Here is a 57,671-nt window from a genome sequence, read left to right on the forward strand (position 1 = left end):
CTCAAACGCCGGCGAGGCTGGATCTTTCAGCCTCGCCGGCGTTTGAGGCGCGGGGTCTGGGGCGGAGCCCCAGCAGCGGGCCCGCAGCGGAAGGGTTGGGCGGAGGCTCGGGGAACGAGGGGGGCGAACCCTCGCTACGATGGTTGTCCGGACCGGACACGGGCACCGGATCCGCTTGAGGAGCGCTCTTGCCAGACGAGGTCCAGCCAATCTCCGCCGCGCAGCCCGACCCGCAACCCGAGCAGGCCACGGCGGCCGCCGCCACGCCCCCGCCGGCCCCGCCGGTCAAGCCCGCTCCGTTGAAGCCGGCCGGGTCCTCCAACCGCGTGCGCGCCCGCCTCGCCCGTCTCGGGGTCCAGCGTTCCAACCTGTACAACCCGGTACTGGAACCCCTGCTCCGTATAGTCCGCAGCAACGACCCGAAGATCGAGACGGCGACCCTGCGCCAGATCGAGCAGGCGTACCAGGTCGCCGAGCGCTGGCACCGCGGCCAGAAGCGCAAGAGCGGCGACCCGTACATCACCCACCCGCTCGCGGTGACGACCATCCTCGCCGAACTCGGCATGGACCCCGCGACGCTGATGGCGGGCCTGCTGCACGACACCGTCGAGGACACCGAATACGGGCTGGAACAGCTCCGCCGTGACTTCGGCGACGCCGTGGCCCTGCTCGTCGACGGCGTCACCAAGCTCGACCGGGTCAAGTTCGGCGAGGCCGCGCAGGCCGAGACCGTACGCAAGATGGTCGTCGCCATGGCCAAGGACCCCCGGGTCCTCGTCATCAAGCTCGCCGACCGCCTGCACAACATGCGCACCATGCGCTACCTCAAGCGGGAGAAGCAGGAGAAGAAGGCCCGCGAGACCCTGGAGATCTACGCGCCCCTGGCCCACCGCCTGGGCATGAACACGATCAAGTGGGAACTCGAAGACCTCTCCTTCGCGATCCTGTACCCGAAGATGTACGACGAGATCGTCCGCCTGGTCGCCGAGCGGGCGCCCAAGCGGGACGAGTACCTCGCCATCGTCACGGACGAGGTGCAGGCCGACCTGCGCGCGGCCCGCATCAAGGCCACCGTCACCGGCCGGCCCAAGCACTACTACAGCGTCTATCAGAAGATGATCGTGCGAGGGCGCGACTTCGCGGAGATCTACGACCTGGTCGGCATCCGCGTCCTCGTGGACACCGTCCGGGACTGCTACGCCGCCCTCGGCACCGTGCACGCGCGATGGAATCCGGTCCCCGGCCGGTTCAAGGACTACATCGCGATGCCCAAGTTCAACATGTACCAGTCGCTCCACACGACGGTCATCGGGCCCAGCGGCAAGCCGGTCGAGCTCCAGATCCGCACCTTCGACATGCACCGCCGCGCCGAGTACGGCATCGCCGCGCACTGGAAGTACAAGCAGCAGACCGTCGCCGGCACCTCCAAGGTGCGCACCGACGTCCCGCAGGCCGCCAAGGGCAGCGCCGGCCAGGACACCGTCAACGACATGGCCTGGCTGCGGCAGCTGCTCGACTGGCAGAAGGAGACCGAGGACCCGGGCGAGTTCCTCGACTCCCTGCGCTTCGACCTCTCCCGCAACGAGGTCTTCGTCTTCACGCCCAAGGGCGACGTCATAGCGCTTCCGGCCGGGGCCACCCCCGTCGACTTCGCGTTCGCCGTCCACACCGAGGTCGGCTACCGGACCATAGGGGCGCGGGTCAACGGGCGCCTCGTACCGCTCGAATCGACCCTCGACAACGGCGACCTGGTCGAGGTCTTCACCTCCAAGGCCGAGGGCGCCGGCCCGTCCCGCGACTGGCTCGGCTTCGTCAAGTCCCCGCGGGCCCGCAACAAGATCCGCGCCTGGTTCTCCAAGGAGCGCCGGGACGAGGCGATCGAGCAGGGCAAGGACTCCATCGCGCGGGCCATGCGCAAGCAGAACCTGCCGATCCAGCGCATCCTGACCGGCGACTCGCTCGTCACCCTCGCCCACGAGATGCGCTACCCCGACATCTCCTCGCTGTACGCGGCGATCGGCGAGGGACACGTCTCGGCGCAGGCCGTCGTGCAGAAGCTCGTCCAGGCCCTCGGCGGCGAGGAAGCCGCCGGCGAGGACATCGAGGAGAGCATCCCGCCCGCCCGCGGCCGCAAGCGCCGCACCAATGCCGACCCGGGCGTGGTCGTCAAGGGCGTCGACGACGTGTGGGTCAAGCTGGCCCGCTGCTGCACCCCGGTGCCGGGCGACCCGATCATCGGGTTCGTCACGCGCGGCAGCGGCGTATCGGTTCACCGCGCGGACTGCGTCAACGTGGACTCCCTCTCGCAGCAGCCCGAGCGGATGCTGGAGGTCGAGTGGGCGCCCACCCAGTCCTCCGTCTTCCTGGTCGCCATCCAGGTCGAGGCGCTGGACCGGTCCAGGCTGCTGTCGGATGTCACCCGGGTCCTGTCGGACCAGCACGTGAACATCCTCTCGGCGGCCGTGCAGACCTCCCGCGACCGGGTGGCCACCTCCCGGTTCACCTTCGAGATGGGCGACCCCAAGCACCTGGGACACGTCCTGAAGGCCGTACGGGGCGTCGAGGGCGTGTACGACGTCTACCGCGTGACCTCGGCCCGCAGCAGGGCGTAGCCGCGCAACGCCGGAGGGCCCGGTACGGACATCCGCGGATGTCCGTACCGGGCCCTCCGCTCGCGCGGGGCGGCCGGGGAATCAGCCGCCGAACTCCTCAAGGCCCTTCAGCGCCTGGTCCAGCAGGGCCTGGCGGCCCTCCAGCTCCCGGGACAGCTTGTCGGCCTTCGCGTTGTTGCCCGCCGCGCGCGCCGCGTCGATCTGCTCGCGCAGCTTGTCGACGGCCGCCTGCAGCTGACCCGTCAGGCCGGCCGCACGGGCCCGCGCCTCCGGGTTCGTACGGCGCCACTCGCCTTCCTCGGCCTCCTGGATCGCCCGCTCCACGGCGTGCATCCGGCCCTCGACCTTGGGACGGGCGTCGCGCGGCACGTGGCCGATGGCCTCCCAGCGCTCGTTGAGGGAGCGGAACGCGGCACGGGCCGCCTTCAGGTCCGTCACCGGGACGAGCTTCTCGGCCTCGTCGGCCAGCTCCTCCTTCAGCTTCAGGTTCTCGACCTGCTCGGCGTCGCGCTCCGCGAAGACCTCACCACGCGCCGCGAAGAACACGTCCTGAGCACCGCGGAAACGGTTCCACAGGTCGTCCTCGGCCTCGCGCTGTGCCCGGCCCGCCGCCTTCCAGTCCGCCATCAGCTCGCGGTAGCGGGCGGCCGTCGGACCCCAGTCCGTGGACTTCGACAGCGCCTCGGCCTCCGCGACCAGCTTCTCCTTGGCCTTGCGGGCGTCCTCGCGCTGGGCGTCCAGCGAGGCGAAGTGCGCCTTGCGGCGCTTGGAGAAGGCCGACCGGGCGTGCGAGAAGCGGTGCCACAGCTCGTCGTCCGACTTGCGGTCGAGACGCGGCAGCCCCTTCCAGATGTCCACCAGGGCCCGCAGCCGCTCGCCGGCGCTGCGCCACTGGTCGCTCTGCGCCAGCTCCTCGGCCTCGGCGACCAGCGCGTCCTTGGCCGCGCGGGCCTCGTCCGTCTGCTTCGCCTTCTGGGCCTTGCGCTCCTCGCGGCGCGAGTCCACCGTCGCGACGAGCTTGTCCAGCCGGACGCGCAGCGCGTCGAGGTCGCCCACGGCGTGGTGCTCGTCCACCTGCTTGCGCAGGTGGTCGATCGCGATCTGGGCGTCCTTGGCGGACAGATCGGTGGTCCGCACCCGCCGCTCAAGGAGGCCGATCTCGACTACCAGGCCCTCGTACTTGCGCTCGAAGTAGGCCAGTGCCTCTTCAGGGGTGCCCGCCTGCCACGAGCCGACGACCTGCTCGCCCTCGGCCGTACGCACGTACACGGTGCCCGTCTCGTCGACACGGCCCCACGGGTCGCTGCTCACAGCGCCTCCTCCACCTGATGCCTTGCGAGGGGTTCACCCCCTGGGCATCGTCCACAGTTTCCTGGGGCGGGCAGCGCCCGCCCTGCACAACGCCAACATAGGCGACCGCCGGGCCGGCTGTCCGCATCCCGCACGACGGAATATCGCCGCACGGGCGGGAGGCCGGCCGGGCCCGGCGGCGCCGCGCCCGTCAGTTCTTGGTGACGGTGCCCTTCTCGATGGTCACGGCGTTCTTCGGGGCCCCGTCCGGGGCGCCGTCGGCCGTGCCGACCTTGGCGATCTCCTCCAGCGTCTTCAGGCCCGCCGCGTCGATCTTGCCGAACGGCGTGTACGACGGAGGCAGCGAGGTGTCCTTGTAGACCAGGAAGAACTGGCTGCCGCCGGAGTGGGGCTGCCCGGTGTTCGCCATCGCCACCGTGCCGGCCGGGTAGACCACCTTGCCGGACTCGTCCGGCTTGCCCAGCGACTCCAGGTTCTCGTCCGCGATGGTGTAGCCGGGGCCGCCCTGGCCGGTGCCCTCCGGGTCGCCGCACTGGAGGACGAAGATGCCGTCGGTCGTGAGCCGGTGGCACGTGGTCTTGTCGAAGAAGCGCTTGTCGGCCAGCGACTTGAACGAGTTGACCGTCTCCGGCGTCTTCGCCGCGTCCATCTCGACCTTGATGTCGCCCTTGATGTCCCCCGCGTTCGCCTTCAGGGCGAGGGTGTACTTCGCGGTCTTGTCGATCGCCATCTTCGGCGGACCGGACTCCCGCGACTTCTCCTCCTTGTCGAAGACGCCGCCCACGACGAGGCCGACCAGCGTCGCGATCACCACGGCCGCGGCCGCGCCGATCACGGCCGCACGCCGCCGCGCCTTCCGCCGGGCCTCCGCCCGCCGCTTCTGCTGGCGCTCGTACTTCTCCCTGGCGAGCTGTCGCCGCCGCTGATCGTTCGTGACCACCGGGTCGTCTCCTTGTGCGTCTCTGGTACCGCTGTCCGGGCTCGGTTAGGCCGTACCGTATATGGGTTCGCTGTGTCATGAGCGGCGCCGGTAGGCTCTGAGCAGCAGCATTCCGATCAGCGGCCCGCTGCCGCCGCCCCCGCCGGACGACGATTGAGGACGAACGTGCTGATTGCCGGGTTCCCCGCCGGGGCCTGGGGGACCAATTGCTATCTGGTCGCCCCCTCCGCCGGTGAGGAGTGCGTCATCATCGACCCGGGCCACCAGGCCACCCAGGGTGTCGAGGAGACGCTGAGGAAGCACCGGCTCAAGCCCGTGGCGGTCGTCCTCACCCATGGCCACATCGATCACGTGGCCTCGGTGGTCCCGGTGTGCGGAGCACACGACGTACCGGCCTGGATCCACCCCGAGGACCGCTACATGATGAGCGACCCGGAGAAGGCCCTCGGCCGCTCCATCGGGATGCCGCTCATGGGCGAGCTGACCGTGGGCGAGCCGGACGACGTCCGCGAACTGACCGACGGCAGCAGGCTGAAGCTGGCCGGAATGGAATTCTCGGTGGCGCACGCGCCCGGCCATACCAAGGGGTCGGTGACCTTCCAGATGCCCGAGGCGGCCGACATCCCGTCGGTCTTCTTCTCGGGCGACCTGCTCTTCGCCGGCTCCATCGGACGCACCGACCTGCCCGGCGGCTCCCACGCCGAGATCCTCCAGTCGCTGGCCCGCGTGTGCCTGCCCCTGGACGACTCGACCGTGGTGCTGTCCGGCCACGGTTCCCAGACCACCATCGGCCGCGAGCGCGCGACCAACCCGTACCTGCGCGAGGTCGCCGCACGCCGCCAAGGGCAGGCAGCGGACCCGACCGCCGCTCCACGACGAGGAATGTGACGAGAGTTTCGTGAGCACCTTCAAGGCCCCCAAGGGCACGTACGACCTCATCCCGCCGTACTCGGCGAAGTACCTGGCCGTCCGCGACGCCATCTCCGGCCCGCTGCGCCTGTCCGGCTACGGGTACGTCGAGACGCCCGGCTTCGAGGACGTGGACCTGTTCGCCCGCGGCGTCGGCGAGTCCACCGACATCGTGACCAAGGAGATGTACACCCTCACGACGAAGGGCGGGGCCAACCTGGCGCTGCGCCCCGAGGGCACCGCCTCCGTCCTGCGCGCGGCCCTGGAGGCCAACCTGCACAAGGCCGGCGGCCTGCCGGTCAAGCTCTGGTACTCGGGCTCGTACTACCGCTACGAGCGCCCGCAGAAGGGCCGGTACCGGCACTTCTCGCAGGTCGGCGCCGAGGCGATCGGAGCCGAGGACCCGGCGCTGGACGCCGAGCTGATCATCCTGGCCGACCAGGCGTACCGCGCGCTGGGCCTGCGCGACTTCCGGATCCTGCTGAACTCGCTGGGCGACAAGGAGTGCCGCCCGGTGTACCGGGAGGCGCTGCAGTCCTTCCTGAGCGGCCTGGACCTGGACGAGGAGACCGTCCGCCGGGCCGAGATCAACCCGCTGCGCGTCCTGGACGACAAGCGGCCGGAGGTCCAGAAGCAGCTGGTCGGGGCCCCGATGCTGCGGGACTACCTGTGCGACGCGTGCAAGGCGTACCACGAGGAGGTGCGGGCGCTGATCATGGCGGCCGGCGTCGCCTTCGAGGACGACGAGAAGCTGGTGCGCGGGCTGGACTACTACACCCGCACCACCTTCGAGTTCGTCCACGACGGCCTGGGCTCGCAGTCCGCGGTCGGCGGGGGCGGGCGCTACGACGGCCTGTCCGAGATGATCGGCGGACCGGCGCTGCCCTCCGTGGGCTGGGCGCTGGGCGTGGACCGTACGGTCCTGGCGCTGGAGGCCGAGGGCGTCGAGCTGGACATCCCGGCGGCGACCTCGGTGTTCGCGGTGGCGCTGGGCGAGGCCAAGCCGGTCCTGTTCGGGCTGGTCACGGAGCTGCGCAAGGCGGGTGTCGCGGCGGACATCTCGTACGGGGGCAAGGGCCTCAAGGGCGCGATGAAGGACGCGAACCGGTCGGGCGCGCGGTTCGCGATCGTCGCGGGCGACCGCGACCTCGCCGAGGGCGTCGTCCAGCTCAAGGACATGGAGTCCGGGGAGCAGTCCCCGGTGGCGCTCACCGACGTGGTCGAGGTGCTGCGGGCCAAGCTGGCCTGACCGGTCCGGCCGCCGCCCGTCCTTATCCCCGGCGAACGGCCGCCACACAGCCGGGTACGGCACAATGTCCGGTGCTTGATGACCTTGCGGATGCGGAGCGGGCGGTATGACGACGAAGAGTGCTGAGGCGGACACCGCCCCGCGGACCGTCGGCAGCAGCAGGGCCCTGGCTCTGCTGCTGGTGATCACGGGGGCCGCGGGGCTGCTCGCCGCCTGGGTGATCACGATCGACAAGTTCAAGCTGCTGGAGGACCCGAACTTCACGCCGGGCTGCAGCCTGAACCCGATCGTCTCGTGCGGCAACATCATGAAGAGCGAGCAGGCGGCCGTCTTCGGCTTCCCGAACCCGATGCTGGGGCTGGTCGCCTACGGGGTGGTGATATGCGTCGGCATGAGCCTGCTGGCCGGGGCGCGCTTCCGCGGCTGGTACTGGCTCACCTTGAACGCGGGGACCCTCTTCGGCGTCGTCTTCTGCGCCTGGCTGACGTACCAGTCGCTGTACACCATCAACTCGCTGTGCCTGTGGTGCTGCCTGGCCTGGGTCGCCACCATCGTGATGTTCTGGTACGTCACCTCGCACAACGTGCGCCAGGGCCTGCTGCCGGCCCCGGCGTGGCTGCGCGGCTTCCTCGACGAGTTCACCTGGGTCCTGCCCGTCCTGCACATCGGGATCATCGGCATGTTGATCCTGACCCGCTGGTGGGACTTCTGGACCTCGTGAGGGGCGCCGGGCCTGTCAGTGGGCTCGCATAGGCTTTCCACGTGGAACCAGACCTGTTCACCGCCGCTGCCGAAGAACGCCGCGAGAAGGACCCCGCGAGCGCTCCGCTCGCCGTCCGGATGCGTCCGCGCACCCTGGACGAGGTCGTCGGCCAGCGGCATCTGCTGAAGCCCGGATCACCGCTGCGGCGGCTGGTCGGGGAGGGGGCGGGCGGTCCGGCCGGTGCCTCGTCGGTGATCCTGTGGGGTCCGCCGGGCATCGGGAAGACCACGCTGGCGTACGTGGTGAGCCAGGCGACGCAGAAGCGGTTCGTGGAGCTGTCGGCCATCACGGCGGGCGTGAAAGAGGTACGGGCCGTCATCGAGGGCGCCAAGCGGGCGGCCGGCGGTTACGGCAAGGAGACCGTCCTCTTCCTCGACGAGATCCACCGCTTCAGCAAGGCCCAGCAGGACTCGCTGCTGCCGGCCGTGGAGAACCGCTGGGTCACGCTGATCGCGGCGACCACGGAGAATCCGTACTTCTCGATCATCTCGCCGCTGCTGTCGCGCTCGCTGCTGCTGACGCTGGAGCCGCTGACGGACGAAGACCTCAGCACGCTGCTGGGGTCCGCGCTGACGCAGGAGCGGGGCCTCGGCGGGGCCGTCACGCTGCCCGCCGACGCGCGGGCGCACCTGCTGCGGATCGCGGGCGGCGACGCCCGGCGGGCGCTGACGGCGCTGGAGGCGGGTGCCGGTGCGGCGATCGCCAAGGGCGAGCCGGAGATCAGCCTCCAGACGCTGGAGGAGGCGGTCGACCGGGCGGCGGTGAAGTACGACCGGGACGGAGACCAGCACTACGACGTGGCGAGCGCGCTGATCAAGTCGATCCGGGGCTCGGACGTGGACGCGGCGCTGCACTACCTTGCCCGGATGATCGAGGCGGGCGAGGACCCGCGGTTCATCGCGCGGCGTCTGATGATCTCGGCGAGCGAGGACATCGGGCTCGCGGACCCGACGGCCCTGCCGATCGCCGTCGCGGCGGCGCAGGCGGTGGCGATGATCGGCTTCCCGGAGGCCGCGCTGACGCTGTCGCACGCGACGATCGCGCTGGCGCTGGCCCCGAAGTCGAACACCGCCACGACGGCGATCGGCGCGGCCCTGGCCGACGTCCGGGCCGGGCTGGCGGGCGCGGTGCCGGCGCATCTGCGGGACGGGCACTACAAGGGCGCGGCGAAGCTGGGGCACGCGGTGGGGTACGTGTACCCGCACGACGTGCCGGGGGCGATCGCCGCGCAGCAGTACGCACCGGACGAGATCCACGGGAAGCGGTACTACGAGCCGACGCGGTACGGCGCGGAGGCGCGGTACGCGGACGTGGTGGAGAAGGTCCGCGAACGCCTGCGCGGCGACCGCGCCTGACCCGGCGTTTTCAGCCTCGCCGGCGTTTGAGGCCCCGCCGGGCACTTTCAGCCTCGCCGGCGAGGCTGAGGGTACGGGCGGGCGAACGCGAGGAGGGCGAGCAGGGCCACGAGCGCGCACACGCCCCACCATCCGGCCCGGCCGTACGCGCGGACCCCGAGCCAGGATCCGGCGCTGCCGCCCAGATAGGCGCAGGTCATGTAGGCGGTGTTGAGCCTGCTGCGGGCATCGGGGCGCAGGGCGTAGACCCGGGCCGAGTTGGCGACCATGCCGCACTGCATGGCGACATCGAGCAGCAGCGTGCCGACGACCAGCGCGGCCATCCCGGGTACGCCGCCCCAGGCTCCCGCGGCCAGGACCGCGGCCGAGACCAGGACCGCGAGCACGGAGACGAGGTTCACCGGGTCCGGACCGTGGCGGTCCACCAGGCGACCGGCGAGCGGTGTGCAGAGCATGGTCATGCCGCCGACGAGGGCGAGCAGCCCCACGGCCCGGGCGTCCGTACCGTAGAGCGGACCGGTGAGCAGGAGGACCAGGCAGGTCCACACGGCCGAGAAACCGCCGAAGACCGTCGCCTGGTAGAAGCAGGAGCGGCGCAGGTCCGGCTCGGTGCGCAGCAGGCGAAGGGACTCGGCCAGGAGGGCCGGGTACGGCTGACGCGAGGGCGGGGTGGTGGCCGGCAGGGTGCGGGCCAGCAGGCAGGCGAGCAGCAGGGTCAGGGCCGAGGCCGCCAGGTAGGGAACCCTCCACCCCAGCCATTCGCCGAGCGAGCCGCTGAAGGCGCGGGCGAGCAGCATGCCGCCGATCGATCCGCTCAGCAGGGTGCCGATCACCGCTCCGCGGCGGTCGTCGGCCACCAGACCGACCGCCATCGGGCCGACGACCTGAGCGGCGATGGTGGTGAGCCCGATGAGTGCGCTGGCGGCGATGAGCAGGGGCAGCGTGGGGGCGCAGCCCGCGGCGATCAGGCCCAGGCCGGACAGGGTGAGCAGGGTCACGAGGAAGGGGCGGTGGGGGAGACGGTCGCCGAGCGGCACGAGCAGGAACATGCCGGCCGTGTAGCCGATCTGGGTGGCGGTCACGGCCAGGGAGGCCGACTCGGGAGACGTGTGCAGTCCTGCGGCGACCAAGGGGATGATCGCCTGCGGGAAGTAGATGTTGCCCACGGCCACCGCGCAGGTCACGGCCAGGACCAGCGTCATCCGACCGGTGGCGATCGCCGTGCGGCGCTCATGAGCGGGTGTCATGGGTGTCATGCCGGAAGCTCACGCCATCGACGCCGCGAAGCCAATCGATGTAGCGTCCGGCTTAATGATCAGCTTCGAGCTCGGCGTCGAGGATCTCGCGAACACCCGCTTCGCCCTGTCTCCCGCGCATGAGACCCTGCTCAGCCTGCGGATCCTCCAGGACCCGGGGCTGTCCGCGGTGCACCTCCCGTGGCGCAGGTCCGTGCTCGGCAGGATCGGCTCGCTCGACACCGGCCTGCTGATGTCCGTAGTGGCGCGCAGGCGCACCCTCCCCGACTTCCTCACCCCGCGGCCCACGAGCTTCGCGCCGGCCTTCGCGGAGGAGCTGGCCGTCGTCCGCCGGACGTCCCCCGCGCGGGTCCGGCGCGACCTGGTGGCCGCGCACGCCCCCGACCCGCTGCCCGCGGCCCTGTACGACGCCGCCGCCGGCGACGACGCGGCCGTGGCCGGACTGCGCGACGCCCTGTGCGAGCTGCTGTGGCAGTTCTGGCAGGCGGCCATCGAGCCGGAGTGGCGGCGGATACGGCTGCTGCTCGAAGCCGACATGACCTACCGGGCGCGGCAGCTGGCGGTGGGAGGCGCCCGCCTGCTGTTCGCGGACATGCACCCGAACCTGCGCTGGCACCAGGGCGTACTGCACGTCGGCCAGATGCTCAGCAGCCATCACGTCGCGGCGTCCGGCCGGGGGCTGCTGCTCCTGCCGTCCGTGTTCGTGCACAAGCCGGCTCCTCCGGTCGATCCCGAGGAGCCGCCCGGGCTCGTCTACCCGAGCCGGGGCGTCGCCACGCTGTGGGACGCGCCGCCGCCCGCCGACGCGACGGCCCTCGCCTCGCTGCTCGGTGCGCCCAGGGCGCGGCTGCTCACCCTGCTCGCGGAGCCGCTCGCCACGGTCGAGATCGCCCGCCGCCTGCGGGTGACCCCGAGCGCCGTCTCCCAGCACCTGCGGGTGCTCCACGCGACGGGGCTCGTCACCCGGGCGCGCGACGGACGCCAAGTCCTGTACCGGCGCAGCCATCTCGGTGACCAGCTGGCCGAGGGGAGCGAACCCGCTTAGCCGCCCGCCGCGGAGAACAGCCGGCGCATCGCGTGCCGCAGCCCGCAGACGTCCGCCACCGGCTGGGGGAAGTCGAAGCGGGCGTCGAACGAGGAGCCGCCGCCCGTGAAGCGGACCCGCAGCCCGAGGCGGTCCAGGGCCAGGGGAACCGCCGTCATCCCGTCGGCCGCCCGCGCTCCGAGCAGGCCGCTCAGGTCGCCGACGAGGTCCCCGTGCGCGGACGCGAGGTGCTGGAGCAGCTCCGTCTCGTGCCCCACCAGCGGGTCGGGCGCGGCCTCCGCGAGATCCTCCGGGTCCACCCGCTCGGCACCCCACAGGTCGTCCACCGAGATCTCGCCGACCTCCAGCCGGAGCAGCATCCACGCCGGGCGGCCGGAGTACGGGAGGTCCAGCGACTCCGACAGGCCCAGCAGCTCGCCCACCGGATGGCGCTCCGCCAGCAGCGCCGCGCAGGCCGCGCGGTCGTCACCGCGTACCGGCGTCAGCCACCCGGCCAGCCACGCGCGGCCTCGGATACGATGGGGCACGGACACCGGCGCCACATCCGTGATCTCGATCACGGCCGTGAGGTCGTCGTCCTGGGCGTGAGCGGCTGCCCTGGCAGCCGCGGATTCCCCGGAAACAAGGAGAATCACGTCCCCGTCCGGGGTGACGGTCCGAGCGGCCGGCACCCCTGTCCCGAATTCGGCCTGCTCCTGGCTGTCAGGAGCACCCGGCAGAGTGAGGGATACTGAGGCGTTGGACTCTACGAGGGTTCGTACGCGTTCGGCTCCGGTGAGCTGCCGAACGCCTTCCCTGGGACGCGGCTGACCTTGCTTATCGTCGCCGAAAGCAGATTCTGTTTCGTTGGAATCTGAACTTCGGTGCGCACTGGGCAGGGGGATCCCATGTGGTCGAGACATTACGTCCTCCTCGCTAAGGTAAGCCTCACCTAACTTACATGGAGGTAGGTTCCACGTGAACCAGAAGCGACCCAAGGTCAAGAAGTCGCGTGCCCTCGGCATTGCGCTGACCCCGAAGGCCGTCAAGTACTTCGAGGCCCGCCCCTACCCGCCGGGCGAGCACGGCCGTGGCCGCAAGCAGAACTCGGACTACAAGGTTCGTCTGCTCGAGAAGCAGCGTCTGCGCGCCCAGTACGACATCTCTGAGCGTCAGATGGCTCGCGCCTACGACCGCGCCAAGAAGGCCGAAGGCAAGACGGGCGAGGCGCTTGTCGTCGAGCTCGAGCGTCGCCTCGACGCCCTGGTTCTGCGTTCGGGCATCGCCCGCACCATCTACCAGGCCCGCCAGATGGTCGTTCACGGCCACATCGAGGTCAACGGTGGCAAGGTCGACAAGCCGTCGTTCCGTGTCCGCCCGGACGATGTCATCACCGTGCGCGAGCGCAGCCGCGAGAAGGTTCCGTTCCAGGTTGCCCGTGAGGGTGGCTACGCAGGCGAGGGCGAGACCCCGCGCTACCTGCAGGTCAACCTGAAGGCCCTGGCCTTCCGCCTGGACCGCGACCCGAACCGCAAGGAAATCCCGGTCATCTGCGACGAGCAGCTCGTCGTCGAGTACTACGCCCGCTGATCTCTCAGCGGACGTAGCCTCACAGGCTGGTCAGCCCGCCGGTGCCCCCTCGGGGGAGCCGGCGGGCTTCCTGTTTTCCGCTTAACCCGGTACGGCGGCGGATCTCCGGCGCGATAGGGTCGGATGACGACTTTTTCGCGTAGTGATCAATGTGCAGAGAGCGGTGCAACGTGTCCGGTGGAGAGGTGGCCGGCATTCTCGTGGCCGTCTTCTGGGCCATCCTGGTCTCCTTCCTCGCCGTGGTGCTGGCGAGGCTGGCCCAGGTGCTCAAAGCGACCACCAAGCTGGTGGCGGACGTGACCGACCAGGCCGTGCCGCTGCTGGCCGACGCCTCCACGACCGTCCGCTCCGCGCGCACGCAGCTCGACCGGGTCGACGCCATCGCGAGTGACGTCCAGGAAGTCACCTCCAACGCCTCCGCGCTGTCCTCCACCGTGGCCTCCGCCTTCGGCGGGCCGCTGGTCAAGGTCGCGGCCTTCGGCTACGGAGTCCGCAAGGCGCTGGGCAAGACGGACACCGCGACGTCGGACGGCGTGCCGCGGAAGACCCCCCGACGCCCACGAAGTGATGGCGGTAGCCATACCGTGATCGTCGGCCGTACGGTGCCGCCGGCGCGGCGCCGGAAGCAGAAGGGCTGAGACCTCCGATGTTCCGCCGAGCCTTCTGGTTCACCGCAGGCGCCGCCGCCGGCGTGTGGGCCACCACCAAGGTCAACCGCCAGCTCAAGAAGCTGACGCCGGAGAGCCTCGCCGCGCAGGCCGCTGACAAGGCCGTCGAGGCGGGTCACCGCCTCAAGGACTTCGCCCTCGACGTCAAAGCGGGAATGACGCAGCGCGAAGACGAGCTGAACGATGCACTGGGGTTGCGTCAGGACGCTGACAACCCGGCCCTGACCGACAACGTCACCGCCCTGCCCGGGCCCCGGCGTCTGCGGGCCATCGAGAACGACAAGACCAACCACCGAGCGAGCCGCTCGGCGGTCACGTACAACCGGAATGAGGACCACTGATGGAGTCGGCTGAAATCCGCCGCCGCTGGCTGAGCTTCTTCGAGGAGCGCGGTCACGCCGTTGTCCCTTCGGCGTCGCTCATCGCGGACGACCCGACTCTGCTGCTGGTCAACGCGGGCATGGTCCCCTTCAAGCCGTACTTCCTCGGCGAGACCAAGCCCCCGGCCCCCCGCGCCACCAGCGTGCAGAAGTGCGTCCGTACGCCGGACATCGAAGAGGTCGGCAAGACCACCCGCCACGGCACGTTCTTCCAGATGTGCGGCAACTTCTCCTTCGGGGACTACTTCAAGGAAGGCGCCATCAAGTACGCCTGGGAGCTGCTCACCAGCTCCGTGGCGGACGGCGGCTACGGGCTGGACCCGGAGAAGCTCTGGATCACGGTCTACCTCGACGACGACGAGGCCGAGTCGATCTGGCGCGACGTGATCGGCGTCCCCGCCGAGCGCATCCAGCGCCTGGGCAAGAAGGACAACTTCTGGTCCATGGGCGTCCCGGGCCCCTGCGGCCCGTGCTCCGAGATCAACTACGACCGCGGCCCGGAGTTCGGCGTCGAGGGCGGCCCGGCCGTCAACGACGAGCGCTACGTGGAGATCTGGAACCTGGTCTTCATGCAGTACGAGCGCGGCGCCGGCGACGGGAAGGAAGACTTCCCGATCCTCGGCGACCTGCCGTCGAAGAACATCGACACGGGTCTGGGCCTTGAGCGTCTCGCCATGATCCTGCAAGACGTGCCGAACATGTACGAGACCGACACCCTGCGCGTGGTCATGGACAAGGCCACCGAGCTGACCGGCGTGCAGTACGGTGCCGCCAAGGACACCGATGTGTCCATGCGCGTGGTCGCCGACCACATCCGCACCTCCGTCATGCTCATCGGCGACGGCGTCACCCCCGGCAACGAGGGCCGCGGCTACGTGCTGCGCCGCATCATGCGCCGCGCCATCCGCAACATGCGCCTCATGGGCGCCACGGGTCCGGTCGTCCAGGAGCTCGTGGACGTCGTGATCAACACGATGGGGCAGCAGTACCCGGAGCTCGTCACCGACCGCAAGCGCATCGAGACCGTCGCGCTCGCCGAAGAGGCCGCCTTCCTCAAGGCCCTCAAGGGCGGCACGAACATCCTCGACACCGCCGTGACCGAGACCAAGGCCGCCGGCGGCAAGGTCCTCTCCGGCGACAAGGCGTTCCTGCTCCACGACACCTGGGGCTTCCCGATCGACCTCACCCTGGAGATGGCCTCCGAGCAGGGCCTCTCCGTGGACGAGGCCGGCTTCCGCCGCCTGATGCAGGAGCAGCGCGACCGCGCCAAGGCCGACGCCAGGGCCAAGAAGACCGGTCATGCCGACGTCTCCGCGTACCGGGAGATCGCCGACAGCGCCGGCGCCACCGAGTTCACCGGCTACGCCACCAACCAGGGCGAGTCCACCATCGTCGGCCTGCTGGTCAACGGCGTCTCCGCGCCCGCCGCCTCCGAGGGCGACGAGGTCGAGGTCGTCCTCGACCGCACCCCCTTCTACGCCGAGGGCGGCGGCCAGCTCGCCGACCAGGGCCGCATCAAGCTCGACTCCGGCGCGATCATCAACGTACGCGACGTCCAGCAGCCGGTCCCGGGTGTCTCCGTGCACAAGGGTTCCGTCCACGTCGGCGAGGTGACGGTGGGCGCCTCCGCGTACGCCGCCATCGACGTCAAGCGCCGCCGGGCCATCGCCCGCGCCCACTCGGCCACCCACCTGACCCACCAGGCGCTGCGCGACGCCCTCGGCCCGACGGCCGCCCAGGCCGGTTCCGAGAACTCGCCCGGCCGCTTCCGCTTCGACTTCGGTTCGCCGAACGCCGTCCCCGGCGGTGTCCTCACGGACGTGGAGCAGAAGATCAACGAGGTCCTGTCGCGCGAGCTCGACGTGACCGCCGAGGTCATGAGCATCGACGAGGCGAAGAAGCAGGGTGCCATCGCCGAGTTCGGCGAGAAGTACGGCGAGCGCGTGCGCGTCGTCACCATCGGCGACTTCTCCAAGGAGCTGTGCGGCGGCACGCACGTCGGCAACACCGCCCAGCTGGGTCTGGTGAAGCTGCTCGGTGAGTCCTCCATCGGCTCCGGCGTGCGCCGCGTCGAGGCCCTCGTCGGCGCGGACGCGTACAACTTCCTCGCCAAGGAGCACACGGTCGTCGCCCAGCTCCAGGAGCTGGTCAAGGGCCGTCCGGAGGAGCTGCCGGAGAAGATCGCCTCCATGCTCGGCAAGCTGAAGGACGCCGAGAAGGAGATCGAGAAGTTCCGCGCGGAAAAGGTCCTCCAGGCCGCCGCCGGGCTCGCCGAGAACGCCCAGGACATCCGCGGTGTCGCGCTCGTCGTTGGCCAGGTGCCGGACGGCACCGGCGCCGACGACCTGCGCAAGCTGGTCCTCGACGTCCGCGGCCGCATTCACGGTGACCGCCCGGCCGTCGTGGCCCTGTTCGCCACGGCGAACGACCGCCCGCTGACCGTCATCGCCACCAACGAGGCCGCTCGCGAGCGCGGTCTCAAGGCCGGCGACCTGGTCCGTACGGCCGCCAAGACCCTCGGTGGCGGCGGTGGCGGCAAGCCCGACGTCGCCCAGGGCGGCGGCCAGAACCCGGCCGCCATCCCCGAGGCCATCGCCGCGGTCGAGCGCCTCGTCGTAGAGACGGTCTGACGATGACTCTGCGCCGCGGCCGCCGGCTCGCCATCGATGTCGGGGACGCCAGGATCGGGGTCGCCTCGTGCGACCCCGACGGGGTGTTGGCCACACCGGTGGAAACCGTGCCGGGCCGGGACATCCCCTTCGCCCACAGGCGGCTGCGGCAGCTCGTCGAGGAGTACGAGCCCCTCGAAGTCGTGGTCGGCCTCCCCCGCTCGCTCAGCGGGCGGGAGGGGCCGGCGGCGGCCAAGGTCCGCGTCTTCGCCACGGAACTCGCCAAGGGCATCAAGCCGGTGGCGGTCCGTCTCGTGGACGAGCGGATGACCACGGTCACCGCCGCCCAGGGGCTGCGGGCCTCGGGGAAGAACGCCAAGAAGGGCCGGTCGGTCATCGACCAGGCGGCAGCGGTGGTGATCCTCCAGACCGCTCTTGAGACCGAACGGGTATCAGGTAATCCGCCCGGCGAGTGCGTCGAAGTGGTTGTCTGATCGCGATACGGTAACGTTCCGCGCGATGAGACGGCATTCGAACAGCCGTCGCCCACCACCAAAGAGGCGGAACCAGGCGTCGCGGTAGAACGGAACCGTGGCCGTCGTCTCGCGGCGCTAGGGGATCGATGACTGAGTATGGCCGGGGCCGTAGCCCCGAACCGTGGCACCCCGAGGACCCCCTGTACGGGGACCAGGTGTGGAGCGGTCACGAGGCCCAGCAGGGCCAGATGTCCTATGGCGGCGGCCCGCAGCAGCAGTATCCGCAGGAGCCGCAGTACCAGGAGCCTCAGTACCAGCAGCCGTCGTACCCCCAGCAGGGCCCGCACGACCCATACGCGCAGCAGCAGCAAGCCCAGCACCAGCAGCAACAGCAGCACTCCGGGCAGCACCAGGGCTACGCCCCGCAGCAGGCTCACCCCCAGCAGGCTCACCCCCAGCAGGCTCACCCCCAGCAGTACGTGGGCCAGCCCCAGCAGCAGCCGACGTACGCCGGCCAGAACTGGGACACCGGCCAGGGCCAGTACGCGGCCGCGGTGCAGGCCGACCCGTACGTGGGCGCGGACCCGTACGCCCAGCAGACCGTCGGGGCCTACCCCGGCGAGGCCCCCGACCTGTACACCACGGAGGAGGCCTACCCGCCTCCGGTGCCCCCGGGCCGGCGCCACCTGGAGCCGGAACCGGCCGATGACCTGGACGAGGAACCTGACACCTCGTTCTTCTCGGGTGAGGGCGGGGGCGACGACGACGGCGACGAGCCTCCCGGCCGCCGCTCGGGCCGCTCGAAGGGCGGCAAGCCCAAGAAGCGCAGCGGTACTGCCTGCCTGCTCGCCGCCGTGGTGATCCTGGGCGTCGTCGGCGGTGGCGGCTACTACGGCTACAGCTATCTCAAGGCGCGGTTCGGCGCGACCGAGGACTTCTCGGGCGAGGGCTCGGGCGAGACGGTCGACGTGGAGATCCCCAAGGGCGCGGGCCTGGGGCAGATGGGCCGGATCCTCAAGGAAGCCGGCGTGGTCGCCAGCGCCCAGGCCTTCGTCGACGCGGCGAACGCCAACCCCAAGGGCAAGGCCATCCAGCCGGGCATCTACCCGATGAAGCAGAAGATGTCGGGTGCGGCCGCCGTCGCGCTGATGGTCGACCCCAGCAAGCTGAACGTCCTGACCATCGCCGAAGGCATGCGCAGCGCCACCGTCTACCAGGCGATCGACAGGAAGCTGGGCAAGCCGGAAGGCAGCACGCGCGAGATCGCGGAGCGCGAGTTCAAGAACCTCGGCCTGCCGGCCTGGGCGACCGACAACCCGAAGGTCGTGGACCCGCTGGAAGGGTTCCTCTACCCGATGCGGTACGACCTCAGCAAGGACAGCACGCCCGAGTCCCTGCTCAAGCAGATGGTCAAGAACGCGACCGACAAGTACACGGAGCTCGGCATCGAGGGCAAGGCCAAGGAGCTGGGCCTGGAGAACCCGCTCCAGGTGGTCACGGTCGCCAGCCTCGTCAACGCCGAGGGCAAGAACCACGACGACTTCCGGAAGATGTCCGAGGTGGTCTACAACCGCCTCAAGAAGAACAACTACGTCACGAACCAGAAGCTTGAGTTCGACTCGACGTACAACTACATCAAGGGCAAGAGCGACATCAACTTCTCGCTCAAGGAGGCGAGGGCGTTCGACAACCCCTACAACACGCACTTCGTCAAGGGACTGCCGCCCGGTCCGATCGGGAACCCGGGCGCGGACGCGTTGACCGCCACGCTCACCCCGGACCACGGCGGCTGGATGTTCTTCGTGTCGGTCGACGGTGACAAGACGACCTTCACCAAGACGTACGAGGAGCACCAGAAGCTGGCCGACGAGTTCCAGGAACGGCAGAAGCAGAAGAACGGCGGGTAGGTAAGACATGTCACGCATACGGGCCGCGGTGCTGGGTTCGCCCATCGAGCACTCCCTTTCACCGGTGCTGCACCGCGCCGCCTACCAGGAGCTCGGCCTCGTCGACTGGTCGTACGACCGTTTCGAGATCGACGAGGCCGCGCTCCCGGAGTTCATGGCCGGCCTCGGCGCCGAATGGGCCGGGCTGTCCCTGACGATGCCGCTCAAGCGGGCGATCATCCCGCTGCTCGACGGCATCAGTGACACCGCCGCCTCGGTCGAGGCGGTCAACACGGTCGTCTTCACCGAGGACGGCCGTCGCCTCGGCGACAACACCGACATTCCCGGGATCGTTTCCGCCCTGCACGAGCGCGGCGTCGAGAAGGTGCCCTCCGCCGCGATCCTCGGCGCGGGCGCCACCGCCTCGTCGGCGTTGGCCGCGCTCTCGCGGATCTGCTCCGGCGAGGTCACCGTGTACGTCCGTTCGCGCGCCCGCGCCGACGAGATGAAGCAGTGGGGCGAGCGGCTCGGCGTCGCCGTGCGCACGGCTGACTGGTCGCGGGCAGCCGAGGCGCTGGCCGCGCCGCTGGTGATCGCGACCACCCCGGCCGGGACGACGGACGCGCTGGCCCCGGCCGTGCCGGAGGGGGCGGGGACCCTGTTCGACGTCCTGTACGACCCCTGGCCGACCGCCCTCGCGGCGGCCTGGTCGGAGCGGGGCGGCCAGGTCATCGGCGGCTTGGACCTCCTCGTCCACCAGGCCGTGCTCCAGGTCGAGCAGATGACCGGGTGCCCGAGCGCGCCGCTGGCCGCCATGCGCGCCGCGGGCGAGGCGGCGCTCCGGGCCCGGCACTGAGGCGGCTCTCCCCGCACGTTAGGCTCTCGGCTGCATGTTCGAGTCGAGGGGGACTGGGTGGACGCGGGGGAGCCGGGCCAGGTGCTGGCGTCGAAGGGGGACATCGTCTTCGGCGTGTTCAACTTCTTCCGGATCATGGTCGGTGACTGGCTGCCCGACTGGGTGAAGTGGATCATCGGCGGGCTGGTGGCCGTCGGCTGCCTCTGGGAGGGCGGCAAGTGGCTGCGGCGGCGCCGGGCCTCCGTCCGATAGCTGGACCGAGCGTCGTCCGGGGTGCCGGCCATGCGAGGATCAAGTACGGCGGATCCGGGCCGCGCACCCCGATCGCGCCGTCGCAGTAGCCGGGCGCGAGCATGAGGAGCATCGTTGAGCAGGTTGCGTTGGCTGACCGCCGGAGAGTCGCACGGACCCGCGCTGGTGGCGACGCTGGAGGGCCTTCCCGCCGGTGTCCCGGTCACCACCGAACTGGTGGCCGACCACCTGGCGCGGCGCCGGCTCGGCTATGGCCGCGGTGCCCGGATGAAGTTCGAGCAGGATGAGGTCACCTTCCTCGGTGGTGTCCGGCACGGGCTGTCGCTGGGGTCGCCCGTCGCGGTGATGGTCGGCAACAGTGAGTGGCCGAAGTGGGAGAAGGTCATGTCGGCCGATCCCGTCGATCCCTCGGAGCTGAAGGAGACCGGCCGCAACGCGCCGCTGACGCGCCCGCGTCCCGGTCACGCCGACCTCGCGGGGATGCAGAAGTACGGCTTCGACGAGGCCCGCCCGATCCTGGAGCGCGCCAGCGCCCGCGAGACCGCCGCCCGGGTCGCCCTCGGCGCCGTCGCCCGCTCCTTCCTGAAGGAGGTCGCGGGCATCGAGATCGTCTCGCACGTGGTCGAACTGGCCGCGGCCAAGGCCCCGTACGGGGTGTACCCGACCCCCGCCGACGTGGCGAAGCTGGACGCTGATCCGGTGCGCTGCCTCGACGCCGATGCCAGTAAGGCGATGGTCGCGGAGATCGACCAGGCCCACAAGGACGGCGACACCCTGGGCGGCGTGGTCGAGGTCCTCGCGTACGGGGTCCCCGTCGGCCTCGGCTCCCACGTGCACTGGGACCGGCGTCTGGACGCGCGTCTCGCCGCCGCCCTGATGGGCATTCAGGCGATCAAGGGTGTGGAGGTCGGTGACGGTTTCGACCTGGCCCGGGTGCCGGGCTCGAAGGCGCACGACGAGATCGTGGCCACCGACGAGGGCATCCGGCGTACCTCGGGCCGTTCCGGCGGTACGGAGGGCGGGCTCACCACAGGTGAACTGCTGCGTGTGCGGGCGGCGATGAAGCCCATCGCGACGGTCCCGAAGGCGCTGGCCACCGTGGACGTGGCCACCGGCGAGGCGGCCGTCGCGCACCACCAGCGTTCGGACGTGTGCGCCGTTCCGGCCGCCGGCATCGTGGCCGAGGCGATGGTCGCGCTGGTCCTCGCGGACGCCGTCGTCGAGAAGTTCGGCGGCGACTCGGTCCCCGAGACCCGCCGCAACGTCCGCTCCTACCTCGACCACCTGAGCATCCGGTGAGCGGCGGCCCCCTGATCGTCCTCGTCGGACCCATGGGATCCGGCAAGTCCACGGTGGGCGCGCTGCTCGCCGAACGGCTCGGCGTCTCCTACCGGGACACCGACGCCGACATCGTCGCGGCCACGGGCCGGGAGATTTCCGACCTCTTCATCGACGAGGGCGAGCCGCACTTCCGGGAGCTGGAGCGCCGGGCGGTCGCGGCCGCCGTCGCCGAGCACACCGGAGTCCTCGCCCTCGGCGGCGGCGCCGTCCTCGACGAAGGCACGCGCGAGCTGCTCACCGGGCTGCCCGTCGCGTACCTGTCCATGGACGTGGAGGAAGCCGTCCGGCGTGTGGGCCTGGGCGCCGCGCGCCCGATGCTCGCCGTCAACCCGCGCCGGCAGTGGCGCGAGCTGATGGAGGCCCGCCGTCACCTGTACACCGAAGTCGCGCGCGTCGTGGTGACCACCGACGACCGCACCCCCGAAGAGGTCGCCCAAGCGGTCCTCGACGCTCTGGAGTTGAAGGACGTATGACAGACCAGGTGACGCGGATCCACGTCGGTGGCAGCGCCGGGCACGACGCGTACGACGTGCTGGTGGGCCGGCAGCTGCTCGGCGAGCTGGGCAGCCTGATCGGCACGAGGGCCCAGCGGGTGGCCGTGATCCACCCCGAGGCGCTGGCCTCGACCGGTGAGGCGCTGCGGGACGACCTGGCCGCCCAGGGCTACGAGGCCGTGGCCATCCAGGTGCCGAACGCCGAAGAGGCCAAGACCATCGAGGTGGCGGCGTACTGCTGGAAGGCGCTCGGCCAGTCCGGCTTCACCCGTACCGATGTGATCGTCGGTGTGGGCGGCGGTGCCACCACCGACCTGGCGGGCTTCGTCGCGGCGTCCTGGCTGCGCGGGGTGCGCTGGATCGCCGTGCCGACGACGGTCCTGGCGATGGTGGACGCGGCCGTCGGCGGCAAGACCGGTATCAACACCGCCGAGGGCAAGAACCTCGTCGGCGCCTTCCACCCGCCGACCGGGGTGCTGTGCGACCTCGCGGCCCTGGAGTCGCTGCCGGTCAACGACTACGTCAGCGGCCTCGCCGAGATCATCAAGGCCGGCTTCATCGCCGACCCGGTGATCCTCGACCTGATCGAGGCCGACCCGCAGGCGGCCCGTACGCCCGCCGGCCCGCACACGGCCGAGCTGATCTGCCGCTCCATCCAGGTCAAGGCGGACGTGGTCTCCAGCGACCTCAAGGAGTCCGGACTCCGCGAGATCCTCAACTACGGCCACACCCTCGCGCACGCCATCGAGAAGAACGAGCGCTACAAGTGGCGGCACGGCGCGGCCGTGTCCGTCGGCATGGTCTTCGCGGCGGAACTCGGCCGGCTGGCCGGGCGGCTCGACGACGCGACGGCCGACCGCCACCGCGAGATCCTGGCCGCCGTCGGCCTGCCGCTGACCTACCGCGGCGACCAGTGGACCAAGCTGCTCCAGACCATGCAGGTCGACAAGAAGTCCCGCGGCAACCTGCTGCGCTTCGTCGTCCTGGACGGGCTCGCCAAGCCCACCGTCCTGGAGGGCCCCGACCCGGCGCACCTGATCGCGGCGTACGGCGAGGTGTCGTCGTGAGCCGCAAGGTCCTGGTGCTGAACGGCCCGAACCTGGGCCGGCTCGGTTCGCGCGAGCCCGACGTGTACGGTGCCACCTCGTACGCCGGGCTGGTGGAGAGCTGCCGCACGCTGGGCGAGGAGCTCGGGTTCGACGTCGAGGTCCGCGAGACCAACGACGAGGGCGAGCTGGTGCGGTGGCTGCACGAGGCGGCGGACGGCAAGACCCCGGTCGTGATCAACCCGGGTGCCTTCACGCACTACTCGTACGCCATGCGGGACGCGGCGGCGCAGCGCACCGCGCCGCTGATCGAGGTGCACATCTCGAACCCGTACGCCCGTGAGGAGTTCCGGCACACCTCGGTCATCGCCGCCGTGGCGACCGGCACCGTGGCGGGCTTCGGCATCGGTTCGTACCGGCTGGCACTGCGGGCGCTGGCGGAGGAAGTCTCCGCCTGACGGTGCTGCCGGTGGGTGGCCCCGCCTTCGCAGTCATATAACGTTCTCGCATCAGTCCTTGGAACGAGACGGAGTGGCAGCGGATGCAGCAAGGAGTCGGGGGCGGGGGAGCAGGCTGGGGGCAGCCGGGACAGCAGCCTCCCGTGGCGCCCCCGCAGCCGCCGATACCTCCGGCGCAGGGGTGGCCGACCGGTGCGCGGCCACCGCTGCCGCCGGCGCCGTCGGGACCGCCGGCCGGGCAGGAGCCCACGGGGCAGATCCCGCTGCCGCCCGCCGCGGCGGGTACGGGCGCGGCCACCCTGGCCGTGCTGCTGATCGGCCCGGCGGGTGCGGGCAAGACCACCGTGGCCCGGCACTGGGCCAGCACCCGGCCGGTCCCGACCGCGCACGTGAGTCTGGACGACGTCCGGGAGTGGGTGTGCTCGGGCTTCGCGGACCCGCAGGCCGGCTGGAACGACCACTCCGAGGCCCAGTACCGGCTGGCGCGGCGTACGTGCGGCTTCGCGGCCCGCAACTATCTGGCGAACGGGATCTCCTGCATCCTCGACGACGCCGTCTTCCCGGACCGGCCGGTGGTGGGCCTGGGCGGCTGGAAGCGCCACGTGGGCCCGCACCTGCTGCCGGTCGTCCTGCTGCCCGGTCTGGAGATCGTCCTGGAGCGGAACGCGGAACGGTCGGGCAACCGGCGGCTCTCCGACGAGGAGGTCGCGCGTATCCACGGGCGGATGGCGGGCTGGTACGGCTCCGGCCTGCCGATCATCGACAACTCGCAACTGGACGTCGAGGCCACGGCCCGCGCCCTGGACGAAGCCCTGGCCCGCGCCATCTCCGCCCCGGCCTACTAGCCGCCCCGCCGCAACCTCCAGCCTTGCCGGGCACCCCCGGCCAACTCCAGCCTCGCCGGCGTTTGAGGCGCGGGGTCTGGGGCGGAGCCCCAGGTAGCGCGCCCGCACGGGCTTCTCAAGCGTCGGCGAGGCCGGGAATACCCCCGCCGGCCAGGCGATGGTTACCGGACGGCGGCGCTCGTCAGGCCGGATGGGCGAGGCGCTCGTACGCTCGAAGACATGTCAGACGTGTACGCGGCCCGCCGGGGCCTGCTTCGCGACCGCTGTTCCGCTGCGGGCAACGCCGCCGCGCTGATCACGCGCCCGGCGAACGTCCGCTACCTCGCCGGGGCGGCCCCCTCGGGCGCCGTCCTGCTGGTCGGTCCCTCCGAGGACGTGCTGTTCTGCTCCAAAACCCCCACCGGCGACGCCGACGAGGGCCGGCTCGACGAGCGGCTGCGGGTGTCCGTGCTGACCGCCCCGGGCGCGGATCCCGCCGTCGCCGCGGGCGACCTGGCCGCCTCCGTACGGGCCGACTCGCTCGCTGTCGAGGAGCACCACCTCACCGTGGCCCGGCACCGCGCCCTGCGCTCCGTAGCGCCCAAGACGCGCCTCGCCGATCTCGGCTTCTCCGTGGAGCAGCAGCGCCTCGTCAAGGACGAGGAGGAGATCGCCTGCCTGCGCATCGCCGCCGAGATCGCCGACCAGGCCCTCGGTGAGCTGCTGGAGTCGATCCTCGTGGGCCGCACCGAGCGGCACCTCGCCCTGGAGCTGGAGCGCCGGCTCGTCGACCACGGCGCCGACGGCCCGGCCTTCCCGACCTCCGTCGGCACCGGGCCGAACTCCGGCCGTTCCCGGCACCGGCCCTCCGACCGCCGGGTGGAGGAGGGCGACTTCCTCACCGCCAGCCTGGGCGCGAACTACCGTGGCTATCGCTGCGAGATCGGCCGTACGTTCGTCATCGGCACCTCGCCCGCCGACTGGCAGATCGAGCTCTACGACCTGGTTTTCGCCGCCCAGCGGGCGGGCCGGGAGGCCCTCGTACCGGGCGCCGCCTACCGGGACGTGGATCATGCCGCACGCTCCGTACTGGACTCCGCCGGGTACGGAGAAGCCCTCGCTCCGTGGACCGGACACGGCGTCGGGCTCGAAATCGACGAGGACCCGCAGCTTGCACCTACGGCAATGGGTAAACTGGACGCTTGCGTGCCGGTCACCGTCGAACCGGGGGTTCACCTCCCCGGCCGGGGAGGTGTCCGGATCGATGACACGCTCGTCGTACGCCCCGAGGCGGACGGCGGTCCCGAGCTACTCACCATTACGACCAAGGAGCTGCTCGCGCTGTAGTCCGCGTTGCCGGACTGTGCGCGCATCCGTGGTCTTCCAGTGCAGGAGATTCCGCAACCGTGGCTTCCACGAACGACCTCAAGAACGGCATGGTGCTCAAGCTCGACGGTGACCAGCTCTGGTCCGTCGTCGAGTTCCAGCACGTCAAGCCCGGCAAGGGCCCGGCCTTCGTGCGCACCAAGCTCAAGCACGTGCTCTCCGGCAAGGTCGTCGACAAGACGTTCAACGCCGGCACGAAGGTCGAGACGGCCACCATCGACCGCCGCGACATGCAGTTCTCGTACATGGACGGCGAGTACTTCGTCTTCATGGACATGCAGACCTTCGACCAGCTGATGGTCGACAAGAAGGCTGTCGGCGACGCCGCCAACTTCCTCATCGAGGGCATGACCGCCTCCGTGGCGCAGAACGAGGGCTCGGTGCTCTACGTCGAGCTCCCCGCCGCCGTCGAGCTCGTCATCGAGCACACCGACCCGGGCGTCCAGGGCGACCGCTCCACCGGTGGCACCAAGCCCGCGAAGCTTGAGACCGGCTACGAGATGCAGGTCCCGCTGTTCGTCAACACGGGCGAGAAGGTCAAGGTCGACACCCGCACCGGCGACTACCTCGGCCGGGTGAGCAGCTAACCGTGGCTGCCCGGAGCAACGCGCGCAAGCGTGCTTTCCAGATCCTGTTCGAGGCCGACCAGCGCGGGGTGCCCGTGCGCGAAGTCCTCGCGGACTGGATCCGCCACGCGCGGTCGGACGACCGGCAGCCGCCGGTCAGCGCCTTCACGATGGACCTCGTCGAGGGTTACGCCGACAAGGTGAACCGCATCGACGACCTGATCGTCACCTACGCCGTGGACTGGGACATCGACCGCATGCCGGTCGTGGACCGCAACATCGTGCGCCTCGGTGCCTACGAGCTGATCTGGGTGGACGACACCCCGGACGCCGTGGCCATCGACGAGGCCGTGCAGCTGGCCAAGGAGTTCTCCACGGACGAGTCGCCCTCGTTCGTGAACGGCCTCCTGGGCCGCTTCAAGGACCTGAAGCCGAGCCTGCGCCGCGAGTAGCCTCCGGCGGCGGTTCGGCGAGAAAACGGAGGGCCCGCAGCGCTCGCGCTGCGGGCCCTCCGTTTTCTCGTGTGCCCACCAGCACGCCCCGAACACCGAGCCCCAAACAGAACCGGCGGGTGCCGGGGGAGCCCTCTCAGGCTTCCCGGCACCCGCCGGTAACGTTTCTGCTGGTCCTGGGGCCGGAGACTAGATGTCCTCGTGGGCCACGGCGCGCCGCGCGTCCGCGTCCAGCACGCCCCAGCTGATCAGCTGCTCGGTCAGGACCGAGGGCGACTGGTCGTAGATGACGGCGAGGGTGCGCAGGTCGTCCTGGCGGATCGACAGCACCTTGCCGTTGTAGTCGCCGCGCTGGCTCTGGATCGTCGCCGCGTAGCGCTGGAGGGGGCCGGCCTTCTCGGCGGGCACGCCCGCCAGGCGCTCCAGGTCGAGGCGCAGCTTCGGCGGCGGCTCGGCCGCTCCGCCGGGAGTCGTGCCCGGCAGCAGTTCCTGCACCGGAACCCCGTAGAAGTCCGCCAGCTCGGCGAGGCGCTGGACGGTCACGGCGCGGTCCCCGCGCTCGTAGGAGCCGACCACCACGGCCTTCCACCGGCCCTGGGACTTCTCCTCGACACCGTGGAGGGAAAGGCCCTGCTGGGTGCGGATGGCGCGGAGCTTGGCCCCGAGCTGTTTGGCGTATTCGCTGGACATAACGCTCCCGGACGCTGTGACGCTGTGACGACATGGACGCTGTGACGACATACAACATGACCACGTGCGGCTCCGCCGCGCGGCTGGTAACTCACTGTGAGGTTACGCAGCGTTACCTGGATGCGTCAAGCCGAATGGTCTTCATCGCCCCCTCAGGAGGGGTGTCGCGCGGCCCCGATGCGGGTTCGCCGGGATCTCCCTGCTACGGTGGACGGCGTACATCAGACGTCCTTTAAGGTCCGTCCCGTGAGGCGGAGAAGGAGGTCCATCCATGGACACCCAGCAGCACACCGATGCCGTGCGCCCCGTGCTTGAGGCGCAGGACATCGCGCGGGTCCTGACCCGCATCGCCCACGAGATCGTCGAACGCGCCAAGGGCGCCGACGACGTGGTGCTCCTCGGCATTCCCACCCGCGGTGTCTACCTCGCCCGCCGGCTGGCCGCCAAGCTCGAAGAGATCACCGGGACGAAGATCCCGGTCGGCTCCCTCGACATCACCATGTACCGCGACGACCTGCGGATGAAGCCCGCGCGAGCGATCGGCCGCACCGAGATCCCCGGCGACGACATCGACGGCCGTCTCGTGATCCTCGTCGACGACGTGCTCTTCTCCGGCCGTACCATCCGCGCCGCCCTCGACGCCCTCGGCGACCTCGGCCGCCCCCGTGCCGTGCAGCTCGCGGTCCTCGTCGACCGCGGCCACCGCGAACTGCCGATCCGTGCCGACTACGTCGGCAAAAACCTCCCGACCTCGCTGCGCGAGATCGTCAAGGTCCAGCTCCAGGAGGAGGACGGCCGCGACGCCGTACTGCTCGGCCAGCGGACCGCCCAGGCAGCAGGGCTGTAGCCCCGCCGCGCCCGGTCCCCGCGGGGGACCGCCGCGCAGCCTGCCCAGCCCCGTCCTGCCCGCCGCACCGGGCACCCTCAGCCTGCCCTCCCAGACCTACGGAGCCATCCAGATGAAGCGCCACCTCATCTCGGCCGCCGATCTCACGCGCGACGACGCCGTCCTGATCCTCGACACCGCCGAGGAGATGGCCCGCGTGGCGGACCGTCCGATCAAGAAGCTGCCCACCCTGCGCGGGCTCACGGTCGTCAACCTCTTCTTCGAGGACTCGACCCGTACCCGGATCTCCTTCGAGGCGGCCGCCAAGCGGCTCTCCGCCGACGTCATCAACTTCTCCGCCAAGGGCTCCTCGGTCTCCAAGGGCGAATCCCTGAAGGACACCGCGCTGACCCTGGAGGCCATGGGAGCGGACGCGGTCGTCATCCGCCACCACGCCTCCGGCGCCCCCTACCGGCTCGCGACCTCCGGCTGGATCGACTCCGCCGTGGTCAACGCCGGCGACGGCACCCACGAGCACCCCACCCAGGCCCTGCTGGACGCCTTCACCATGCGCCGCCGCCTGGTCGGCCGCGACGCCGGGCTCGGCAAGGACCTGAACGGCCGCCGGATCACCATCGTCGGCGACGTCCTGCACAGCCGGGTGGCCCGCTCCAACGTGCAGCTGCTCCACACCCTGGGCGCCGAGGTCACCGTGGTGGCCCCGCCCACGCTGGTCCCGATCGGCGTCGAGAGCTGGCCGTGCGAGGTCTCGTACAACCTCGACGAGGTGCTGCCGAAGTCCGACGCTGTGATGATGCTGCGTGTGCAGCGCGAACGCATGAACGCCGCCTTCTTCCCGACCGAGCGCGAGTACTCCCGCCGGTACGGGCTCGACGGCGACCGGATGGCGAAGATGCCCGAGCACGCCATCGTGATGCACCCCGGCCCGATGAACCGCGGCATGGAGATCACCGCCGAGGTCGCCGACTCCGACCGCTGCACGGCCGTCGAGCAGGTCGCGAACGGCGTGTCCACCCGGATGGCCGTCCTGTACCTGCTGCTCGGAGGCTCCGAGCCCGCCGTCACCACCACCGCTGCCCGTACCGAGGAGAGCAAGTAAAGATGAGCAAGATCCTTATTCGTGGCGCGAAGGTACTCGGCGGCGAGGCGCAGGACGTCCTGATCGACGGCGAGACCATCGCCGCCGTGGGCGCGGGCCTGGACGCCGAGGGCGCCACCGTCATCGAGGCCGCCGGCCAGACGCTCCTCCCCGGCCTCGTCGACCTGCACACCCACCTGCGCGAGCCGGGCCGGGAGGACTCCGAGACGGTCCTGACCGGCACCCGCGCCGCCGCCTCCGGCGGCTTCACCGCCGTGTTCGCCATGGCGAACACCTTCCCGGTCGCCGACACCGCCGGTGTCGTCGAGCAGGTCTGGCGCCTGGGCAAGGAGTCCGGCTACTGCGACGTGCAGCCCATCGGCGCCGTCACCGTCGGCCTGGAGGGCAAGCAGCTCGCCGAGCTGGGCGCCATGCACGAGTCCGCCGCCCGCGTCACCGTGTTCTCCGACGACGGCAAGTGCGTCGACGACGCGGTGATCATGCGCCGCGCCCTGGAGTACGTGAAGGCCTTCGGCGGCGTCGTCGCCCAGCACGCCCAGGAGCCCCGCCTCACCGAGGGCGCCCAGATGAACGAGGGCGTCGTCTCCGCCGAGCTCGGCCTCGGCGGCTGGCCCGCCGTCGCCGAGGAGTCGATCATCGCCCGCGATGTCCTCCTCGCCGAGCACGTCGGCTCCCGCGTGCACATCTGCCACCTCTCCACCGCCGGCTCCGTCGAGATCGTCCGCTGGGCCAAGTCCCGCGGCATCGACGTCACCGCCGAGGTCACCCCGCACCACCTCCTCCTCACCGACGAGCTCGTCCGCTCGTACAACGCGGTCTACAAGGTCAACCCGCCGCTGCGCACCGAGCGCGATGTGCTCTCCCTGCGCGAGGCGCTCGCCGACGGCACGATCGACATCGTCGCCACCGACCACGCCCCGCACCCGCACGAGGACAAGGACTGCGAGTGGGCCGCCGCCGCCATGGGCATGGTGGGCCTGGAGACCGCGCTCTCCGTCGTCCAGCAGACGATGGTGGAGACCGGCCTGCTCGACTGGGCGGGCGTCGCCGAGCGGATGTCCTTCGCCCCGGCCCGGATCGGCGGCCTCGCGGGCCACGGCCGTCCCGTCTCGGTGGGTGAACCCGCCAACCTGACCTTGGTGGACACCTCGTACCGTGGTGTCGTGGACCCCGCACAGTTCGCCTCCCGCAGCCGCAACACGCCTTACGAGGGCCGTGAGCTTCCGGGACGCGTCACTCACACCTTCCTGCGGGGCCGGGCAACGGTCGTGGACGGGAAGCTGGCGTGACACCTGCAGTAATCCAACTGGCCGCCGAGGCCGCCGAACGACAGTCCGCGGAGGTGACGGACTGGGGCGCCCGCATCGCGTGGGTGATCGGTCTGCTCGTCTTCATCGCGTTCGTGTACTGGCTGATGCGGCAGGGCTGGAAATGGCGCGGCGCTCTGCAGAGTGATCTGCCCGAGCTGCCCGCCGCCCCGAGCGGTCTCCCCGAGCACCGGCTGGCCCTGACCGGCCGGTACCACGGGTCCACCACCGCCGGGCAATGGCTCGACCGGATCGTCGCCCACGGTCTGGGTGTCCGCAGCCGGGTCGAGCTCACGCTCACCGACGCGGGCCTCGACGTGGTCCGTCCGGGGGCCACCGACTTCTTCGTACCGGCCGCGCGGCTGCGCGGCGCCCGCCTCGACAAGGGAATCGCGGGCAAGGTACTCACCGAGGGCGGTCTGCTCGTCGTCACCTGGGCGCACGGCGACAAGCTGATCGACTCCGGATTCCGCTCCGACCGCGCGGCCGAACACGCCGCCTGGGTCGAAGCCGTCAACCTCATGAACCCATCCACCACGACGGAAGGCGCCGCACGATGACGACCTCCACCAGGGGAGCAGACAAAACTCCCGCCGTACTCGTCCTGGAGGACGGTCGGATCTTCCGCGGCCGCGCCTACGGCGCCCACGGTGAGACCTTCGGTGAGGCCGTGTTCTCCACCGGCATGACCGGCTACCAGGAGACCCTCACCGACCCGTCGTACCACCGCCAGGTCGTCGTGATGACGGCCCCGCACGTGGGCAACACCGGCGTCAACGACGAGGACCCCGAGTCCTCCCGCATCTGGGTGTCCGGGTACGTCGTGCGCGACCCGGCGCGCGTCCCCTCGAACTGGCGCTCCCAGCGCTCGCTGGACGAGGAGCTGGTCAAGCAGGGCGTCGTCGGCATCTCCGGCATCGACACCCGCGCCCTGACCCGCCACCTGCGCGAGCGCGGCGCCATGCGCGTCGGCATCTTCTCCGGCAACGCGATCTCCGACGACGGCATGCTGCTGGCCAAGGTGCGCCAGGCCCCCGAGATGAAGGGCGCCGACCTCGCGGCCGAGGTCGCCACCAAGGAGGCGTACGTCGTCCCCGCGATCGGTGCGAAGAAGTTCACCGTCGCCGCCGTGGACCTCGGCATCAAGGGCATGACCCCGCACCGGATGGCCGAGCGCGGCATCGAGGTGCACGTCCTGCCCGCCACCGCCACCGTCGAGGACGTGTACGCGGTCCGGCCGGACGGCGTGTTCTTCTCCAACGGCCCGGGCGACCCGGCCACCGCCGACCACGCGGTCTCCGTCATGCAGGGCGTCCTCGCGCGCAAGACCCCGCTCTTCGGCATCTGCTTCGGCAACCAGATCCTGGGCCGCGCGCTCGGCTTCGGCACGTACAAGCTGAAGTACGGCCACCGCGGCATCAACCAGCCGGTGCAGGACCGCACCACCGGCAAGGTCGAGGTCACCGCGCACAACCACGGCTTCGCCGTCGACGCGCCCCTCGACAAGGTCTCCCAGACCCCCTACGGCCGCGCCGAGGTCTCCCACGTCTGCCTGAACGACCAGGTCGTCGAGGGACTCCAGCTCCTCGACCAGCCGGCCTTCAGCGTCCAGTACCACCCCGAGGCGGCCGCCGGCCCGCACGACGCCGCGTACCTCTTCGACCGTTTCACGTCTTTGATGGAAACCGCCCTGATGGAGGCCGACCGTGCCTAAGCGCACCGATATCCAGTCCGTCCTGGTCATCGGCTCCGGCCCGATCGTCATCGGCCAGGCAGCCGAGTTCGACTACTCCGGCACCCAGGCCTGCCGCGTCCTGAAGGCCGAGGGCCTGCGGGTCATCCTGGTCAACTCCAACCCGGCGACGATCATGACCGACCCGGAGATCGCCGACGCCACGTACGTCGAGCCGATCACCCCCGAGTTCGTCGAGAAGATCATCGCGAAGGAGCGCCCCGACGCGCTGCTCCCGACCCTCGGCGGCCAGACCGCGCTGAACACCGCCATCTCCATGCACGAGCAGGGTGTGCTGGAGAAGTACGGTGTCGAACTCATCGGCGCCAACGTCGAGGCCATCAACAAGGGTGAGGACCGCGACCTCTTCAAGGGCGTCGTCGAGGCCGTCAACGCCAAGATCGGCCACGGCGAGTCCGCCCGCTCGGTCATCTGCCACTCGATGGACGACGTCATCAAGGGCGTCGACACCCTCGGCGGCTACCCCGTCGTCGTGCGCCCCTCCTTCACCATGGGCGGCGCCGGCTCCGGCTTCGCCCACGACGAGGAAGAGCTGCGCCGCATCGCCGGCCAGGGCCTCACGCTCTCCCCGACCACCGAGGTGCTCCTGGAAGAGTCCATCCTCGGCTGGAAGGAGTACGAGCTGGAGCTGATGCGCGACACCAAGGACAACGTGGTCGTCGTCTGCTCCATCGAGAACTTCGACCCGATGGGCGTGCACACCGGCGACTCGATCACCGTCGCCCCGGCGATGACGCTCACCGACCGCGAGTACCAGCGGCTGCGCGACATCGGCATCGCGATCATCCGCGAGGTCGGCGTCGACACCGGCGGCTGCAACATCCAGTTCGCGATCGACCCGGTCGACGGCCGCGTCATCGTCATCGAGATGAACCCGCGCGTCTCGCGCTCCTCGGCGCTCGCGTCGAAGGCTACCGGCTTCCCGATCGCCAAGATCGCCGCCAAGCTGGCCATCGGCTACACGCTCGACGAGGTCCCCAACGACATCACCGAGAAGACCCCGGCCTCCTTCGAGCCGTCCCTCGACTACGTCGTCGTCAAGGCCCCGCGCTTCGCCTTCGAGAAGTTCCCGCTCGCCGACGCCACCCTCACCACCACCATGAAGTCGGTGGGCGAGGCCATGGCCATCGGCCGCAACTTCACCGAGGCGCTCCAGAAGGCCCTGCGCTCCCTGGAGAAGAAGGGCTCGCAGTTCACCTTCGTCGGCGACCCCGGTGACAAGGCCGAGCTGCTCGCCACCGCGGTCCGCCCGACCGACGGCCGCATCAACACCGTCATGCAGGCCATCCGCGCCGGCGCCACCCAGGAAGAGGTCTTCGAGTCCACGAAGATCGACCCCTGGTTCGTCGACCAGCTCTTCCTGATCAAGGAGATCGCGGACGGGCTCGCCGCCGCCGAGAAGCTCGACCCCGAGCTCCTCGCCGAGGCCAAGCGGCACGGCTTCTCCGACGCCCAGATCGCGGAGATCCGCGGCCTGCGCGAGGACGTCGTCCGCGAGGTCCGCCACGCCCTCGGCATCCGCCCGGTCTACAAGACGGTCGACACCTGCGCCGCCGAGTTCGCCGCGAACACCCCGTACTTCTACTCGTCCTACGACGAGGAGTCCGAGGTCGCGCCCCGCACCAAGCCCGCGGTGATCATCCTGGGCTCCGGCCCGAACCGCATCGGCCAGGGCATCGAGTTCGACTACTCCTGCGTCCACGCCTCCTTCGCCCTCAGCGAGGCCGGCTACGAGACCGTGATGGTCAACTGCAACCCGGAGACCGTCTCCACGGACTACGACACCTCCGACCGCCTGTACTTCGAGCCGCTCACGCTCGAAGACGTGCTGGAGATCGTCCACGCCGAGTCCCTCGCGGGCCCGATCGCCGGCGTCATCGTCCAGCTCGGCGGCCAGACCCCTCTCGGTCTCGCCCAGGCGCTCAAGGACAACGGCGTCCCGGTCGTCGGCACCTCCCCGGAGGCCATTCACGCCGCCGAGGACCGCGGCGCCTTCGGCCAGGTCCTCGCCGACGCCGGACTGCCCGCGCCCAAGCACGGCACCGCCACCACCTTCCCGGGTGCCAAGGCCATCGCCGACGAGATCGGCTACCCGGTCCTCGTCCGCCCGTCCTACGTGCTCGGCGGCCGCGGCATGGAGATCGTCTACGACGAGGCCCGGCTGGAGGCGTACATCGCCGAGTCCACCGAGATCTCGCCGACCCGCCCGGTGCTGGTCGACCGCTTCCTCGACGACGCGATCGAGATCGACGTGGACGCCCTCTACGACGGCACCGAGCTCTACCTCGGCGGCGTCATGGAGCACATCGAGGAAGCCGGCATCCACTCCGGCGACTCGGCCTGCGCCCTGCCCCCGATCACCCTCGGCGGCTACGACATCAAGCGCCTGCGCGCCTCCACCGAGGCCATCGCCAAGGGCGTCGGCGTCCGCGGCCTGATCAACATCCAGTTCGCGATGGCGGGTGACATCCTCTACGTCCTGGAGGCCAACCCGCGCGCCTCCCGGACCGTCCCCTTCACCTCGAAGGCGACCGCGGTCCCGCTGGCCAAGGCCGCCGCGCGCATCTCGCTCGGCGCCACCGTCGCCGAGCTGCGCGCCGAGGGCATGCTGCCGAAGACCGGCGACGGCGGCACCCTGCCGCTCGACGCGCCGATCTCCGTCAAGGAGGCCGTCATGCCGTGGTCGCGCTTCCGCGACATCCAGGGCCGCGGCGTGGACACCGTCCTCGGCCCGGAGATGCGCTCCACCGGCGAGGTCATGGGCATTGACACCGTCTTCGGCACGGCGTACGCCAAGTCGCAGGCCGGCGCCTACGGCCCGCTGCCCACCAAGGGCCGGGCGTTCATCTCCGTCGCCAACCGCGACAAGCGCTCGATGATCTTCCCGGCGCGCGAGCTCGTCGCCCACGGCTTCGAGCTGCTCGCCACCTCCGGCACCGCCGAGGTGCTCCGCCGCAACGGCATCAACGCCACCGTGGTGCGCAAGCTCAGCGAGGGCGAGGGCCCCGGCGGCGAGAAGACCGTCGTCCAGCTCATCCACGACGGCCAGGTCGACCTGATCGTCAACACCCCGTACGGCACCGGCGGCCGCCTCGACGGCTACGAGATCCGCACGGCGGCCGTGTCGCGCGGCGTCCCGTGCCTGACCACGGTCCAGGCGCTCGCCGCCGCCGTCCAGGGCATCGACGCGCTCAACCGCGGCGACGTGGGCGTCCGCTCGCTCCAGGAGCACGCGCGGCAGCTGACCGCGGCCCGCGACTAGCAGCCCGTACGACATACGAAAGGGGGGCACCGGCGCCACAGCGACCGGTGTCCCCCCTTTCTTGAGCGCACAAGGGATATTTCGGACGATGTACAAACTGTTCTTCAACCTGGTCTTCAAGCGGATGGATCCCGAGCGGGCCCACTACACGGCCTTCCGCTGGATCCGCCTCGCGGCCCGTACGCCGGTGCTGCGGACCCTCGTCGCGGCCTGGCTGGCACCGCGCTTCAAGGAGCTGCGCACGGAGGCCCTGGGCCTGCGGATGCACGGGCCCTTCGGACTCGCGGCCGGCTTCGACAAGAACGCGGTGGCCATCGACGGCATGTCGATGCTCGGCTTCGACCACGTCGAGATCGGCACGGTCACGGCGCGGCCCCAGCCGGGCAACCCGAAGAAGCGGCTGTTCCGGCTGGTGCCGGACCGCGCGCTGATCAACCGCATGGGCTTCAACAACGAGGGCTGCGAGGCCGTGGCCGAGCGCCTGGCGGCCCGCGAGGCCGTCTTCCGCACGGTCGTGGGCGTCAACATCGGCAAGACGAAGGTCGTGCCCGAGGAGGAGGCGGTGGGGGACTACGTCGCCTCCACCGAGCGACTGGCCCGCCACGCGGACTACCTGGTCGTGAACGTCTCCTCGCCGAACACCCCGGGCCTGCGCAACCTCCAGGCGACCGAGTCGCTGCGGCCGCTGCTGACGGCGGTCCGCGAGGCCGCGGACCGCACGGTGACGGACCGCCGGGTTCCGCTGCTCGTCAAGATCGCGCCGGACCTGGCGGACGAGGACGTGGACGCGGTCGCGGACCTCGCCCTGGAACTCGGCCTGGACGGCATCATCGCGACGAACACCACCATCGCCCGGGAGGGCCTGGGGCTGAAGTCCGACCCCACGCTGGTCAAGGAGACCGGCGGGCTCTCCGGCGCCCCGGTCAAGGAGCGCTCCCTGGAGGTCCTGAGGCGCCTGTACGCCCGTGTGGGGGACCGCCTGGTCCTCGTGGGCGTCGGGGGCATCGAGAACGCCGAGGACGCCTGGCAGCGGATCCTGGCCGGCGCGACCCTGATCCAGGGCTACAGCGCGTTCATCTACGAGGGCCCGTGCTACGCCCGCGCGATCCACAAGGGCCTGGCGGCGCGCCTGGCCGACAGCCCGTACGCGACCCTCGCCGAAGCGGTGGGCGCCGAGACCCGAAAGGCCGCCCTGTGACTGTGACCCCGTTCGGTACCCGCCTGCGTGAGGCGATGGACACCCGCGGCCCGCTGTGCGTGGGCATCGACCCGCACGCGGCCCTGCTGGCCTCGTGGGGCCTGAACGACGACATCGCGGGGCTGGAGAGGTTCTCCCGCACCGTCGTCGAGGCGCTGGCGCAGGAGGTCGCGGTGTTCAAGCCGCAGGCCGCCTTCTTCGAGCGGTTCGGCTCGCGGGGCATCGCCGTACTGGAGCGGACCGTCGCGGACGCCCGCGCGGCGGGCGCGCTCGTCGTGATGGACGCGAAGCGCGGGGACATCGGCTCGACCATGGCCGCGTACGCGCAGACGTTCCTGTCGCCGTCCTCGCCGCTGTTCTCGGACGCCCTGACGGTCTCCCCGTACCTGGGCTACGGCTCCCTGGCCCCGGCGGTCGAGCTGGCGCGCGAGTCCGGCGCGGGCCTGTTCGTCCTCGCCCTCACCTCGAACCCGGAGGGCGCGGAGGTCCAGCGGGCGGTCCGGGAGGACGGGCGGTCGATCGGCGCGACGATGCTGGCGCATCTGGCGGCGGAGAACGCGGGCGCCTCTCCCATGGGCTCCTTCGGGGCCGTGGTGGGCGCGACGCTCGGCGACCTGTCCTCCTTCGACCTGGACATCAACGGGCCGCTGCTGGCCCCGGGCATCGGCGCGCAGGGCGCCACCGCCGCCGATCTCCCGGCAGTCTTCGGCGCGGCCGTGCGCAATGTCGTCCCGAACGTGTCGCGGGGCGTCCTGAAGCACGGTCCGGACGCGGGTGCGCTCCGCGCGTCGGCGGCCGGGTTCGCGGACGAGATCCGCAAGGCCGTCTCCGCCTGACCGGCGGGCGCGGAGGCCCTCGCGGACGAGCGCGTCGCACCTCTTGACGAAATTCGAACGTCCTTCACCGGACAAATCCGGGGCGATATGTCTGTGATGTACGGTTCAGTGGAGGCTGACCAGGACTTTTCGTCCGTTCTCGCTGACTGGAGCGGTCTTGGCCGCTAGTCTCCGAGCAGAGTGAACGAGCAGCGAGCGAATAACGGCGCTGTTCGGGAGCTCGCCTGGTGTGGTGCCTTCGGGCTCCCCACCGGTCCGTATCCGACAGTTCGACATCCGAGGTGACGTAGGCGTGGCTCTTCCGCCCCTTACCCCTGAACAGCGCGCAGCCGCGCTCGAAAAGGCCGCCGCGGCTCGCCGGGAGCGGGCCGAGGTCAAGAATCGACTCAAGCACTCCGGCGCCTCCCTCCAGGACGTGATCAAGACGGGCCAGGAGAACGACGTCATCGGCAAGATGAAGGTCTCCGCCCTGCTGGAGTCCCTGCCTGGCGTGGGCAAGGTGCGCGCCAAGCAGATCATGGAGCGCCTCGGCATCTCCGAATCCCGGCGTGTCCGAGGTCTCGGCTCCAACCAGATCGCCTCTCTGGAGCGTGAGTTCGGCACTCCCGCCGGCTGACGCGTCGCCTGAAGTTCTCCCGGCGTTCTCAGGCAGTCCCGAGAACCTGGATAATCGCTCTATGGCAGCAGAGGTTCGTCCGCGGCTGACCGTGCTCTCCGGCCCTTCGGGTGTCGGCAAGAGCACGGTCGTCGCGCATATGCGCAAGGTCCACCCGGAGGTATGGCTCTCGGTGTCGGCCACCACCCGCAAGCCGCGGCCCGGTGAGCGACACGGAGTCCACTACTTCTTCGTCAACGAGGACGAGTTCGACAAGCTGATCGCCAACGGCGAGCTGCTGGAGTGGGCCGAGTTCGCGGGCAACCGCTACGGCACACCGCGCGGCGCGGTGCTGGAGCGTCTGGAGAACGGCGAGCCCGTTCTTCTGGAGATCGATCTTCAGGGCGCCCGGCTCGTCCGCGAGTCGATGCCCGAGGCCCAGCTGGTCTTCCTGGCCCCGCCGAGCTGGGAGGAGCTGGTCCGCCGGCTCACCGGCCGGGGCACCGAATCGCCGGAGGTCATCCAGCGCCGCCTGGAGACCGCCAAGGTCGAGCTGGCTGCCGAGTCCGAGTTCGACATGACCCTTGTCAACACCTCCGTCGAGGACGTAGCGCGCGAGCTGCTAGCCTTGATGGAAGTTGTCTGATCGTTGACCGATGTTCAATCGGTCGATGCGAGATCGTTTCGATCTTTCACCCATCTTCGGAAGGTAGAGCGTGTCCTCTTCCATTACTGCGCCCGAGGGCATCATCAACCCGCCGATCGACGAGCTGCTCGAGGCCACGGACTCGAAGTACAGCCTCGTGATCTACGCGGCCAAGCGCGCGCGTCAGATCAACGCGTACTACTCGCAGCTCGGTGAGGGCCTGCTCGAGTACGTCGGCCCTCTGGTGGACACCCACGTCCACGAGAAGCCGCTTTCGATCGCGCTGCGCGAGATCAACGCGGGTCTGCTGACCTCCGAGGCCATCGAGGCCCCGGCTCAGTAAGGCACCGAGAAGCCTTTCATCCCAGGCCCGGCAGAACATCTGCCGGGCCTGTGGTGTGTCATGGGTGAGTACGCGTGGAACGTGTCCGTGTCGAAGAGGAGTGCGTAGTGGGCAAGCCGAAGGTCGTGCTCGGAGTCAGCGGCGGGATCGCCGCCTACAAGGCGTGCGAGCTGCTGCGCCGGCTGACCGAGTCCGGGCACGAGGTACGGGTCGTCCCCACGGCGGCGTCCCTGAACTTCGTGGGCGAGGCCACCTGGGCCGCGCTGTCCGGGAACCCGGCCTCCACCGAGGTCTGGGAGACCGTCCACGAGGTCCCGCACGTCCGCATCGGGCAGGCGGCCGACCTCGTCGTCGTCGCCCCGGCGACCGCCGACCTGCTGGCCAAGGCCGCCCACGGGCTGGCCGACGACCTGCTCACCAACACGCTGCTGACCGCGCGCTGTCCGGTGGTCTTCGTACCCGCGATGCACACCGAGATGTGGGAACACCCCGCCACCCAGGAGAACGTGGCCACGCTGCGCCGGCGCGGAGCCGTCGTCATCGAGCCCGCCGTGGGCCGGCTGACCGGCAAGGACACGGGCAAGGGGCGGCTGCCCGACCCCGACGAGATCTTCGAGGTCTGCCGCCTTGTCTTGGCGCGCGGGGTGGCCGGGCCCGACCTGGCCGGGCGGCATGTGGTCATCAGCGCCGGCGGCACGCGCGAACCGCTCGACCCGGTCCGCTTCCTCGGCAACCGCTCCTCCGGCAAGCAGGGCTACGCGCTGGCCCGCACCGCCGCCGCACGCGGGGCCCGGGTCACCCTGGTGGCGGCCAACGCGGCCCTGGCCGACCCGGCCGGCGTGGACGTCGTACGCGTGGGCACGGCCCTCCAGCTGCGCGAGGCGGTCCTCAAGGCGGCCGGTGACGCCGACGCCGTGGTGATGGCCGCGGCCGTGGCCGACTTCCGGCCCGCCGTCTACGCCGACGGGAAGATCAAGAAGAAGGACGGGCAGGAGCCCGCGCCGGTGAACCTTGTGCGAAATCCGGACATCCTTGCGGAGATCTCGGCCGAAAGGGCCAAGGAGGGGCAGGTCGTCGTCGGTTTCGCCGCGGAGACGGACGACGTCCTGGCCAACGGGCGGAACAAACTCGTCCGCAAGGGGTGTGACCTTCTGGTGGTCAATGAGGTAGGTGAGGCCAAGACCTTCGGTTCCGAGGAGAACGAGGCGGTGATCCTCGCATCCGATGGGATGGAGCTCCCTGTCGCCCATGGTCCGAAGGAGGTCCTGGCGGACGCCATTTGGGATCAGGTGGTGCCGCGGCTCGCGCCCCGAACGGCCTGAGTGGCGCTCTTCTCTGCGGTAAATCCGTACGCCAGAATGGAGTGCCGCAGGTCACACCTCTCCCATTGGGCGAGACAAGTGGTCCCGTAAACGGTGGCGACCGATAAACTGCACCCGGAACGTGATCGGGCGCAGCCTCCGATGTGGTTCCGCCAATGATCAGCCAGCAGCCGCTGCAACCCCAGGGAGCGATGTGTCCCGCCGCCTCTTTACCTCGGAGTCCGTGACCGAGGGCCACCCCGACAAGATCGCTGACCAGATCAGCGACACGATCCTCGACGCACTCCTCACCGAGGACCCGACCTCGCGTGTGGCCGTGGAAACCCTCATCACCACCGGCCTCGTGCACATTGCCGGAGAGGTGACGACGAAGGCCTACGCGCCGATCGCGCAGCTCGTCCGCGACAAGATCCTCGAGATCGGCTACGACTCCTCGAAGAAGGGCTTCGACGGCGCCTCCTGTGGCGTGTCGGTGTCCATCGGCGCCCAGTCCCCGGACATCGCGCAGGGTGTCGACACGGCGTACGAGAAGCGCGTCGAAGGTGATGAGGACGAGCTCGACAAGCAGGGCGCCGGCGACCAGGGCCTGATGTTCGGGTACGCCTGCGACGAGACCCCCGAGCTCATGCCGCTCCCGATCCACATCGCGCACCGGCTCTCCCGCCGGCTGTCCGAGGTCCGCAAGAACGGGACCATCCCGTACCTGCGTCCCGACGGCAAGACCCAGGTCACCATCGAGTACGACGGCGACAAGGCCGTGCGCCTGGACACCGTCGTGGTCTCCTCGCAGCACGCGGCGGACATCGACCTGGACTCGCTGCTCGCTCCCGACATCCGCGAGTTCGTCGTCGAGCACGTGCTGGCCCAGCTCGTCGAGGACGGCATCAAGCTGGACACCGAGGGCTACCGCCTGCTGGTGAACCCGACCGGCCGCTTCGAGATCGGCGGTCCGATGGGCGACGCCGGCCTGACCGGCCGCAAGATCATCATCGACACGTACGGCGGCATGGCCCGCCACGGCGGCGGTGCCTTCTCGGGCAAGGACCCGTCCAAGGTGGACCGCTCGGCCGCCTACGCGATGCGCTGGGTCGCGAAGAACGTGGTCGCCGCCGGCCTCGCCTCGCGCTGCGAGGTCCAGGTCGCGTACGCGATCGGCAAGGCCGAGCCGGTGGGTCTGTTCGTCGAGACCTTCGGTACCGCCAAGGTCGAGGTCGAGAAGATCGAGGCGGCGATCGGCGAGGTCTTCGACCTGCGTCCGGCCGCGATCATCCGTGACCTGGACCTGCTGCGTCCGATCTACGCCCAGACCGCCGCGTACGGCCACTTCGGCCGTGAGCTGCCGGACTTCACCTGGGAGCGCACGGACCGGGTGGACGCCCTGCGCCAGGCCGCCGGCCTGTAGGACCTGAACACGTACGGCCCCGGACCCTCGCGGTCCGGGGCCGCATGTGTTCCTGGACCGCATGTGTTCCCGGGCCCGTCCGTTGTCGGTGGGGTTTGGTAAGAATGCGGGTGTGAGCAGCGCGAACGGATCCGAGCAGCGGGGCGGGGACAAGAGTCCCGGCGGTCCGCCGGAGCAGCTCGCGCTCATCCGGGAGATGGTCGCCGAGGCGAAGGCCAAGGCGCCCAAGGCCAAGCCGCGCACCTGGCGGGGCGCGGCCCTCGCCGAGGAGCTGCCGGTCGCCCGGATCCTCGTCAACAAGGGCGTCCTCCACCTCGACCAGCTCTGGGACTACGCCGTGCCCGCCGAGCTCTCCGAGGCCGCGCAGCCGGGTGTTCGCGTCCGGGTCCGCTTCGGGGCCGGCTCCCACCAGGTGCACGGCGGCCGCCGCGAGGGCGGCGGTCTCATCGACGGCTTCATCGTCGAGCGGCGCGCCGAATCCGACTACGACGGGGCGCTCGCCGCCCTCGCGCACGTCGTCTCGCCCGAGGTGGTCCTCAGCCCCCGCATGCTGGCCCTCGCCCGCGCCGTCGCCGACCGGTACGCGGGCAGCCTGGCCGACGTGCTCCAGCTCGCCCTGCCCCCGCGCAACGCCCGCGCCGAGGCCAAGCCCTCGCCGGAGCCGCTGCCCCCGCCCGACGCGCCCGAGCCCGCCGGCTGGGAGCGGTACGGCGCGGGCCCCGCCTTCCTGCGCGCCCTCGCCACCGGCGGGAGCCCGCGCGCCGTGTGGACCGCGCTGCCCGGCCCCGGCTGGGCCGACGAACTCGCCCGGGCCATGGCTGCCACCCTCGCCTCCGGCCGGGGCGCCCTCGCCGTCCTGCCCGACGGGCGCACCGCCGCCCGGGTCGACGCGGCGCTCACCGCCCTGCTCGGCGAGGGGCGGCACGCGCTGCTGACCGCCGAGTCGGGCCCGGAGAAGCGCTACCGCCAATGGCTCGCCGTGAACCGGGGCTCGGTGCGCGCCGTCATCGGCACCCGGGCCGCGATGTTCGCGCCCCTGAGGGACCTCGGCCTGGTCGCCGTCTGGGACGACGGGGACTCCAGCCACAGCGCCGACAACGCGCCCTTCCCGCATGTCCGGGAGGTGCTGGAGCTGCGCGCGGTCAGTGACGGCTGCGGCTTCCTGGCCGGGAGTACGAGCTGCACCGTGGAGGCCGCACAGCTCGTCGAGTCCGGCTGGGCGCGGCCGCTGGTCGCCGACCGCGAGACCGTACGGGCCTGCGCGCCCCGGATCCGGACGGTGGGCGACGAGCTGCTGGCCCGGGACGAGGCGGCGCGGGCCGCGCGGCTGCCGAGCCTGGCGTGGGAGACCGTACGGGAGGGGCTGAAGTCCGGGCCGGTACTGGTGCAGGTGCCGCGGCGGGGCTATGTGCCCCGGCTGGCCTGCGACCGGTGCCGGACGCCGGCCCGCTGCACGGTGTGCGCCGGGCCGCTGGAGGCCCCCGACGAGCGGGATCTGCGGTGCGGGTGGTGCGGGCGGGGCGAGCCGTCCTGGCACTGCGAGGAATGCGGCTCGTTCCGGCTGCGGGCCCGGGTGGTGGGTGCCCGGCGGACGGCCGAGGAGCTGGGGCGGGCCTTCCCCGCCGTGCCCGTACGGACCTCCGGGCGGGATCACGTCCTGGACGAGGTGCCGGACCGGCCGGCGCTGGTGGTCTGCACCCCGGGGGCCGAGCCGGTCGCCGCGGGCGAAGGGTACGCGGCGGCGCTGCTGCTGGACGGCTGGGCCATGCTGACCCGGCCCGACCTGCGGGCCGGGGAGGACGCGCTGCGGCGCTGGATCGGCGCCGCCTCGCTGGTCCGGGGGGACGGGCAGGTCGTCGTGGTCGCCGAGCCGACGCTGCGGCCCGTCCAGGCGCTCGTGCGGTGGGACCCGGTGGGTCATGCGGTACGGGAGCTCGCGGAGCGGGCTCAGCTGGGGTTCCCGCCGGTGTCCCGGATGGCCGCCGTGGCCGGGCGGGGTGAGGCCGTCGAGGCCTTCCTGGCCGCCGCCGAACTGCCGCCGGACGCGGAGATCCTGGGCCCGGTGCCGATTGCCGGGCGGCGCGGTGAGGCCTCTCCGGGGGAGCGGGCGCTGGTCCGCGTCCCGCCGGGCAGCGGGGCGGCCCTGGCGGCGGCCCTGAAGTCGGCCCAGGCGGCGCGGATGGCGCGGGGGGTTCCGGCGGCGGAGGCGGTCCGGGTCCGCATCGACCCGCTGGATATCGGCTGACTGGACATCGGCTGAGGGGAGCACCCCCCCTAGCCCTGCCGCTGCGCGGGGCTGTCCCCTACCCGCCCTTCCACCGTTCCCTGGGGCTGCGCCCCAGACCCCCGACGTGCGCTGCGCGCACGTGCCCTCAAACGCCGGGCGGGCTGGATCTATCCGGGCGGGCTGACAACGCCGAACGACCCCGGCGGGGGCGGCCCGTCGGGGTCGGGGGATCGGCTGGGGCCGTCGGGGGTCGGCGTCCCGGCGGCGGGCGCCGGTCAGGCGTTGCGGGGGCCGGGGAAGGCCGGGGAGCGGGGGGCCGCGGCGGCGGAGTCCTCGCGCAGGGGCTGGGGCGGGACCGAGCGGGCGGCGGGGACCGTGTGGAGCGGTCCCAGGGCCCTCGTGGCCGTACTCTCGGCCAGCGGCTCGGCGGAGGATTCGGCGGCCTGCGCGCGGCGGGCGCCGTAGCGGCGGTGCACGGCCTGCTTGGTGACCCCGAGCGCCGAGCCGACCGCGTCCCACGAGAAGCCGAGCGAGCGGTCGAAGTCCACCGCGGCGGTGACCAGAGTCTCGACGCTGTCCCGCAGCTCCTGCGCGAGGCGGACGGTGGGAGCGGGAGCCCTTCCGTAGACGACGAAGCCCGTGGAGGGACCGGAGCGGCGCGGGCGGTACACATTGCCGAGCTGGGCGGTGAGCGTACGCAGAGCATCCACCTGCCGGCGAACCCGCTCGATGTCCCGCACCAAGAGGTGCAGGCTGGCCCGTGCTTGGGCGTCGTGGGTGGCGTGGTCGGCCATGAAGAAGCCTCTCGAACCGGTGCTGAAGAGCGGATCGGGCCGCAGACACCGTTCTCATCGCGGCCCGGTTTCGGTCAATCTCTCTTGACCAACGCGCCACCCGGCGCCCAGGTCACGCTATGGGGGCGTGTCGGCATATGCGAGAGGCGCGCGTGTACGTGTACGCCCCCTCAACCTCGCAGGTGGGCGGCCCAGCGGCCACCCCATAGACTTGGCCGCTGCTGACAGCCGAGATAGCGAGGTAGGACCCCAGTGAAGCTCGTCTTCGCAGGCACCCCCGAGGTTGCCGTGCCCGCCCTGGACGCCCTGATCGCCTCCGGGCGGCACGAGGTCGCGGCCGTCATCACCCGGCCCGACGCACCGGCCGGCCGCGGTCGCCGCCTCGTCGCCAGCCCCGTCGCCGAGCGCGCCGAGGAGGCGGGGATCGAGGTCCTCAAGCCGGTCCGGCCGCGCGACCCCGACTTCCAGGCCCGGCTGCGCGAGATCGACCCGGACTGCTGCCCGGTCGTCGCGTACGGCGCGCTGATCCCGAAGAGCGCTCTGGAGATCCCCCGCCGCGGGTGGGTCAACCTGCACTTCTCGCTGCTGCCCGCGTGGCGCGGAGCCGCGCCCGTCCAGCACTCGATCATGGCCGGCGACCAGGTCACCGGCGCCTCCACCTTCCTCATCGAGGAGGGCCTGGACTCCGGGCCCGTCTACGGGCACCTGACCGAGGAGATCCGCCCCACCGACACCAGCGGCGACCTGCTGACCCGCCTCGCCTTCGCGGGTGCCGGGCTGCTCGCCGCCACCATGGACGGCATCGAGGACGGCACCCTGCGCGCCGTCCCGCAGCCGGCCGACGGGATCTCGCTCGCGCCGAAGATCACCGTCGAGGACGCCCGGATCGACTGGAAGGCCCCCGCGATGCGCGCCGACCGCGTGGTGCGCGGCTGCACGCCCGCGCCGGGCGCGTGGACCGTCTTCCGCGGTGAGCGGCTCAAGGTGATCTCGGTCGGCCTGGTGACCGACCGCACCGACCTGAAGCCCGGCGAGCTGTCCCCGGCGAAGAACCACGTCCACGTCGGCACCGGCTCGCACGCCGTGGAGCTGCTCTGGGTACAGCCGCAGGGCAAGAAGCCGATGAAGGGCGCCGACTGGGCGCGCGGCGTGCGGATCGCTCCCGGCGAGCGGCTCGGCGGGGCCGACGTAGGCTGATCGCAGTCGCAGTTTTGCGGCAGCGGCAGTTTCGGCCGCCGCAGTTTCGTACGCGCATACCCGCAGCACCTCGTAAACCCGGAGCACCTTTCACGTGAGCGAACAGTCCAGTCCCCGTCGCGGCGCCGCAGGCGAGCGGCAGGCCAAGCCGCACCGCCGGCCCAAGAAGGACCCGGTCCGGATGCTGGCCTTCGAGGTGCTGCGGGCGGTGGACGAGCGCGACGCCTACGCGAACCTCGTCCTGCCGCCGCTGCTGCGCAAGGCCCGGCAGGACGAGAGCTTCCAGGCCCGGGACGCGGCGCTGGCCACCGAGCTCGTCTACGGGACGCTGCGCCGCCAGGGGACGTACGACGCCGTCATCTCCGCCTGCGTCGACCGGCCGCTGCGGGAGGTGGACCCGCCGGTGCTCGACGTGCTCTCGCTCGGCGCGCACCAGCTGCTGGGAACCCGCATCCCGACGCACGCGGCGGTCTCCGCGAGCGTGGAACTGGCCCGCGTGGTGCTCGGGGACGGGCGCGCCAAGTTCGTGAACGCCGTGCTGCGGAAGATCGCCGCGCACGATCTGGACGGCTGGCTGGAACGGGTGGCCCCGCCCTACGAGGAGGACGCCGAGGAGCACCTCGCGGTCTACCACTCGCACCCGCGCTGGGTCGTCAGCGCGCTGTGGGACGCCCTGGGCGGCGGGCGCGCCGGCATCGAGGACCTGCTGGAGGCCGACAACGAGCGGCCCGAGGTGACGCTGGTGGCGCGGCCGGGGCGGTCCACGCCAGAGGAGCTGGTGGCGGCCGTCGGCGAGGACTCGGCACTGCCGGGGCGCTGGTCCCCGTACGCCGTCCGGATGGCCGAGGGCGGCGAGCCGGGCGCGCTGGAGGCGGTGCGCGACGGGCGCGCCGGTGTGCAGGACGAGGGCAGCCAGCTGGTGGCGATGGCCATGGCGGCCGTGCCCGTGGAGGGCCGCGACGAGCGCTGGCTGGACGGCTGCGCGGGACCGGGCGGCAAGGCGGCGCTGCTGGGCGCCCTCGCGGCGCAGCGCGGGGCGTTCCTGCTGGCCTCGGAGAAGCAGCCGCACCGGGCGCGCCTGGTCGACAGGGCCCTGCACGGCAACCCGGGGCCGTACCAGGTCATCGCCGCGGACGGGACGCGGCCGCCGTGGCGGCCGGGCTCCTTCGACCGGGTCCTGATGGACGTGCCCTGCTCGGGCCTGGGCGCGCTGCGCCGCCGCCCGGAGGCGCGCTGGCGTCGCCGGCCCCAGGATATGGAGGGCTTCGCGCCGCTCCAGCGGGGGCTGTTGCGGGAGGCGCTGTCGGCGGTGCGCGTGGGCGGTGTCGTGGGCTACGCGACCTGCTCGCCGCACCTGGCGGAGACCCGGGTGGTCGTGGACGACGTCCTGAAGGGCCGGGGCGCGGGAGCGTCGCCGGTGTCGGCCGAACTGATCGACGCCCGCCCGTACATGGCGGGCGTCCCGGCCCTGGGCGACGGCCCGGACGTGCAGTTGTGGCCGCACCTGCACGGGACGGACGCGATGTACCTCGCGCTGCTGCGCCGCACCGCGTAGCGGGGCCGGGCCCGGTGCGGGCCCGGCCGTAAGCGGTCTCGGGGCGCCCGACCGGCGGAAACGGCTGAATCAACCCTCGCTCGTCATCGGCGAGTTCACCTTGCCCGGATTCGCGCGGTTCACGACTGGCGAGTCCTTGCCATGGCGAGGACTTGCCGTCATCAGGCCTTCACGTCGGCGTTGCCGGGCCGATAGACCCATGGCATGTTCTCCCCCTCTCAGGCTTCCGCCTTCCGGCGCAGGCGCTGGCAGCTGATCTCGGCCGCCACCGCGGTGCCGCTGCTGGCGTCGGGGCTCGCCGTTCTGCAAGCGCCCGCTCAAGCCGCTCCGAGCAAGCCCACCGTTCCCGCCAAGCCGTCGGCGACCCACAAGGTCACCCTGGTCACCGGCGACGTCGTCACGGTCACCACGACGGCCGACGGCAAGCAGACCGCCGAAGTCGACCGGCCGGACAGCGCCGTCGGCGGCGTGAAGGTCCAGCAGATCAAGGGTGACCTGTTCGTCATCCCGGACGAGGCGGTGCCGCTGCTGGGCACGGACAAGCTGGACCGGCGGCTGTTCAACGTCACCGACCTGATCGAAATGGGCTACGACGACGCGAAGTCGGCCGCGGTGCCGCTGATCGCGACGTACGCCCAGTCCAAGTCCCGCTCGGCCGCCCCGCCGACGGCCCCCCACGGCAGCAAGCTGACCCGCGAGCTCAAGGGCATCCGCGGGGCCGCGCTCAGCACCGAGAAGCGGCAGGCCCGCACCTTCTGGACCACCGTCGCGCCGCAGGGCAGCGCGACGTTGGGCGCGGGTGTGGCGAAGCTGTGGCTCGACGGTCGCGTGAAGGCCAGCCTGCAGGAGAGCGTGCCGCTGATCGGCACGCCCGAGGCCTGGGCGGCCGGGTACACCGGCAAGGGCGTCAAGGTCGCGGTGCTCGACACCGGCATCGACGTCAACCACCCCGACTTCGCAGGCCTGATCGACGGCACGGCCAGCTTCGTGCCGGGCGAGGCCGTCACCGACGTCAACGGACACGGCACCCATGTGGCCGGCACGATCGTCGGCTCGGGCGCCGCCTCCGGCGGTGCCAACAAGGGCGTCGCCCCCGGCGCCGACCTGGTCGTCGGCAAGGTGCTCGGCGGCGCGGAGGGCTACGGCCAGGACTCCTGGGTCATGGCCGGCATGCAGTGGGCCGCCGAGACCGGTGCGGACGTCGTCAACATGAGCCTCGGCGACTCCTACCCGACGGACGGCAGCGACCCGATGTCGCAGACGGTCGACGCGCTGTCCGCGCAGTACGGCACGCTGTTCGTCATCGCCGCCGGCAACGCGGGCCCCGAGAGCATCTCCTCCCCGGGCGCGGCCGCCTCGGCGCTGACCGTGGCCGCCACCGACAAGCAGGACCAGCTCGCGTCCTTCTCCAGCACCGGCCCGCTGGCATACTCCGGCGGCATGAAGCCGGACATCGCGGCGCCCGGCGTGGACATCACCGCGGCCCGCTCGCAGGAGATGACCGGCGGTGGTGAGGGTCTTTACCGCACCATCAGCGGCACCTCGATGGCCACCCCGCACGTGGTCGGCGCGGCGGCGGTCCTGGCCCAGCAGCACCCGGACTGGACCGGCGCGCGGCTCAAGGAACACCTGATGAGCACCGCGAAGGGTCTGGACGGCGGGTACTCGCCGTACGAGGTCGGCGCCGGCCGTCTCGACGTGGCCGCCGCGGTGCGCACCACGGTCCGCGGCACGGGATCGCTCTTCTTCGGCGACTACACGTGGCCGCACGAGCCGAGCGACGTCGCCGTCACGAAGGACCTGACCTTCACCAACTCCGGTTCCGCCGACGTCACGCTGAAGCTGGCCCTGACCGACGACGGCGGCCCGTTCACGCTGGGAGCCACCACGGTGACCGTCCCGGCGGGCGGCACCGCCGCCGTCCCGGTGACCGGTGACCCGCGAACCGCCTCGGCCGGCCGGCACGTCGGCTACGTGATAGGCACCGACGCGGCCACCGGGAAGCCGGTGACCCGTACCTCCGTGGCGCTGCTCAAGGAGGAGGAGCGCTACGACCTGAACATCAAGCTGGTCGGCCGGGACGGCAAGCCCGCCGCCGGCTGGGTCACGGTCAACCTGGCCGGCGACTTCTGGCCCTGGAACCTCTACGTCGACGGCTCGACCACCATGCGCATGGCACCCGGCCTGTACACCGTCGCGGCGTACCTCGACGTGGCCGGCGAGAAGGCGGACCGCTCGGGTGTGGCCGTGCTGGTCGACCCGGAGACCGTGATCAAGGACGGCTCCGCGGACGTGGTGCTGGACGCGAGCAAGGCAAACCTGCTGGAGACCGAGGCGCCGCAGCGCACCGAGGACCGCCAGCGCAAGGTCGACTTCAACGTCCACTACAAGGGCCTCGACCCGTACATGGACTACCGCAGCGCGTACGTGCTGCCGCTGAACTACGACGACGTCTACGTCGCGCCGACGGAGCCGATGAAGCAGGGCGAGTTCATGCTGATCACCCGCTGGCGCAAGGGCGAGCCGATGCTCAGCCTGAGCGCGCTGGGCGGTCGGCTCCGCTTCGAGGCGCTGGTGCAGGCGGGCAGCGCCCTGGGCACCGTCACGGACAAGCTGGACGCGGTCTACGCGGGCAACGGCGCGGCGGCCGCGTACGAGAAGGTCAGCGCCAAGGGCAAGGCCGTCGTCATCCAGCGCAGCGACGAGGTCTCGCCGCAGCAGCGCACCGAGGCCGCGGTCGCGGCGGGTGCGAAGGCGCTGATCGTGGTCAACGACGGCGTCGGCGCCCTGATGGAGTACGTCGGCGAGTCGACCGTCCCGGTCGCCGCCGTGCACCGCGACGCGGGCAAGACCCTCATCGCGATGGCCAAGGCCGGCACCCTCAAGCTGACCGCACAGCAGACCGAGTACACGCCGTACGTCTACGACCTGACCCGGGACTACCCCGGCCAGGTGCCGGACCGGGCCCTGGTCTACAAGCCGGCCCAGGACGACCTCGCCCGGATCGATGCCCGCTACTACTCGGCCACGGACGGCGGGGCGGCGGAAGGCTACCGTTCCGACTTCACCCTCAACCCGTCGTTCAACTTCCCCGAGCGCGAGTGGCACCCGGGCACCCGCACCGAATGGGTGACCCCGGGCCAGGTCTGGAGGGAGTTCCACGCGCAGGGCGTCGACGGAGCCCTGCCGTGGGTGATGGTGTCGGGCGACAACACGTATGCCAAGGGCAGCACCAACCGGCTGGACTGGTTCGCTCCGGCGACCCGGCCCGGCCAGAGCGAGTCCTTCGGCGTGTACAACTCCCGCTGGCAGAACTACATGACCTGGAACGTGCAGGCATGGGCCTCCGCCAGCGACACCATGCGGCTGGGCGGCTACCTGCCGTGGGGTGAGACGCCGACCCACCTGCGGGTCTTCCAGGGCGACACGCTGATCCACGACAACCCGTACAGCACGGACATGCAGTGGCACGAGGTGCCGGCGGGCAAGCTGCCCTACCGCGCCGTCCTCGACGCGGAGCGGCCCGGCGACGTCTTCCGGCTGTCGACGCGCACCCACACCGAGTGGAGGTTCATGTCCGACACCGTCGACTCGGACTTCTTCGAGCGGTTCTCGGTGCTGAACCTGGACTACAAGCTGGAGTCGGACCTGCACGGCGACGTCAAGGCCAACGCGACCCAGCAGATCGCGCTCAAGCCGGTGTCGATGGACCTCGGCGCCGTGCCGGGTACCGTCACCGCGGTGAAGCTGGACGTCTCGTACGACGACGGCGCCACCTGGCAGAAGGTGACCCTGGCCAAGGGCGCCGACGGCTACTGGACGGGTGCGTTCAGGACGGCGAAGAAGCCCGGCGGCTTCCTCTCGGTCCGCGCGAGCGCCGAGACGGACAGCGGCTTCGGCGTCAAGAACGAGATCATCCGGGCGTACGGCCTGCGATGAACCGCACTGTCGGGCCCCGGGGAGGCGACTCCCCGGGGCCCTTCCCGTCACACCTGCTCCCAGCAGGCACTATTCAGGGTCTGCCGCCATGGCGGATACTCTCCCCGCTGCGGCAAGCGGAAGAGAGTCGGTCGCCGATGCTGGATGTTCTGGGCCTCGAACCCGATGACGAGCGCGTCTACCGGGCGCTGCTCGGACGGCCGAATTCCACCGCGATGTCGCTGTCGGATCTGCTCGCCGCATCGCGAGCCGACGTGGACAGGGCCTTGTCCCGCCTGGTCGGGTGGGGACTGGTGATCAGGTCGGCGGACGAGAAGTTCACCGCCGCGCCGCCGGCCATGGCGCTCGGCTCTCTCATCAGCCAGCGCCGGGACGGGCTGCGCATGGCCGAGCACGCACTGGTGACCTTCGCCGAGGAACACCGGGCGGCGATGACCGGGAGCAGCATCAACGATCTGATCGAGGTCGTCACGGGCGTCGACGCCATCCGTCACCGCTTCCTCCAGGTGCAGCACGCGGCCCGCACACAGGTCCGCACCTTCATCACCGCACCGTTCGTCGCCGTGCCGCCCGACGAGAACACGGCGGAACCCGTGGCCATCGGCCGCGGCGTGCACTTCCGGGCGGTACTGGACCGGGCCGTGCTGGCGGAGCCGGGCATCGTCACCGATGCGATCCGTTCACTGCACAACGGCGTGGAACTGCGGGTCGCCGACCAGCTGCCGATGAAACTCGTGCTGGCCGACGCCGACCTCGGCCTCGTCCCGCTCGCCGTCACACCGGACGGAGAGCCCGGCGCCGTGCTACTGCACCGCAGCGGCCTGCTGGACGCGTTGGACGCGCTGTTCGAGACGATATGGAACGCCGCCCACCCGCTCGAACTGTCGGGCACCGGCGCGGAGGCCGAAACCACCGTCGAGCGCGGTGCGGAAGGCCCGACCGACCTCGACCGGAGGATCCTCGCGCTCCTTCTGGCCGGCCTGACCGACCCGACGGCCGCGACCCAGCTCGGTCTGTCACCGCGCACGCTGCACCGACGCCTGCGCCACCTCATGGACATAGCCGGAGTCCGCACCCGGATGCAGCTTGGCGGCTACGCCGTCCGACACGGCTGGGTGGAGCCACAATGAAGGACAATCTGGAGGGCGGGCATCTCGAAGAACAATGCAAATGTTCTCCATGATCCATTAAGCAGTGCTACGCGAGTCCCGAGATGCGGGGTAGTGGCCGGAACCGCGTGAGGGCATGGCACGCTTGGGTCATGGCCGTTCAGATCAATCCCAGCATCCTGTCCGCGGACTTCTCCCGGCTCGCCGAGGAGGCGAAGGCCGTCGAGGGCGCCGACTGGCTGCACATCGACGTCATGGACAACCATTTCGTCCCGAACCTCACCCTCGGAATGCCGATCGTGGAGTCCCTGAGCCGGTCCACGGACATTCCGCTGGATCTGCACCTCATGATCGAGGACCCCGACCGCTGGGCGCCGCAGTACGTGGAGGCCGGGGCCGGGTCCGTCACCTTCCACGCCGAGGCCGCCGCCGCGCCGGTGCGGCTGGCGCGCGAGATCCGGGCCAAGGGGGCACGGGCGGCCATGGCGCTCAAGCCGGCCACGCCGATCGAACAGTACGAGGACCTGCTGCCCGAGCTCGACATGGTGCTGATCATGACCGTCGAGCCCGGCTTCGGAGGGCAGTCGTTTCTGGACATCATGCTGCCCAAGATCCGCCGCACCCGGGAGCTGATCGCCAAGCACGGCCTGGACCTGTGGCTTCAGGTGGACGGAGGGGTCTCCGCGACGACCATCGAGCGCGTCGCCGAGGCGGGCGCCGACGTGTTCGTCGCCGGCAGCGCCGTATACGGGGCCGTCGAACCGGCCGCCGCGGTGCGGACGCTGCGCGAGCAGGCGGGCGCGGCGATCGCCGCGGCGCCGTGGGCCTGCGACCACTAGTGCGGGTTGGAGGTCAGCTTGATGAACGGGAGCTGTCCGGGCTGATCGGCGGTCGTTGGATCTGACAGGATGAACGACGAGTCGAGAGTGTGAACACGAGAGTGTGAACAGCAGTGAGGAGAACGCGGTGTCTGCTATGTCGGCGGGACGGTCAGCCCTGCGGATGGGACCCGCGGAGCTGGTGCAGGCGGCGGCCATGGCGCGCCGCTTCTACCTGGAGGGCAAGTCCAAGATCCAGATCGCCGAGGAGTTCGGCGTGAGCCGCTTCAAGGTGGCCCGGGTCCTGGAGACCGCCCTGGAACGCGACCTTGTGCGCATCGAGATCCGGGTGCCGGCCGAGCTCGACGCCGAGCGCTCCGACGCGCTCCGGGCCCGCTACGGGCTGCGGCACGCCGTCGTCGTCGAGTCGCCGGCCGACGCGACCGAGGACGCGCCGGATCCGGAGAACCTGGGCGCGGTCGCGGCCGATCTGCTGGGCGAGCTCGTGAACGAGGGGGACGTACTGGGCCTCGCGTGGGGGCGGTCGACCATTCACATGGCCGCCTCCCTGCACCGGCTCCCGCCGTGCACGGTGGTCCAGCTGACCGGTGTGTACGACGCCGGAACCGCCGAGCGGGGCTCCGTGGAGGCCGTACGGCGGGCCGCGCAGGTGTCCGGCGGGGACGCGCACCCGATCTACGCGCCGATGCTGCTGCCCGATCCCGCGACCGCGGCCGCGCTGCGCAATCAGACCGGGATCGCGCGGGCGTTCGAATACTTCGACAAGGTGACCGTCGCGGCCGTCTCGATCGGCTCCTGGGAGCCGGGCATCTCGACCGTCCACGACATGCTGAGCGACGAGGAGCGTGCGCACTACGCCTCGCTGGGTGTCGCCGCCGAGATGTCGGCCCACCTGTTCGATTCCGAAGGCCGTCGGGTCGGCCGGGATCTGGGCGAGCGGTGCATCACCGTGGAGGCGGACCGGCTGCGGCGGATCCCCGAGGTCGTGGCGATCGCGGGCGGGCTGCGGAAGGCGTCGGCGATCGGGGCGGTGCTCCGGTCGGGGCTCGTGACCAGCCTGGTCACGGACACGGCGGTCGCGGACTATCTGCTGACCGAGTCCGCGCCGGGGCTGCGGCCGGCGCTGGACCGGGCCGACCCGGACGACTGATCCGCCGTCCGGACCGGCGCCGGTGCGGATGGTGCTGGAATTGAGATCCGAACGGCGGACCACTGGGCGGTCCACGGGGCGCATACTGGTCTCAATGACTAAGTCAGCAGTACCTCGCCGCCATTTGCCGTCCAGCCCGTTCAAGGCCCCCGTGGAACCGCCGCTCCGGCAGTTCAGCGTCGGCGACCGGGTTACTCACGATGAGCACGGTCTCGGCCGTGTCGTCGGTATCGAGGAGGGGATCGCTGTCCTCGTCGACTTCGGGTCGGTCCAGAAACGGATCCTGAGTCCCTACACCAAGATGGCCGCGCTCTGAGCGGGCGCTGAGCGGTTCGCGCGCGATCAGCGGGCGAATCGGATCTTTGGCACGATCGGTGCATGATCTTTCGGAACGTGCCCCGATCGTTGCTGCGTGCGCTGGGGGCGCTGTTCCTCGGTGCCGCGTTGGTCGGTGCGGTGGGAGCGAACCCGCGCCGGCTGTGCCGTATCCGTACCGGCAGGACGGAACCTTCTTCGGGAACTTCGAGAAGGCGCTGCCGCAGCGTGAGCGCGGCTACTACCCGACCCGCCTTGGCGATCGTGCTGGACGAGGGGCAGGGTGACGGGTGACCCCTGCCCCCGTCGGGGTCAGCTCTTCGGGATCCAGGGAGGGGTCTGGCCCCAGGACCACACGGGGATCTTGGCCGCGTCCACCGGGGGCGGGTTGGGGCCCGAGTAGATCAGGGCCATGCGGGTGCCCCACTCGATGTAGTAGATGAAGACCGCGCGGAACTCCGGATCCGTCGGGAGTCCGACCTCGTCGGCCGTGTCCAGGAGCAGGTCCACCCAGCGGCGGCGCTGCTTCTCGGTGATGGCGCGGCCCAGGTGCTTGGTGGCCATGTGCTGGTGGCCGCCGTGGTGTGCCGTGTAGTCCGACGGGCCGCCGAAGACCTCCGACAGCCACACCGCGACGTGCTGGGGGTGCTCGGCGTCCATGCCCGCGAAGACGGGGGCCAGGATCTCGTCCCGCAGGGCGTGGGCGTAGAAGGCGTCCGTGAGGCGGCGCATCGCCTCGGCACCGCCCATCCACTCGTAGATGGTGGGGGTGTTGGGCGTGGTGCTCATGAGTCGGCGCTGGCCTTTCCCGTGCCGGCCACCGCGGTCGGGAGGTAGTGCTGCATCTCCTCGATGGCCGTCACGTACGGGCGGATCGCGCTGAAGAACGCCGGGAAGTGCTCACCCTTGCGGAAGCCGTTGAGGTGGGCGTCGATCGAGGTCCAGCGGATGCGGAGGATGTAGCGCTCGGCCTCCTCCGAGCAGCGTGTCAGCTCGTAGTCGATGCACTCGGGCGAGGCGGCCAGGGCCTCGGCGGCCCGGCCGTACGCGTCCTCGAAGGCCTGCTGGTCGTCCAATGCGATCCGGTAGCGGATGTATTCGACGGTGGTGGTCATGGTGTGAGTGCCTCTCCCTGGGATCAGGTGGTCCCGGCTACCCTTCCGGGATCATGGCGGTTCCCGCGACGGTTTTACCTATTCGTCCTCGGACTTCATGGAGTCGGCGTCGGATTCCGTGACGTCCGGGCCCTGGGCGCGGACCTGCTGGACCTTGTCGAGGGAGTCCCGCAGGTCGGCGAGCCAGGCGTCGGTGTTGCGCCCGACGAGGCGGACGCACCACGCGAGGGCGTCGGCCCGGCTGCGCGCGACGCCGCCCGCGACCAGGGTGTCGAGCACCTGGCGTTCGGACTGGCGCAGCCGGGTCATGACCGGGACCGCGAGGTGGGTGAACAGGACGCGGTCGTCGCCCGACTGGACGCCCCACGCGACCTTGCGGCGGTAGAGCTCCTCGGCCTCGCGGGCGACCTCGATGCGCTGCTCGCGGGTGCGTTCGCGGAACTCCTTGACCGACTCGGTCGCCGGGATGGTGCCGACGACCGTGATCTCCTCGCGGTCCACCGTGACCGAGACGAGGGACTCGTAGACGTCCACCGGCAGACGCTCGGCGAACCATGTGCGGAGCTGTTCGCTCTGTTCGGCTGTAATCATGTAATCAACGTTGCATCCGCCCTTGCCTTGATCGCAAGCTTCCGGCCCTCGGGAATGTCGCGGCGCTCTCAGCCCATCGAGCGGTAGCGGTGGATCAGGGAGACCGCCATCGCGCCCTCACCCACGCCCGAGGCCACGCGTTTGACCGAGTGGGCCCGTACGTCGCCCGCCGCGAAGACGCCGGGAACGCTCGTCTCCAAGGGGTAGGGGGCGCGTTCGAGGCTCCATTCGGCCGGCAGTTCACCGCCGTTCGAGATCAGGTCGGACCCGGTGAGGACGAAGCCGTGGTCATCGCGCTCCACGACCCCCGAGAGCCAGTCCGTGTGCGGGCGGGCGCCGATGAACGTGAACATGAAGCGGGCCGGGATCTCGGTGTCCTCGCCCGTCCGCGCGTCGTGGAGGGTGAGCCGCTCCAGGTGCTCCTCGCCGTGCAGCCGCACCACCGTCGTGCGGACCTTGACCTCGATGTTCGGGGTGCGGTCGATCTCGTCGATCAGGTAGCGGGACATGCTCGCGTCCAGGGACTCCGCGCGGACCAGGATCGTCACGCGGGCCGCGTACTTGGCGAAGTGCACCGCCGCCTGGCCGGCCGAGTTGGCGCCGCCCACGATGAACACGTGCTGCGAGATGCAGGCCGAGCTCTCCGTCGTGGCCGCCCCGTAGTACAGCCCGGCCCCCTCGAAGCGGTCCGCGCCGGGGGCTTCCAGCCGGTTGTACGAGACCCCCGTGGCCAGCAGGACCGTCTCCGCGCTGATCTCCGTACCGTCCGCCATGGTCAGGATCTTCGCCGGATCGTCCCGGGTCAGCGAGACCACCTCCACCGGGTGCAGGATCTCG

General features: G+C 71.0%; 53 protein-coding genes (1 of these 53 running past the window's edge). 43 read left to right on the top strand and 10 right to left on the bottom strand.

Annotated features, from left to right (window positions below):
- Nucleotides 1–188 precede the first annotated feature (188 nt).
- Complete coding sequence (locus tag MTF65_RS26810; RefSeq protein WP_243631545.1) at nt 189–2,612, top strand: bifunctional (p)ppGpp synthetase/guanosine-3',5'-bis(diphosphate) 3'-pyrophosphohydrolase; 2,424 nt, start codon at nt 189–191, stop codon at nt 2,610–2,612.
- Nucleotides 2,613–2,693: 81 nt separating this feature from the next.
- On the opposite strand, the gene MTF65_RS26815 is transcribed toward MTF65_RS26810, so the two are convergent.
- Both MTF65_RS26815 and MTF65_RS26820 read right to left on the bottom strand, forming a co-directional pair.
- Entirely contained in the window at nt 2,694–3,923 is a 1,230-nt protein-coding gene (locus tag MTF65_RS26815; protein ID WP_243631546.1) for a DUF349 domain-containing protein, read from the bottom strand.
- A gap of 190 nt (nt 3,924–4,113) precedes the next feature.
- Nucleotides 4,114–4,863 (bottom strand): peptidylprolyl isomerase, encoded by a 750-nt coding sequence (locus MTF65_RS26820; protein ID WP_243631547.1) that lies wholly within the window; start codon nt 4,861–4,863, stop codon nt 4,114–4,116.
- 165 nt (nt 4,864–5,028) lie between these two features.
- On the opposite strand from MTF65_RS26820, the gene MTF65_RS26825 reads away from it, so the two are divergent.
- The 4 genes from MTF65_RS26825 to MTF65_RS26840 all read left to right on the top strand — a co-directional run bounded on the left by MTF65_RS26825 (nt 5,029) and on the right by MTF65_RS26840 (nt 9,139).
- Nucleotides 5,029–5,751: an MBL fold metallo-hydrolase gene (locus MTF65_RS26825; protein WP_243631548.1), complete on the top strand. Its 723-nt coding sequence runs from the start codon at nt 5,029–5,031 to the stop codon at nt 5,749–5,751.
- Between the two features lie 10 nt (nt 5,752–5,761).
- Nucleotides 5,762–7,021: a histidine--tRNA ligase gene (gene hisS, locus MTF65_RS26830; RefSeq protein WP_243631549.1), complete on the top strand. Its 1,260-nt coding sequence runs from the start codon at nt 5,762–5,764 to the stop codon at nt 7,019–7,021.
- 106 nt (nt 7,022–7,127) lie between these two features.
- On the top strand, nt 7,128–7,742 hold the full coding sequence (locus tag MTF65_RS26835) for a vitamin K epoxide reductase family protein (protein WP_243631550.1): 615 nt from the start codon (nt 7,128–7,130) through the stop codon (nt 7,740–7,742).
- 41 nt (nt 7,743–7,783) lie between these two features.
- A complete protein-coding gene (locus MTF65_RS26840) occupies nt 7,784–9,139 on the top strand; it encodes a replication-associated recombination protein A (protein ID WP_243631551.1) in 1,356 nt (451 codons plus the stop codon).
- A 47-nt stretch (nt 9,140–9,186) separates the two neighbouring features.
- On the opposite strand, the gene MTF65_RS26845 is transcribed toward MTF65_RS26840, so the two are convergent.
- Nucleotides 9,187–10,395, bottom strand: coding sequence for an MFS transporter (locus tag MTF65_RS26845; protein ID WP_243631552.1), 1,209 nt, complete (start codon nt 10,393–10,395; stop codon nt 9,187–9,189).
- Nucleotides 10,396–10,450: 55 nt separating this feature from the next.
- Here MTF65_RS26845 and MTF65_RS26850 point away from each other — a divergent pair, with 55 nt between their 5' ends.
- A complete protein-coding gene (locus tag MTF65_RS26850) occupies nt 10,451–11,440 on the top strand; it encodes a helix-turn-helix transcriptional regulator (RefSeq protein ID WP_243631553.1) in 990 nt (329 codons plus the stop codon).
- Here MTF65_RS26850 and MTF65_RS26855 read toward each other — a convergent pair.
- Entirely contained in the window at nt 11,437–12,342 is a 906-nt protein-coding gene (locus MTF65_RS26855; RefSeq protein WP_243631554.1) for a DUF2470 domain-containing protein, read from the bottom strand. The genes MTF65_RS26850 and MTF65_RS26855 overlap by 4 nt on opposite strands.
- A 55-nt stretch (nt 12,343–12,397) precedes the next feature.
- Between MTF65_RS26855 and rpsD the strand changes: the two genes are divergently transcribed.
- The 16 genes from rpsD (at nt 12,398) to nusB (ending at nt 26,703) form a co-directional block, all read left to right on the top strand.
- Nucleotides 12,398–13,009, top strand: a complete 612-nt coding sequence (gene rpsD / locus MTF65_RS26860; RefSeq protein ID WP_030294564.1) for a 30S ribosomal protein S4 — start codon at nt 12,398–12,400, stop codon at nt 13,007–13,009.
- Between the two features lie 170 nt (nt 13,010–13,179).
- Entirely contained in the window at nt 13,180–13,647 is a 468-nt protein-coding gene (locus MTF65_RS26865; RefSeq protein ID WP_243631555.1) for a DUF948 domain-containing protein, read from the top strand.
- A gap of 8 nt (nt 13,648–13,655) precedes the next feature.
- Nucleotides 13,656–14,018: a DUF6167 family protein gene (locus tag MTF65_RS26870; protein ID WP_243631556.1), complete on the top strand. Its 363-nt coding sequence runs from the start codon at nt 13,656–13,658 to the stop codon at nt 14,016–14,018.
- Entirely contained in the window at nt 14,018–16,687 is a 2,670-nt protein-coding gene (gene alaS / locus MTF65_RS26875; RefSeq protein WP_243631557.1) for an alanine--tRNA ligase, read from the top strand. Before MTF65_RS26870 ends, alaS begins: the two co-directional genes overlap by 1 nt.
- A 2-nt stretch (nt 16,688–16,689) precedes the next feature.
- On the top strand, nt 16,690–17,160 hold the full coding sequence (ruvX, locus tag MTF65_RS26880; RefSeq protein ID WP_243631558.1) for a Holliday junction resolvase RuvX: 471 nt from the start codon (nt 16,690–16,692) through the stop codon (nt 17,158–17,160).
- 128 nt (nt 17,161–17,288) lie between these two features.
- A complete protein-coding gene (mltG, locus tag MTF65_RS26885) occupies nt 17,289–19,049 on the top strand; it encodes an endolytic transglycosylase MltG (protein WP_243631559.1) in 1,761 nt (586 codons plus the stop codon).
- Nucleotides 19,050–19,056: 7 nt separating this feature from the next.
- Entirely contained in the window at nt 19,057–19,884 is an 828-nt protein-coding gene (locus tag MTF65_RS26890) for a shikimate dehydrogenase (protein WP_243631560.1), read from the top strand.
- A gap of 57 nt (nt 19,885–19,941) precedes the next feature.
- Entirely contained in the window at nt 19,942–20,136 is a 195-nt protein-coding gene (locus MTF65_RS26895) for a hypothetical protein (RefSeq protein ID WP_243631561.1), read from the top strand.
- Nucleotides 20,137–20,250: 114 nt separating this feature from the next.
- Nucleotides 20,251–21,435, top strand: a complete 1,185-nt coding sequence (gene aroC, locus MTF65_RS26900; protein ID WP_243631562.1) for a chorismate synthase — start codon at nt 20,251–20,253, stop codon at nt 21,433–21,435.
- Nucleotides 21,432–21,950 (top strand): shikimate kinase, encoded by a 519-nt coding sequence (locus MTF65_RS26905; protein ID WP_243631563.1) that lies wholly within the window; start codon nt 21,432–21,434, stop codon nt 21,948–21,950. Before aroC ends, MTF65_RS26905 begins: the two co-directional genes overlap by 4 nt.
- The gene (gene aroB / locus MTF65_RS26910; protein WP_243631564.1) at nt 21,947–23,038 is read left to right on the top strand and encodes a 3-dehydroquinate synthase; all 1,092 of its coding nucleotides are present in this window, start codon (nt 21,947–21,949) and stop codon (nt 23,036–23,038) included. The genes MTF65_RS26905 and aroB overlap by 4 nt, the downstream gene beginning before the upstream one ends.
- Nucleotides 23,035–23,475: a type II 3-dehydroquinate dehydratase gene (aroQ, locus tag MTF65_RS26915; protein WP_243631565.1), complete on the top strand. Its 441-nt coding sequence runs from the start codon at nt 23,035–23,037 to the stop codon at nt 23,473–23,475. The genes aroB and aroQ overlap by 4 nt, the downstream gene beginning before the upstream one ends.
- A gap of 83 nt (nt 23,476–23,558) precedes the next feature.
- Nucleotides 23,559–24,320 carry an AAA family ATPase gene (locus tag MTF65_RS26920; RefSeq protein ID WP_243631566.1) on the top strand — a complete coding sequence of 254 codons (762 nt, stop codon included), beginning with the start codon at nt 23,559–23,561 and terminating at the stop codon, nt 24,318–24,320.
- Nucleotides 24,321–24,539: 219 nt separating this feature from the next.
- Complete coding sequence (locus tag MTF65_RS26925; RefSeq protein ID WP_243631567.1) at nt 24,540–25,646, top strand: aminopeptidase P family protein; 1,107 nt, start codon at nt 24,540–24,542, stop codon at nt 25,644–25,646.
- A gap of 59 nt (nt 25,647–25,705) precedes the next feature.
- Nucleotides 25,706–26,272: an elongation factor P gene (gene efp, locus MTF65_RS26930; RefSeq protein WP_243631568.1), complete on the top strand. Its 567-nt coding sequence runs from the start codon at nt 25,706–25,708 to the stop codon at nt 26,270–26,272.
- 2 nt (nt 26,273–26,274) lie between these two features.
- Entirely contained in the window at nt 26,275–26,703 is a 429-nt protein-coding gene (nusB, locus tag MTF65_RS26935) for a transcription antitermination factor NusB (protein WP_243631569.1), read from the top strand.
- Nucleotides 26,704–26,892: 189 nt separating this feature from the next.
- Here the strand turns inward: nusB and bldD are convergent, their stop codons facing one another.
- A complete protein-coding gene (gene bldD / locus MTF65_RS26940) occupies nt 26,893–27,393 on the bottom strand; it encodes a transcriptional regulator BldD (protein ID WP_007263032.1) in 501 nt (166 codons plus the stop codon).
- A 271-nt stretch (nt 27,394–27,664) separates the two neighbouring features.
- On the opposite strand from bldD, the gene pyrR reads away from it, so the two are divergent.
- From pyrR to MTF65_RS27010, 14 genes are all read left to right on the top strand, one after another.
- Nucleotides 27,665–28,240 (top strand): bifunctional pyr operon transcriptional regulator/uracil phosphoribosyltransferase PyrR, encoded by a 576-nt coding sequence (gene pyrR / locus MTF65_RS26945; protein ID WP_243631570.1) that lies wholly within the window; start codon nt 27,665–27,667, stop codon nt 28,238–28,240.
- Nucleotides 28,241–28,352: 112 nt separating this feature from the next.
- A complete protein-coding gene (locus MTF65_RS26950) occupies nt 28,353–29,339 on the top strand; it encodes an aspartate carbamoyltransferase catalytic subunit (protein WP_243631571.1) in 987 nt (328 codons plus the stop codon).
- A 2-nt stretch (nt 29,340–29,341) separates the two neighbouring features.
- Nucleotides 29,342–30,628, top strand: a complete 1,287-nt coding sequence (locus MTF65_RS26955; protein ID WP_243631572.1) for a dihydroorotase — start codon at nt 29,342–29,344, stop codon at nt 30,626–30,628.
- Nucleotides 30,625–31,206, top strand: coding sequence for a hypothetical protein (locus tag MTF65_RS26960; RefSeq protein WP_243631573.1), 582 nt, complete (start codon nt 30,625–30,627; stop codon nt 31,204–31,206). The genes MTF65_RS26955 and MTF65_RS26960 overlap by 4 nt, the downstream gene beginning before the upstream one ends.
- Nucleotides 31,203–32,360 (top strand): glutamine-hydrolyzing carbamoyl-phosphate synthase small subunit, encoded by a 1,158-nt coding sequence (gene carA / locus MTF65_RS26965; RefSeq protein WP_243631574.1) that lies wholly within the window; start codon nt 31,203–31,205, stop codon nt 32,358–32,360. The genes MTF65_RS26960 and carA overlap by 4 nt, the downstream gene beginning before the upstream one ends.
- Nucleotides 32,353–35,661 carry a carbamoyl-phosphate synthase large subunit gene (gene carB, locus MTF65_RS26970; protein WP_243631575.1) on the top strand — a complete coding sequence of 1,103 codons (3,309 nt, stop codon included), beginning with the start codon at nt 32,353–32,355 and terminating at the stop codon, nt 35,659–35,661. The genes carA and carB overlap by 8 nt, the downstream gene beginning before the upstream one ends.
- An 88-nt stretch (nt 35,662–35,749) precedes the next feature.
- Nucleotides 35,750–36,859: a quinone-dependent dihydroorotate dehydrogenase gene (locus MTF65_RS26975; RefSeq protein ID WP_243631576.1), complete on the top strand. Its 1,110-nt coding sequence runs from the start codon at nt 35,750–35,752 to the stop codon at nt 36,857–36,859.
- Nucleotides 36,856–37,695: an orotidine-5'-phosphate decarboxylase gene (gene pyrF, locus MTF65_RS26980; protein ID WP_308407230.1), complete on the top strand. Its 840-nt coding sequence runs from the start codon at nt 36,856–36,858 to the stop codon at nt 37,693–37,695. The genes MTF65_RS26975 and pyrF overlap by 4 nt, the downstream gene beginning before the upstream one ends.
- A 292-nt stretch (nt 37,696–37,987) precedes the next feature.
- A complete protein-coding gene (locus tag MTF65_RS26985) occupies nt 37,988–38,311 on the top strand; it encodes an integration host factor (RefSeq protein WP_112452485.1) in 324 nt (107 codons plus the stop codon).
- A 61-nt stretch (nt 38,312–38,372) separates the two neighbouring features.
- Nucleotides 38,373–38,936: a guanylate kinase gene (gene gmk, locus MTF65_RS26990; protein ID WP_243631577.1), complete on the top strand. Its 564-nt coding sequence runs from the start codon at nt 38,373–38,375 to the stop codon at nt 38,934–38,936.
- Between the two features lie 70 nt (nt 38,937–39,006).
- Nucleotides 39,007–39,279: a DNA-directed RNA polymerase subunit omega gene (gene rpoZ / locus MTF65_RS26995; protein WP_004948662.1), complete on the top strand. Its 273-nt coding sequence runs from the start codon at nt 39,007–39,009 to the stop codon at nt 39,277–39,279.
- A gap of 107 nt (nt 39,280–39,386) precedes the next feature.
- Complete coding sequence (gene coaBC, locus MTF65_RS27000; protein ID WP_243631681.1) at nt 39,387–40,601, top strand: bifunctional phosphopantothenoylcysteine decarboxylase/phosphopantothenate--cysteine ligase CoaBC; 1,215 nt, start codon at nt 39,387–39,389, stop codon at nt 40,599–40,601.
- A gap of 193 nt (nt 40,602–40,794) precedes the next feature.
- Nucleotides 40,795–42,003, top strand: a complete 1,209-nt coding sequence (gene metK, locus MTF65_RS27005; RefSeq protein ID WP_243631578.1) for a methionine adenosyltransferase — start codon at nt 40,795–40,797, stop codon at nt 42,001–42,003.
- A gap of 112 nt (nt 42,004–42,115) precedes the next feature.
- Nucleotides 42,116–44,248 (top strand): primosomal protein N', encoded by a 2,133-nt coding sequence (locus MTF65_RS27010; RefSeq protein ID WP_243631579.1) that lies wholly within the window; start codon nt 42,116–42,118, stop codon nt 44,246–44,248.
- A 257-nt stretch (nt 44,249–44,505) separates the two neighbouring features.
- Here MTF65_RS27010 and MTF65_RS27015 read toward each other — a convergent pair whose 3' ends face one another.
- On the bottom strand, nt 44,506–45,024 hold the full coding sequence (locus MTF65_RS27015; protein ID WP_243631580.1) for a hypothetical protein: 519 nt from the start codon (nt 45,022–45,024) through the stop codon (nt 44,506–44,508).
- A gap of 252 nt (nt 45,025–45,276) precedes the next feature.
- Between MTF65_RS27015 and fmt the strand changes: the two genes are divergently transcribed.
- The 7 genes from fmt (at nt 45,277) to MTF65_RS27050 (ending at nt 55,129) form a co-directional block, all read left to right on the top strand.
- A complete protein-coding gene (gene fmt / locus MTF65_RS27020) occupies nt 45,277–46,221 on the top strand; it encodes a methionyl-tRNA formyltransferase (RefSeq protein ID WP_243631581.1) in 945 nt (314 codons plus the stop codon).
- Nucleotides 46,222–46,315: 94 nt separating this feature from the next.
- Nucleotides 46,316–47,776 carry an RsmB/NOP family class I SAM-dependent RNA methyltransferase gene (locus MTF65_RS27025; protein WP_243631582.1) on the top strand — a complete coding sequence of 487 codons (1,461 nt, stop codon included), beginning with the start codon at nt 46,316–46,318 and terminating at the stop codon, nt 47,774–47,776.
- Between the two features lie 204 nt (nt 47,777–47,980).
- On the top strand, nt 47,981–51,715 hold the full coding sequence (locus tag MTF65_RS27030; protein ID WP_243631583.1) for a S8 family serine peptidase: 3,735 nt from the start codon (nt 47,981–47,983) through the stop codon (nt 51,713–51,715).
- A 137-nt stretch (nt 51,716–51,852) separates the two neighbouring features.
- Nucleotides 51,853–52,845, top strand: a complete 993-nt coding sequence (locus MTF65_RS27035; RefSeq protein WP_243631584.1) for a helix-turn-helix domain-containing protein — start codon at nt 51,853–51,855, stop codon at nt 52,843–52,845.
- Between the two features lie 131 nt (nt 52,846–52,976).
- Nucleotides 52,977–53,663, top strand: coding sequence for a ribulose-phosphate 3-epimerase (rpe, locus tag MTF65_RS27040; RefSeq protein ID WP_243631585.1), 687 nt, complete (start codon nt 52,977–52,979; stop codon nt 53,661–53,663).
- 103 nt (nt 53,664–53,766) lie between these two features.
- Nucleotides 53,767–54,813, top strand: a complete 1,047-nt coding sequence (locus tag MTF65_RS27045; RefSeq protein ID WP_243631586.1) for a sugar-binding transcriptional regulator — start codon at nt 53,767–53,769, stop codon at nt 54,811–54,813.
- Between the two features lie 94 nt (nt 54,814–54,907).
- A complete protein-coding gene (locus MTF65_RS27050; RefSeq protein WP_031145007.1) occupies nt 54,908–55,129 on the top strand; it encodes a CarD family transcriptional regulator in 222 nt (73 codons plus the stop codon).
- A 311-nt stretch (nt 55,130–55,440) separates the two neighbouring features.
- Here MTF65_RS27050 and MTF65_RS30560 read toward each other — a convergent pair whose 3' ends face one another.
- The 4 genes from MTF65_RS30560 to MTF65_RS27065 form a co-directional block, all read right to left on the bottom strand.
- Complete coding sequence (locus tag MTF65_RS30560) at nt 55,441–55,917, bottom strand: group II truncated hemoglobin (RefSeq protein ID WP_308407231.1); 477 nt, start codon at nt 55,915–55,917, stop codon at nt 55,441–55,443.
- A complete protein-coding gene (locus MTF65_RS30565) occupies nt 55,914–56,243 on the bottom strand; it encodes an antibiotic biosynthesis monooxygenase family protein (protein WP_308407232.1) in 330 nt (109 codons plus the stop codon). The genes MTF65_RS30560 and MTF65_RS30565 overlap by 4 nt, the downstream gene beginning before the upstream one ends.
- 78 nt (nt 56,244–56,321) lie before the next feature.
- Nucleotides 56,322–56,834 (bottom strand): hypothetical protein, encoded by a 513-nt coding sequence (locus tag MTF65_RS27060; protein WP_243631587.1) that lies wholly within the window; start codon nt 56,832–56,834, stop codon nt 56,322–56,324.
- A 68-nt stretch (nt 56,835–56,902) separates the two neighbouring features.
- Nucleotides 56,903–57,671 carry the 3' end of an FAD-dependent oxidoreductase gene (locus tag MTF65_RS27065; RefSeq protein WP_243631588.1) on the bottom strand. Its footprint extends 974 nt past the window's final position, so only the last 769 of its 1,743 coding nucleotides appear in the window; its start codon lies off the right edge, out of view; it ends in the stop codon at nt 56,903–56,905.

The sequence above is a fragment of the Streptomyces sp. APSN-46.1 genome (genome assembly GCF_022815725.1).
In the GTDB taxonomy this organism is placed as follows: domain Bacteria; phylum Actinomycetota; class Actinomycetes; order Streptomycetales; family Streptomycetaceae; genus Streptomyces.

Coding starts and splice junctions, on each gene's coding strand:
- MTF65_RS26835 (WP_243631550.1), top strand. CDS start 7,128: ATGACGACGAAGAGTGCTGAGGCGGACACCGCCCCGCGGACCGTCGGC.
- MTF65_RS26845 (WP_243631552.1), bottom strand. CDS start 10,395: ATGACACCCATGACACCCGCTCATGAGCGCCGCACGGCGATCGCCACC.
- MTF65_RS26850 (WP_243631553.1), top strand. CDS start 10,451: ATGATCAGCTTCGAGCTCGGCGTCGAGGATCTCGCGAACACCCGCTTC.
- MTF65_RS26855 (WP_243631554.1), bottom strand. CDS start 12,342: ATGTCTCGACCACATGGGATCCCCCTGCCCAGTGCGCACCGAAGTTCA.
- MTF65_RS26870 (WP_243631556.1), top strand. CDS start 13,656: ATGTTCCGCCGAGCCTTCTGGTTCACCGCAGGCGCCGCCGCCGGCGTG.
- alaS (WP_243631557.1), top strand. CDS start 14,018: ATGGAGTCGGCTGAAATCCGCCGCCGCTGGCTGAGCTTCTTCGAGGAG.
- ruvX (WP_243631558.1), top strand. CDS start 16,690: ATGACTCTGCGCCGCGGCCGCCGGCTCGCCATCGATGTCGGGGACGCC.
- mltG (WP_243631559.1), top strand. CDS start 17,289: ATGACTGAGTATGGCCGGGGCCGTAGCCCCGAACCGTGGCACCCCGAG.
- MTF65_RS26890 (WP_243631560.1), top strand. CDS start 19,057: ATGTCACGCATACGGGCCGCGGTGCTGGGTTCGCCCATCGAGCACTCC.
- aroB (WP_243631564.1), top strand. CDS start 21,947: ATGACAGACCAGGTGACGCGGATCCACGTCGGTGGCAGCGCCGGGCAC.
- MTF65_RS26920 (WP_243631566.1), top strand. CDS start 23,559: ATGCAGCAAGGAGTCGGGGGCGGGGGAGCAGGCTGGGGGCAGCCGGGA.
- MTF65_RS26925 (WP_243631567.1), top strand. CDS start 24,540: ATGTCAGACGTGTACGCGGCCCGCCGGGGCCTGCTTCGCGACCGCTGT.
- bldD (WP_007263032.1), bottom strand. CDS start 27,393: ATGTCCAGCGAATACGCCAAACAGCTCGGGGCCAAGCTCCGCGCCATC.
- pyrR (WP_243631570.1), top strand. CDS start 27,665: ATGGACACCCAGCAGCACACCGATGCCGTGCGCCCCGTGCTTGAGGCG.
- MTF65_RS26950 (WP_243631571.1), top strand. CDS start 28,353: ATGAAGCGCCACCTCATCTCGGCCGCCGATCTCACGCGCGACGACGCC.
- MTF65_RS26955 (WP_243631572.1), top strand. CDS start 29,342: ATGAGCAAGATCCTTATTCGTGGCGCGAAGGTACTCGGCGGCGAGGCG.
- carA (WP_243631574.1), top strand. CDS start 31,203: ATGACGACCTCCACCAGGGGAGCAGACAAAACTCCCGCCGTACTCGTC.
- MTF65_RS26975 (WP_243631576.1), top strand. CDS start 35,750: ATGTACAAACTGTTCTTCAACCTGGTCTTCAAGCGGATGGATCCCGAG.
- gmk (WP_243631577.1), top strand. CDS start 38,373: ATGGCAGCAGAGGTTCGTCCGCGGCTGACCGTGCTCTCCGGCCCTTCG.
- MTF65_RS27015 (WP_243631580.1), bottom strand. CDS start 45,024: ATGGCCGACCACGCCACCCACGACGCCCAAGCACGGGCCAGCCTGCAC.
- MTF65_RS27030 (WP_243631583.1), top strand. CDS start 47,981: ATGTTCTCCCCCTCTCAGGCTTCCGCCTTCCGGCGCAGGCGCTGGCAG.
- MTF65_RS27035 (WP_243631584.1), top strand. CDS start 51,853: ATGCTGGATGTTCTGGGCCTCGAACCCGATGACGAGCGCGTCTACCGG.
- rpe (WP_243631585.1), top strand. CDS start 52,977: ATGGCCGTTCAGATCAATCCCAGCATCCTGTCCGCGGACTTCTCCCGG.
- MTF65_RS27050 (WP_031145007.1), top strand. CDS start 54,908: ATGACTAAGTCAGCAGTACCTCGCCGCCATTTGCCGTCCAGCCCGTTC.
- MTF65_RS30560 (WP_308407231.1), bottom strand. CDS start 55,917: ATGAGCACCACGCCCAACACCCCCACCATCTACGAGTGGATGGGCGGT.
- MTF65_RS30565 (WP_308407232.1), bottom strand. CDS start 56,243: ATGACCACCACCGTCGAATACATCCGCTACCGGATCGCATTGGACGAC.
- MTF65_RS27060 (WP_243631587.1), bottom strand. CDS start 56,834: ATGATTACAGCCGAACAGAGCGAACAGCTCCGCACATGGTTCGCCGAG.